This is a genomic window from Streptomyces sp. NPDC002643 (genome assembly GCF_053592555.1).
Window position 1 is genome coordinate 113,452 of sequence record NZ_JBSFVY010000015.1, and the last position, 57,671, is coordinate 171,122.

Annotated in this window: 51 protein-coding genes, 1 tRNA gene and 1 pseudogene (1 of these 53 running past the window's edge); 36 read left to right on the forward strand and 17 right to left on the reverse strand. The window is 68.9% G+C overall.

The features are described from left to right. From ACWD4G_RS23560 to ACWD4G_RS23600, 9 genes are all read right to left on the reverse strand, one after another. Nucleotides 1-1,031, reverse strand: the 5' portion of a protein-coding gene (locus tag ACWD4G_RS23560; RefSeq protein ID WP_451296415.1) for an LCP family protein. Its footprint begins 103 nt before the window's first position; the window shows 1,031 of its 1,134 coding nt (coding positions 1-1,031); it begins with the start codon at nucleotides 1,029-1,031; its stop codon lies off the left edge, out of view. Nucleotides 1,032-1,278: 247 nt separating this feature from the next. After that, on the reverse strand, nucleotides 1,279-2,988 hold the full coding sequence (locus tag ACWD4G_RS23565; protein ID WP_451296662.1) for a trypsin-like serine protease: 1,710 nt from the start codon (nucleotides 2,986-2,988) through the stop codon (nucleotides 1,279-1,281). A gap of 256 nt (nucleotides 2,989-3,244) precedes the next feature. Beyond that, nucleotides 3,245-5,299 (reverse strand): transcription termination factor Rho, encoded by a 2,055-nt coding sequence (gene rho, locus ACWD4G_RS23570; protein WP_451296417.1) that lies wholly within the window; start codon nucleotides 5,297-5,299, stop codon nucleotides 3,245-3,247. 408 nt (nucleotides 5,300-5,707) lie between these two features. Further along, nucleotides 5,708-6,661 (reverse strand): homoserine kinase, encoded by a 954-nt coding sequence (thrB, locus tag ACWD4G_RS23575; RefSeq protein ID WP_451296419.1) that lies wholly within the window; start codon nucleotides 6,659-6,661, stop codon nucleotides 5,708-5,710. Nucleotides 6,662-7,006: 345 nt separating this feature from the next. Continuing rightward, the gene (gene thrC / locus ACWD4G_RS23580; protein ID WP_451296421.1) at nucleotides 7,007-8,065 is read right to left on the reverse strand and encodes a threonine synthase; all 1,059 of its coding nucleotides are present in this window, start codon (nucleotides 8,063-8,065) and stop codon (nucleotides 7,007-7,009) included. Nucleotides 8,066-8,071: 6 nt separating this feature from the next. Beyond that, nucleotides 8,072-9,364, reverse strand: a complete 1,293-nt coding sequence (locus ACWD4G_RS23585) for a homoserine dehydrogenase (protein ID WP_451296423.1) — start codon at nucleotides 9,362-9,364, stop codon at nucleotides 8,072-8,074. 160 nt (nucleotides 9,365-9,524) lie between these two features. After that, the gene (gene lysA / locus ACWD4G_RS23590; protein WP_451296425.1) at nucleotides 9,525-10,916 is read right to left on the reverse strand and encodes a diaminopimelate decarboxylase; all 1,392 of its coding nucleotides are present in this window, start codon (nucleotides 10,914-10,916) and stop codon (nucleotides 9,525-9,527) included. Nucleotides 10,917-11,024: 108 nt separating this feature from the next. Next, on the reverse strand, nucleotides 11,025-12,197 hold the full coding sequence (gene nrtL, locus ACWD4G_RS23595; protein WP_451296427.1) for an ArgS-related anticodon-binding protein NrtL: 1,173 nt from the start codon (nucleotides 12,195-12,197) through the stop codon (nucleotides 11,025-11,027). 87 nt (nucleotides 12,198-12,284) lie between these two features. Beyond that, a complete protein-coding gene (locus tag ACWD4G_RS23600; protein ID WP_451296429.1) occupies nucleotides 12,285-12,761 on the reverse strand; it encodes a response regulator in 477 nt (158 codons plus the stop codon). A 171-nt stretch (nucleotides 12,762-12,932) separates the two neighbouring features. On the opposite strand from ACWD4G_RS23600, the gene ACWD4G_RS23605 reads away from it, so the two are divergent. After that, a tRNA-Arg gene (locus tag ACWD4G_RS23605) sits at nucleotides 12,933-13,004 on the forward strand. 211 nt (nucleotides 13,005-13,215) lie between these two features. On the opposite strand, the gene ACWD4G_RS23610 is transcribed toward ACWD4G_RS23605, so the two are convergent. Together ACWD4G_RS23610 and ACWD4G_RS23615 are read right to left on the reverse strand one after the other, a co-directional pair. Further along, nucleotides 13,216-14,592: a tyrosine-type recombinase/integrase gene (locus ACWD4G_RS23610; protein WP_451296431.1), complete on the reverse strand. Its 1,377-nt coding sequence runs from the start codon at nucleotides 14,590-14,592 to the stop codon at nucleotides 13,216-13,218. Further along, nucleotides 14,589-14,762: a helix-turn-helix transcriptional regulator gene (locus ACWD4G_RS23615; protein ID WP_451296433.1), complete on the reverse strand. Its 174-nt coding sequence runs from the start codon at nucleotides 14,760-14,762 to the stop codon at nucleotides 14,589-14,591. The genes ACWD4G_RS23610 and ACWD4G_RS23615 overlap by 4 nt, the downstream gene beginning before the upstream one ends. A 1,121-nt stretch (nucleotides 14,763-15,883) precedes the next feature. On the opposite strand from ACWD4G_RS23615, the pseudogene ACWD4G_RS23620 reads away from it, so the two are divergent. Beyond that, nucleotides 15,884-16,192, forward strand: a pseudogene (locus ACWD4G_RS23620) (HD domain-containing protein); the annotation flags it as partial. 334 nt (nucleotides 16,193-16,526) lie between these two features. Here ACWD4G_RS23620 and ACWD4G_RS23625 read toward each other — a convergent pair. The 4 genes from ACWD4G_RS23625 to ACWD4G_RS23640 form a co-directional block, all read right to left on the reverse strand. Beyond that, a complete protein-coding gene (locus ACWD4G_RS23625) occupies nucleotides 16,527-17,000 on the reverse strand; it encodes a TrmO family methyltransferase domain-containing protein (protein WP_451296435.1) in 474 nt (157 codons plus the stop codon). A gap of 38 nt (nucleotides 17,001-17,038) precedes the next feature. After that, entirely contained in the window at nucleotides 17,039-18,430 is a 1,392-nt protein-coding gene (locus ACWD4G_RS23630) for a Tat pathway signal protein (RefSeq protein WP_451296437.1), read from the reverse strand. A gap of 120 nt (nucleotides 18,431-18,550) precedes the next feature. Then, nucleotides 18,551-19,060: a GNAT family N-acetyltransferase gene (locus ACWD4G_RS23635; protein ID WP_451296439.1), complete on the reverse strand. Its 510-nt coding sequence runs from the start codon at nucleotides 19,058-19,060 to the stop codon at nucleotides 18,551-18,553. Beyond that, nucleotides 19,051-20,301, reverse strand: coding sequence for an XRE family transcriptional regulator (locus ACWD4G_RS23640; RefSeq protein ID WP_451296441.1), 1,251 nt, complete (start codon nucleotides 20,299-20,301; stop codon nucleotides 19,051-19,053). The genes ACWD4G_RS23635 and ACWD4G_RS23640 overlap by 10 nt, the downstream gene beginning before the upstream one ends. Before the next feature lie 429 nt (nucleotides 20,302-20,730). On the opposite strand from ACWD4G_RS23640, the gene ACWD4G_RS23645 reads away from it, so the two are divergent. The 13 genes from ACWD4G_RS23645 to ACWD4G_RS23705 all read left to right on the forward strand — a co-directional run bounded on the left by ACWD4G_RS23645 (nucleotide 20,731) and on the right by ACWD4G_RS23705 (nucleotide 31,246). Beyond that, the gene (locus ACWD4G_RS23645) at nucleotides 20,731-21,141 is read left to right on the forward strand and encodes an ATP-binding protein (RefSeq protein ID WP_451296443.1); all 411 of its coding nucleotides are present in this window, start codon (nucleotides 20,731-20,733) and stop codon (nucleotides 21,139-21,141) included. Nucleotides 21,142-21,716: 575 nt separating this feature from the next. Then, nucleotides 21,717-22,382 carry a DUF6415 family natural product biosynthesis protein gene (locus ACWD4G_RS23650; RefSeq protein WP_451296445.1) on the forward strand — a complete coding sequence of 222 codons (666 nt, stop codon included), beginning with the start codon at nucleotides 21,717-21,719 and terminating at the stop codon, nucleotides 22,380-22,382. A 312-nt stretch (nucleotides 22,383-22,694) separates the two neighbouring features. Beyond that, nucleotides 22,695-23,174, forward strand: coding sequence for a LuxR C-terminal-related transcriptional regulator (locus tag ACWD4G_RS23655; RefSeq protein ID WP_451296447.1), 480 nt, complete (start codon nucleotides 22,695-22,697; stop codon nucleotides 23,172-23,174). Further along, nucleotides 23,171-24,340 (forward strand): protein-L-isoaspartate O-methyltransferase family protein, encoded by a 1,170-nt coding sequence (locus ACWD4G_RS23660; RefSeq protein ID WP_451296449.1) that lies wholly within the window; start codon nucleotides 23,171-23,173, stop codon nucleotides 24,338-24,340. The genes ACWD4G_RS23655 and ACWD4G_RS23660 overlap by 4 nt, the downstream gene beginning before the upstream one ends. A gap of 79 nt (nucleotides 24,341-24,419) precedes the next feature. Further along, on the forward strand, nucleotides 24,420-24,836 hold the full coding sequence (locus ACWD4G_RS23665) for a 6-pyruvoyl trahydropterin synthase family protein (RefSeq protein WP_451296451.1): 417 nt from the start codon (nucleotides 24,420-24,422) through the stop codon (nucleotides 24,834-24,836). Then, nucleotides 24,833-25,579 carry a 7-carboxy-7-deazaguanine synthase QueE gene (locus ACWD4G_RS23670; protein WP_451296453.1) on the forward strand — a complete coding sequence of 249 codons (747 nt, stop codon included), beginning with the start codon at nucleotides 24,833-24,835 and terminating at the stop codon, nucleotides 25,577-25,579. Before ACWD4G_RS23665 ends, ACWD4G_RS23670 begins: the two co-directional genes overlap by 4 nt. 57 nt (nucleotides 25,580-25,636) lie before the next feature. Further along, nucleotides 25,637-26,275 (forward strand): GTP cyclohydrolase I, encoded by a 639-nt coding sequence (gene folE / locus ACWD4G_RS23675; RefSeq protein WP_451296455.1) that lies wholly within the window; start codon nucleotides 25,637-25,639, stop codon nucleotides 26,273-26,275. Next, nucleotides 26,275-27,096 carry a hypothetical protein gene (locus ACWD4G_RS23680; RefSeq protein ID WP_451296457.1) on the forward strand — a complete coding sequence of 274 codons (822 nt, stop codon included), beginning with the start codon at nucleotides 26,275-26,277 and terminating at the stop codon, nucleotides 27,094-27,096. Before folE ends, ACWD4G_RS23680 begins: the two co-directional genes overlap by 1 nt. Beyond that, nucleotides 27,093-28,166 carry a hypothetical protein gene (locus ACWD4G_RS23685; protein WP_451296459.1) on the forward strand — a complete coding sequence of 358 codons (1,074 nt, stop codon included), beginning with the start codon at nucleotides 27,093-27,095 and terminating at the stop codon, nucleotides 28,164-28,166. The genes ACWD4G_RS23680 and ACWD4G_RS23685 overlap by 4 nt, the downstream gene beginning before the upstream one ends. Then, nucleotides 28,163-28,852, forward strand: a complete 690-nt coding sequence (locus tag ACWD4G_RS23690) for a dTMP kinase (RefSeq protein ID WP_451296461.1) — start codon at nucleotides 28,163-28,165, stop codon at nucleotides 28,850-28,852. The genes ACWD4G_RS23685 and ACWD4G_RS23690 overlap by 4 nt, the downstream gene beginning before the upstream one ends. 28 nt (nucleotides 28,853-28,880) lie before the next feature. Next, the gene (locus tag ACWD4G_RS23695) at nucleotides 28,881-29,801 is read left to right on the forward strand and encodes a DUF2797 domain-containing protein (protein ID WP_451296463.1); all 921 of its coding nucleotides are present in this window, start codon (nucleotides 28,881-28,883) and stop codon (nucleotides 29,799-29,801) included. 66 nt (nucleotides 29,802-29,867) lie between these two features. Continuing rightward, nucleotides 29,868-30,710: a class I SAM-dependent methyltransferase gene (locus ACWD4G_RS23700; protein ID WP_451296465.1), complete on the forward strand. Its 843-nt coding sequence runs from the start codon at nucleotides 29,868-29,870 to the stop codon at nucleotides 30,708-30,710. Continuing rightward, nucleotides 30,707-31,246 (forward strand): NUDIX domain-containing protein, encoded by a 540-nt coding sequence (locus tag ACWD4G_RS23705; protein ID WP_451296467.1) that lies wholly within the window; start codon nucleotides 30,707-30,709, stop codon nucleotides 31,244-31,246. The genes ACWD4G_RS23700 and ACWD4G_RS23705 overlap by 4 nt, the downstream gene beginning before the upstream one ends. A gap of 17 nt (nucleotides 31,247-31,263) precedes the next feature. Here ACWD4G_RS23705 and ACWD4G_RS23710 read toward each other — a convergent pair whose 3' ends face one another. Continuing rightward, complete coding sequence (locus ACWD4G_RS23710) at nucleotides 31,264-31,794, reverse strand: NUDIX domain-containing protein (RefSeq protein ID WP_451296469.1); 531 nt, start codon at nucleotides 31,792-31,794, stop codon at nucleotides 31,264-31,266. A 160-nt stretch (nucleotides 31,795-31,954) separates the two neighbouring features. Between ACWD4G_RS23710 and ACWD4G_RS23715 the strand changes: the two genes are divergently transcribed. The 14 genes from ACWD4G_RS23715 to hisD all read left to right on the forward strand — a co-directional run bounded on the left by ACWD4G_RS23715 (nucleotide 31,955) and on the right by hisD (nucleotide 48,539). Further along, on the forward strand, nucleotides 31,955-33,163 hold the full coding sequence (locus ACWD4G_RS23715; RefSeq protein ID WP_451296471.1) for a hypothetical protein: 1,209 nt from the start codon (nucleotides 31,955-31,957) through the stop codon (nucleotides 33,161-33,163). Nucleotides 33,164-34,271: 1,108 nt separating this feature from the next. Further along, on the forward strand, nucleotides 34,272-35,747 hold the full coding sequence (locus tag ACWD4G_RS23720) for an ATP-binding protein (protein WP_451296473.1): 1,476 nt from the start codon (nucleotides 34,272-34,274) through the stop codon (nucleotides 35,745-35,747). 89 nt (nucleotides 35,748-35,836) lie between these two features. Further along, on the forward strand, nucleotides 35,837-36,313 hold the full coding sequence (locus ACWD4G_RS23725; protein WP_451296475.1) for a roadblock/LC7 domain-containing protein: 477 nt from the start codon (nucleotides 35,837-35,839) through the stop codon (nucleotides 36,311-36,313). Nucleotide 36,314: 1 nt separating this feature from the next. Further along, on the forward strand, nucleotides 36,315-36,680 hold the full coding sequence (locus tag ACWD4G_RS23730; protein ID WP_451296477.1) for a DUF742 domain-containing protein: 366 nt from the start codon (nucleotides 36,315-36,317) through the stop codon (nucleotides 36,678-36,680). After that, entirely contained in the window at nucleotides 36,661-37,290 is a 630-nt protein-coding gene (locus ACWD4G_RS23735) for a GTP-binding protein (protein WP_451296479.1), read from the forward strand. Before ACWD4G_RS23730 ends, ACWD4G_RS23735 begins: the two co-directional genes overlap by 20 nt. Further along, entirely contained in the window at nucleotides 37,287-37,823 is a 537-nt protein-coding gene (locus ACWD4G_RS23740) for a GAF domain-containing protein (protein ID WP_451296481.1), read from the forward strand. Before ACWD4G_RS23735 ends, ACWD4G_RS23740 begins: the two co-directional genes overlap by 4 nt. Before the next feature lie 58 nt (nucleotides 37,824-37,881). Continuing rightward, nucleotides 37,882-39,120: an acyl-CoA dehydrogenase family protein gene (locus tag ACWD4G_RS23745; protein WP_451296483.1), complete on the forward strand. Its 1,239-nt coding sequence runs from the start codon at nucleotides 37,882-37,884 to the stop codon at nucleotides 39,118-39,120. A 200-nt stretch (nucleotides 39,121-39,320) separates the two neighbouring features. Then, nucleotides 39,321-40,259 carry a hypothetical protein gene (locus ACWD4G_RS23750; protein WP_451296485.1) on the forward strand — a complete coding sequence of 313 codons (939 nt, stop codon included), beginning with the start codon at nucleotides 39,321-39,323 and terminating at the stop codon, nucleotides 40,257-40,259. Between the two features lie 260 nt (nucleotides 40,260-40,519). Next, on the forward strand, nucleotides 40,520-41,482 hold the full coding sequence (locus ACWD4G_RS23755) for a hypothetical protein (RefSeq protein WP_451296487.1): 963 nt from the start codon (nucleotides 40,520-40,522) through the stop codon (nucleotides 41,480-41,482). Between the two features lie 199 nt (nucleotides 41,483-41,681). Further along, a complete protein-coding gene (locus tag ACWD4G_RS23760) occupies nucleotides 41,682-42,557 on the forward strand; it encodes an endonuclease/exonuclease/phosphatase family protein (RefSeq protein WP_451296489.1) in 876 nt (291 codons plus the stop codon). Between the two features lie 401 nt (nucleotides 42,558-42,958). Next, nucleotides 42,959-45,301 carry a Helicase associated domain protein gene (locus tag ACWD4G_RS23765; protein ID WP_451296491.1) on the forward strand — a complete coding sequence of 781 codons (2,343 nt, stop codon included), beginning with the start codon at nucleotides 42,959-42,961 and terminating at the stop codon, nucleotides 45,299-45,301. A 109-nt stretch (nucleotides 45,302-45,410) separates the two neighbouring features. Further along, nucleotides 45,411-46,130: a hypothetical protein gene (locus ACWD4G_RS23770; protein WP_451296493.1), complete on the forward strand. Its 720-nt coding sequence runs from the start codon at nucleotides 45,411-45,413 to the stop codon at nucleotides 46,128-46,130. A 90-nt stretch (nucleotides 46,131-46,220) separates the two neighbouring features. After that, the gene (locus ACWD4G_RS23775; RefSeq protein ID WP_451296495.1) at nucleotides 46,221-47,042 is read left to right on the forward strand and encodes an SDR family oxidoreductase; all 822 of its coding nucleotides are present in this window, start codon (nucleotides 46,221-46,223) and stop codon (nucleotides 47,040-47,042) included. Between the two features lie 147 nt (nucleotides 47,043-47,189). Then, nucleotides 47,190-48,539 carry a histidinol dehydrogenase gene (hisD, locus tag ACWD4G_RS23780; protein ID WP_451296497.1) on the forward strand — a complete coding sequence of 450 codons (1,350 nt, stop codon included), beginning with the start codon at nucleotides 47,190-47,192 and terminating at the stop codon, nucleotides 48,537-48,539. 60 nt (nucleotides 48,540-48,599) lie between these two features. Here hisD and ACWD4G_RS23785 read toward each other — a convergent pair whose 3' ends face one another. Continuing rightward, on the reverse strand, nucleotides 48,600-49,976 hold the full coding sequence (locus ACWD4G_RS23785) for a helix-turn-helix domain-containing protein (protein ID WP_451296499.1): 1,377 nt from the start codon (nucleotides 49,974-49,976) through the stop codon (nucleotides 48,600-48,602). Between the two features lie 179 nt (nucleotides 49,977-50,155). Between ACWD4G_RS23785 and ACWD4G_RS23790 the strand changes: the two genes are divergently transcribed. Genes ACWD4G_RS23790 through ACWD4G_RS23820 form a run of 7 tightly spaced genes read left to right on the forward strand, consistent with a single transcriptional unit; the run spans nucleotide 50,156 to nucleotide 57,352 of the window. After that, entirely contained in the window at nucleotides 50,156-50,965 is an 810-nt protein-coding gene (locus ACWD4G_RS23790) for a methyltransferase domain-containing protein (protein ID WP_451296501.1), read from the forward strand. Next, nucleotides 50,965-52,095, forward strand: coding sequence for a pyridoxal phosphate-dependent aminotransferase (locus tag ACWD4G_RS23795; RefSeq protein ID WP_451296503.1), 1,131 nt, complete (start codon nucleotides 50,965-50,967; stop codon nucleotides 52,093-52,095). The genes ACWD4G_RS23790 and ACWD4G_RS23795 overlap by 1 nt, the downstream gene beginning before the upstream one ends. After that, nucleotides 52,092-53,792, forward strand: coding sequence for a thiamine pyrophosphate-binding protein (locus ACWD4G_RS23800; RefSeq protein ID WP_451296505.1), 1,701 nt, complete (start codon nucleotides 52,092-52,094; stop codon nucleotides 53,790-53,792). Before ACWD4G_RS23795 ends, ACWD4G_RS23800 begins: the two co-directional genes overlap by 4 nt. Then, nucleotides 53,789-54,199 carry a cupin domain-containing protein gene (locus tag ACWD4G_RS23805; RefSeq protein WP_451296507.1) on the forward strand — a complete coding sequence of 137 codons (411 nt, stop codon included), beginning with the start codon at nucleotides 53,789-53,791 and terminating at the stop codon, nucleotides 54,197-54,199. The genes ACWD4G_RS23800 and ACWD4G_RS23805 overlap by 4 nt, the downstream gene beginning before the upstream one ends. Further along, on the forward strand, nucleotides 54,193-55,212 hold the full coding sequence (locus ACWD4G_RS23810) for a sugar phosphate nucleotidyltransferase (protein ID WP_451296509.1): 1,020 nt from the start codon (nucleotides 54,193-54,195) through the stop codon (nucleotides 55,210-55,212). Before ACWD4G_RS23805 ends, ACWD4G_RS23810 begins: the two co-directional genes overlap by 7 nt. 9 nt (nucleotides 55,213-55,221) lie before the next feature. Further along, on the forward strand, nucleotides 55,222-56,400 hold the full coding sequence (locus ACWD4G_RS23815; protein WP_451296511.1) for a hypothetical protein: 1,179 nt from the start codon (nucleotides 55,222-55,224) through the stop codon (nucleotides 56,398-56,400). A 25-nt stretch (nucleotides 56,401-56,425) separates the two neighbouring features. Next, a complete protein-coding gene (locus ACWD4G_RS23820; RefSeq protein WP_451296513.1) occupies nucleotides 56,426-57,352 on the forward strand; it encodes a hypothetical protein in 927 nt (308 codons plus the stop codon). The last annotated feature ends 319 nt before the right edge of the window (nucleotides 57,353-57,671 follow it).

Consider the following 57,671-nt stretch of genomic DNA (forward strand, 5'->3'; position numbering starts at 1 on the left):
TGCTGGGCCTTCTTCTCGTCCACCAGCACCCGGTTCAAGTCCGCCGGGTCGTACTGGACGGGCATCGTGACCATGGTCATGTTCTTGGAGCTGATGCCCTTGAGCCCGCCGGCGAACGAGGCGAGGTCCTTGACCGAGTCGAGGTCGGAGTCGGTGGTGATGGCGTCCGTGGCGGTGTCGGCCAGGTCGTACAGCTTCTTGGGATTGGTGAAGAGCCCGACGTCCTTCACCTGCTCCAGCAACGCCTTGATGAAGGCCTGCTGGAGCTGGATGCGCCCGAGATCCGAGCCGTCGCCCACCCCGTGCCGGGTGCGGACGAGACCGAGGGCCTGCTCGCCGTCGAGGGTGTGCTCACCGGCCTTGAGTTTGAGATGGCTGTCGGGGTCGTCGATGTCCTTGGTGGTCGTGATGTCGACACCACCGAGGACATCGATCAGCTTCTCGAAGCCCGCGAAGTCGACCTCCAGGTAGTGGTCCATACGGATGCCGCTCATGGACTCGACCGTCTTGACCGCGCACGCGGCGCCACCGGTGGTGTACGCGGAGTTGAACATCACGTCGGAGGCGGCCGGGTAGTTGTTGCCCTTGGTGTCCGTGCACTGGGGCCGGTCGACGAGCGTGTCCCGGGGTATGGAGACCACGCTGGCCCTCTTGTGGCCCTCGTAGACGTGGACGACCATCGCGGTGTCGGAGCGGGCGCTGCCGTCGTCGACACCCCCGCCCAGCTTCTTGTTGCTGCCCGACCGGGTGTCCGAGCCCAGGACGAGGATGTCCTCGGAGCCGTTGTCGACGTTCTCGGGCCGGTCGGTGCCGAGGGCCTGGTTGATGTCGACGCTCTTGAGGTTGCCGTTGAGCTTGAAATACAGGTAACCGGCGCCTGTGCCGCCGAGGACGAAGATGCCGGCGGCGGTCCAGACAGTGACCCTCAGCGCCCTGCTGTGCGGGCCTTGGGGCTTGCGGCGGCGCCCCTTGGCCGCGCGGTGCCGCGGCCCCTGGCTGCCGGACAGCCCTGATGTGCTCTCGGCGGACATGTGGCTCCCGGTCCTCTTCCCGTCGTGTTCCCGCTCGGATTACCCCCTGTGCTCAGGCCCAGGCCTGTCGGGTCGGATGTGGCCGTACCGCTCCATGGTCACTCCGATCGGTCAGACGGGATAACTCGGGAACGGGTTGCACAAGGGATGTACAACGAACGGTGCCCATCGCGTAAAGAGCGATGGGCACCGTGAGTGACCGATGAGCCCGGTGAGCCGGGGCTCACCTGGTGTTTCAGCCGAGAAATCAGCCGAGCAGGTCGTACTGACCGTAACCGGTTCCGAGGGAGACCCGTGCGCTGAAGATCTCGCTCGTGGCCTTGCCCGTGCCCTTGTACAGGTACAGGGTGCCGCCGGTCGTACGGGCCAGCAGATCGGCCTTGCCGTCGCCGCTGACGTCACCGGGAGTGACGATGGCGTTGAAGCCGGTCCAGCTGGAGCGGACCTTGATCCGGGTGGCGAAGGCGCCCGTGCCGGACTTGCCGTTGCCCTTGTAGAGGTAGATGTTCGAGCCGGTCTTGGTACGGGCGATCAGATCGGCCTTGCCGTCGCCGTTGAAGTCGCCGTGGCCGACGACCGCGTTGTACTGGTTCCAGCCCGTGCCGACCTTCACCCGGGTCGAGAAGGAGCCGTTGCCCTTGCCCGGGTAGATCCACAGGGCGCCGCCGGAGTCGACCGAGAGGAGGTCGGGCAGGGCGTCACCGGTGACGTCACCGGGGGTGACGATCCGGGTGCGGGTCGCCCAGTTGTCGAAGATCCGCGTGGTCGTCCAGGTCTTGGACGACGGCACGTAGCGGCGCCAGAAGACATCGCCGTCGGAGCCGCGGCGCAGCACGTAGTCCTGGTAGCCGTCCCGGTTGAGGTCGGTCTGCTGGACGAGGTTGTAGCCCTTCCAGCTGCCGTACGAGTTCAGGGACTCGCGCGAGGCGAGCGAGGAGCCCTTGGAGTCGCGGACGTAGCCGGTGCCGGTCGACTTCTCGCGCAGGAAGACATCGGCCCAGCCGTCCCGGCTGATGCTGGTGTCGTCGACACGCGGGTAGGCCGCGCCGACGTACTTGCTGACCTTGGCGAAGACAGGGTAGGCGCCCTTGGCCACACAGTCCGTGACGCCCCAGGAGACCACGCCGATGATCTTGCCGTTGACGACGAGCGGGCCGCCGGAGTCACCGTTGCAGCTGGCCGTGGTGGTGGCGTCGGTCCCGCCGGCGGGCTTGCCCGCGCACACCATGTGGCCCTTGATGAAGTAGCTGCCCCAGGTGTTCGCACAGGTCGTGTCGCTGACGACGGGCAGGGTCGCCGTCTTCAGCGTCTGCGAGATCTCGTCGCTGGTGGAGCTGGTACGGCCCCAGCCGTAGACCTTGGCCTGCGTTCCGGCCGCGTACGAGGCCGTGTCGCTCGACGACGTCATCCTCAGCGGAGTGGCCTTGACCGGCGCCGAGAGCGTCAGGACGGCGATGTCGTTGTCGATGGCCTCCTCGTTGTACGAGGAGTGGTTCCACTGGCGCGACACCTTGCTGACCGTGCCGCCGTGGTAGTCCATGTGGTTCAGGCTGCCGTCGTCGTTGTAGACGGCGGTGGGCAGCTGGTCGGTGCCGGTCACGACGGCGCCGTACTTGGCCCAGTTGTAGTTGTTCTTGTCGACGCAGTGCGCCGCGGTGAGGATCTTCGTCGGCGAGACGACCGAACCGCCACAGAAGAAGCCGAGGCCGGTGGTGTCGTCGTAGTACCAGAGCTGCGCCATCCAGGGCGCCGCCGAGATGGTGGTCTCCGACCCACCGATGATCTGCGCGCTGGGCGTCAGACCTTCCGAGTCCTCGTTCTCGGACGACGCGGACGACTCCGCGGGCGTCCGCGAGGCGGAGACATCGGCGGTGTCGTCAGCCGCCATGGCGGAGGCGACCAGCTCGTCCACCGAACTGGCGGACGACGCACTGGCCGCCTCGACGGACGACAGCACGAGAGCCCCGGCTACGACACCCACAACAGCGCCGGACAGGGATCTACCCACTCAATTCCCCCCAAGAGGCACAACAGTTGATCACAAACACAAGACCGTGATCGTACACGTGCCCGAACAACAAACTGGGGCCACCCTCACAAAGAGGATGACCCCAGCACGCCCAGGGGCGCGGGGAACTGCGCGATCAACCACGGACAACCCGCAGCCGACAAAGCACAGAACCCCCCGAGCTACTAGTCGCTACTAGTCGCCCTTAATCCCCATTCCCAGGCGCAGGCGTAGTCTTCTGAATCTGCATCAGGAACTCCGCGTTGGACTTCGTCTGCTTCATCTTGTCCAGCAGCAGCTCAACCGCCTGCTGCTGATCAAGCGCGTGCAGCACCCGCCGCAGCTTCCAGACGATGGCGAGCTCGTCACTGGCGAGCAGGATCTCTTCCTTACGCGTACCGGACGCGTCCACGTCCACCGCGGGGAAGATCCGCTTGTCCGCGAGCTTCCGATCGAGCTTCAGCTCGGCGTTACCCGTGCCCTTGAACTCCTCGAAGATCACCTCGTCCATGCGGGACCCGGTGTCCACCAGCGCGGTCGCGAGGATGGTCAGCGAACCGCCGTCCTCGATGTTCCGCGCCGCACCGAAGAACCGCTTCGGCGGGTACAGCGCCGTCGAGTCGACACCACCGGACAGGATGCGGCCGGAGGCGGGCGCGGCCAGGTTGTACGCACGGCCCAGACGCGTGATCGAGTCGAGCAGCACGACCACGTCGTGGCCCAGCTCCACCAGTCGCTTGGCACGCTCGATGGCCAGCTCGGCGACCGTCGTGTGGTCCTCGGCCGGGCGGTCGAAGGTCGAGGAGATGACCTCGCCCTTGACCGACCGCTGCATGTCGGTGACCTCTTCCGGACGCTCGTCGACAAGGACGACCATCAGGTGGCACTCGGGGTTGTTGTGCGTGATCGCGTTGGCGATCGCCTGCATGATCATGGTCTTACCGGTCTTCGGCGGGGCCACGATCAGACCGCGCTGGCCCTTACCGATGGGCGAGACCAGGTCGATGATGCGGGTGGTGAGCACGCCCGGGTCGGTCTCCAGACGGAGCCGGTCCTGCGGGTAGAGCGGCGTCAGCTTGTTGAACTCCGGGCGGCCGCGGCCGTGTTCGGGCGCCATGCCGTTGACGGAGTCCAGGCGGACGAGGGCGTTGAACTTCTCGCGGCGCTCGCCCTCCTTCGGCTGACGGACCGCGCCGGTGACGTGGTCGCCCTTGCGCAGGCCGTTCTTGCGGACCTGGGCGAGGGAGACGTACACGTCGTTCGGGCCGGGCAGGTAGCCGGAGGTGCGGATGAACGCGTAGTTGTCGAGGATGTCGAGGATGCCCGCGACGGGGATCAGGACATCGTCCTCGGCGAGCTGCGGCTCGGCGCCCATCTCGTCACGGCCCCGACGCCCACGACGGTCGCGGTAGCGGCCGCGACGGCCACGACGCCCACCCGCCTCATCGTCGTAGCCGTCGTCCTGCGGCCCGTTGTCCCGCTGGCGGTCCTGACGGTCCTGACGGTCCTGTCGGCCGCCCTGCTGCTGGCCCTGCTGGCCGCGGTCGCGCTGCTGCTGACCGCCGCCCTGCTGGTCGTCCTTGCCCCGGCGGCCGTCACGGTCACCGCGGTCGCGGTCCCGGCCGCGCTCACGGCGGTCACGGCGGCCCTGGCGGCCGTCGCCGTCGGCGTCCTTGGCGGTGTCGGCCTGCGGCTGCGCGGCGGCCTGGGGCTGCGTCTGGGCGGGGGTCTCCGCCTTGGGCTCGGTCTTGGCCTCGGCGGTGACCGTCTCGGGGCTGCCCGCCTCGGCGGTGGCACGGCGACGACGGCGCTCGGCGGGCGGCTCGGCGTCTCCGGCCGGCTGGCCGGGGATCTCGATCTGCTGCTGGGCCACGGCCTGCTCGGCCTTGTCGGCGGCGGGCGCCGCGGCCTTCTTCGCGGCCTTCTCGGCGGCGGGGGCGGCGTCGTCGCCCGTACGGGCCTTGGAGGTGGCGCGGCGCTTGGGCTTGGTCTCGGCGGCGGTCTCCGCCTTGGGAGCCGCAGCACCCCCCTGGGCCTGCGCCTCCTTGATGACCTCGATCAGCTGGCTCTTGCGCATCCGCGCGGTGCCCCTGATGCCGAGGCCGGATGCGACCTGCTGCAGCTCGGCCAGCACCATGCCCTCAAGGCCGGTGCCACGGCGCCGCCGGGAGCCGGCACCGCTGGCAGGCGCGGCGTCCGTGGCGGGCGCGGCAGCGGTCTCCTCGACACGTGCGCCCATCAGATCGGTGGTGTCGCTCACGAAGGGTCCTTCCCTGGAGCGGACGTCGGCCTTCTGGCTCGGCGACCGGTTGTGCTGTCCGGCTTCGGCCCTGTTCGGGTGGGCCGTGCCGGGGCGGTGGTCCGCCACAGCGGCGGAGGAAAATTTGCTGGTGATTCGGCGCTTACGGGGCCGTGGCACTCGGTGTCTGTGTCACGCGGCTCGGTCACGCCGGTTCCGGAGCCTCATCGGCAGACCGCTCAGAGCCTGCGTACGGCGTACAGCTTGACGTACGAAGCACAGTGCGGCTGGGGAGACTCCCGGAAGAATGGTTGTCCCTGACGGGGACGACAAGCACCATGCCATGGCTGGGGCAGGTGCAGACTTGAGATTAACACTACCGGAACCAACAAACATTCCCCCTCTCGAAATCCGGCAACCGTGCGCCCCCTACTCGCCGCCGCCGTGGGCGCCGGGTTCGGTGGCGCTGGTGGTGAGCGGCAGGACGCACGCCCCTCGGGCGTCGAGGTCCAGCCGGTTGGCGGCCCAGCCCTCGCCGGCGAGGTGGGCGACCTTGTCGGCGCTGGCCTCGTCGGCCAGGGCCAGGACCGTGGGTCCGGCGCCGGAGATGACCGCCGGGACGCCGTCGGCCCGCAGGCGCTCGACCAGGGCCGCGCTCTCCGGCATGGCGGGCGCCCGGTACTCCTGGTGCAGCCGGTCCTCGGTGGCGGGCAGCAGCAACTCGGGGCGCCTGGTCAGGGCTTCGACGAGCAGGGCGGCCCGGCCGGCGTTGGTGGCCGCGTCGACGTGCGGGACGGTGCGCGGGAGCAGTCCGCGCGCCGTCTGAGTGAGAACGGGCTTTCCGGGGACGAAAACCACCGGAACGATGGAATCCGCGGCATCCATCCTGATCGCCCGCGCGGAGCCGCCCTCCATCCAGGAGAGCGTGAAGCCGCCGAGGAGGCAGGCCGCGACATTGTCGGGGTGGCCCTCGATCTCGGTGGCGAGTTCGAGCAGCGCGGTGTCGTCGAGGCGGTTCTCCCCGCCTATGGTCACGGCGCGGGCGGCGACGATTCCGGCGCAGATGGCGGCAGAGGAGGAGCCGAGGCCGCGGCCGTGCGGGATGCGGTTGGCGCAGACGATCTCCAGGCCCCGGGGCTGGCCGCCCAGCAGGTCGAAGGCGGTGCGCAGGGACCGTACGAGGAGGTGCTTCTCGTCACGCGGGAGGGTTTCGCTGCCCTCGCCCGCGATGTCGATGTGCAGCCCGGAGTCGGCCACCCGGACGACGACGTCGTCGTAGAGCCCCAGCGACAGACCGAAGGCGTCGAAGCCCGGGCCGAGGTTGGCGCTGGTGGCGGGGACGCGCACCCGTACGGCGGCGGCGCGGAACGCTGGACCGGCCATCGCTCGATGACTCTCCTTGAACTGCGGGATTGACGATTGTCGAATGACATTCGATGACGTGCGGGAGAACCCTGCGGCCGTTCGGGGACGGCGCGGCGCCGCGCCCTTGCTGGGCATATGCAGCGGGCGGGTTCGGTACAGCCTATCGAAGGAAGGTTCTGTCGCGACATAGGGCGCACAGGAGGCGCACGATGCGTGTCGTAAGCCCCCTGTGCACCCCCTGTCGGGTCCTGTCAGGGTTATCCCCCGTGAAACGCCGTCTACGCGCGGCTCGCAGGCTGTTTCGAACTGTTTCCCGAGCGCCCCGGGGCTCACTCCGGGGCGCTCGGGGCAAGGACCAGGACCCTAGACGAGGCCGAGGCGCTCGGCGGCCGTGGCGGCGTCGACGGGGACGGTGACGGGCTGCGGGGCGCCCGCGACGGCCCAGTCGGGGTCCTTCAGACCGTTGCCGGTGACCGTGCAGACGATGGTCTGGCCCGGGTCGACCTTGCCGGCCTCGGCGGCCTTCAGCAGACCGGCGACGGAGGCGGCGGAGGCGGGCTCCACGAAGACACCCTCCTGAGCGGCCAACAGCCGGTAGGCGCGCAGGATCTCACGGTCCGTCACCTCGTCGATGAGACCGCCGGACTCGTCCCGCGCGGCCAGCGCGTACTGCCAGGAGGCGGGGTTGCCGATGCGGATCGCGGTGGCGATGGTCGAGGGGTCCTTGACGACCTCGCCGCGCACGATCGGCGCGGAGCCGGAGGCCTGGAAGCCCCACATGCGCGGGGTCTTGGCGGCGATGCCGTCGGCGGCGTACTCCTTGTAGCCCTTCCAGTACGCCGTGATGTTGCCCGCGTTGCCGACCGGGAGGACATGGATGTCGGGGGCGTCGCCGAGCATGTCCACGATCTCGAAGGCGGCGGTCTTCTGGCCCTCGATACGCACCGGGTTGACCGAATTGACCAGCGCCACCGGGTAGTTGTCGCTGAGTTCACGCGCGAGGGTGAGGCAGTCGTCGAAGTTGCCGTCGACCTGGAGGATCTTCGCGCCGTGCACGAGGGCCTGGCCCATCTTGCCCAGCGCGATCTTGCCCTGCGGGACGAGCACGGCGGAGACCATGCCCGCGCGGACCGCGTAGGCGGCCGCGGAGGCAGAGGTGTTGCCCGTGGAGGCACAGATGACGGCCTTCGCGCCCTCTTCCTTCGCACGGGTGATGGCCATGGTCATGCCCCGGTCCTTGAAGGACCCGGTGGGGTTGGCGCCCTCGACCTTGAGGTGGACCTCGCAGCCCGTGCGCTCGGAGAGCACCTGCGCGGGCACGAGGGGCGTACCGCCCTCGCGGAGCGTCACGACCGGCGTGGTGTCGGAGACGGGCAGCCGGTCCCGGTACTCCTCGATGATTCCGCGCCACTGGTGGGTCATTGCTGGTTACTCTCCTTCAACCCGCATGATGCTGGCGACACCCCGAACGGTGTCGAGGTTGCGCAGCGCCTCGACGGTCCCGGTGAGGGAGGCGTCGGAGGCGCGGTGGGTGACGACGACGAGAGAGGCCTCGCCATCCTTGCCCTGCTGGCGAACCGTATCGATCGACACACCGTGCTCCGCGAACACGGTCGCCACCTGGGCGAGAACTCCCGGTTTGTCCGCCACGTCGAGGCTGATGTGGTAGCGCGTGACGACATCGCCCATGGGCGAGACGGGCAGTGCCGCGTACGCGGACTCGCCGGGCCCGGTGCCTCCGTTGAGGCGGTTGCGGCACACCGCGACGAGGTCGCCGAGGACGGCGGAGGCGGTGGGGGCGCCGCCCGCGCCGGGCCCGTAGAACATCAGCTGCCCGGCGGCGTCGGACTCGACGAACACGGCGTTGTACGCGCCGCGCACCGAGGCGAGGGGGTGGGTCAGCGGAATCATCGCGGGGTGCACGCGCGCGGTGACCGATCCCCCGTCGGCCGCCCGCTCACAGATGGCGAGCAGCTTGATGGTGCAGCCCATCTCCTTGGCGGAGGCGAAGTCGGCGGCGGTGACCTCGGTCATGCCCTCGCGATAGACGTCGTCGAGGCGCACGCGCGTGTGGAAGGCGATTCCGGCGAGGATCGCGGCCTTGGCGGCGGCGTCGAAGCCCTCGACGTCGGCGGTCGGGTCGGCCTCGGCGTATCCCAGCGCGGTGGCCTCGTCGAGGGCCTCCTGATATCCGGCGCCCGTCGAGTCCATCTTGTCGAGGATGAAGTTGGTGGTCCCGTTCACGATCCCCATCACCCGGTTGATCTTGTCGCCGGCGAGGGACTCGCGCAGCGGGCGGATCAGCGGGATGGCACCGGCGACGGCGGCCTCGTAGTAGAGGTCCGCGTCGTGCTCCTCGGCGGCGGCGTGCAGGGCGGCGCCGTCCTGGGCGAGAAGGGCCTTGTTGGCGGAGACGACGGAGGCGCCGTACTCGAAGGCGGTGGTGATGAGGGTGCGGGCGGGCTCGATACCGCCGATGACCTCGACGACGACGTCGATGTCGCCGCGTTTGACGAGCGCGGTGGCGTCGGTGGTGACGAGGGACGGGTCGATGCCGTCCCGCACCTTGGAGGGCCGCCGTACGGCGACCCCCGCCAGCTCCACCGGCGCGCCGATCCTCGCTGTGAGGTCGTCGGCGTGCGTCGTCATGATGCGCGCCACCTCTGAGCCGACAACCCCACAGCCCAGCAGCGCCACCTTCAGCGGACGCGTACGCATCATCCGACCTCGTTTCCTCACATACCGAACACGGTTGGACCAGTCTCACTCACCGGACGGGACTTTCTACCCTTGGTCCGGATCGTGAGACATCTATTTCATTTTCTCAGGGCCGGAAGACGGAGATCTTTCGGCCCAGGGGTTCTTACGTCGCTGATGTGGGTCAGCCGACGTCGAGACGGAGCAGATCCTCCTCCGTCTCGCGCCGGACGATCACCCGCGCCTCACCATCATTGACGGCGACGACCGGCGGCCGCAGCGCGTGGTTGTAATTGCTCGCCATGGAACGGCAGTACGCGCCGGTGGCGGGGACGGCGATGAGGTCACCCGGTGCCAGGTCGGCGGGCAGGAACGCGTCCTTGACGACGATGTCCCCGCTCTCGCAGTGCTTGCCGACGACCCGGGCGAGCATGGGCTCGGCGTCGGAGGTGCGGGAGACGAGGGCGACGCTGTACTCGGCGTCGTAAAGGGCCGTCCGGATGTTGTCGGACATCCCTCCGTCCACGGACACATACGTCCGCAGGCCGTCCAGCGGCTTGATGGTGCCGACCTCGTAGAGCGTGAAGGCGGTGGGCCCGACGATGGCGCGGCCGGGCTCGACGGAGATACGGGGCGTCCGCAGCCGGGCGCTCTCGCACTCCCTGCTCACGATCTCGGTGAGCGCCTTGGCGATCTCGTGCGGCTCTCGGGGGTCGTCGTCGCTGGTGTACGCGATACCGAGGCCGCCGCCGAGGTCGATCTCGGGGAGTTCGACGCCGTGCTCGTCGCGGACCTCCTTCAGCAGCCCGACGACGCGGTGGGCGGCGACCTCGAAGCCGGAGGTGTCGAAGATCTGCGAGCCGATGTGGGAGTGGATGCCGATGAGCTCCAGCCCGTCGAGCTTGAGGGCCCGCCGTACGGCCTCGGCGGCCTGTCCGCCCGCCAGCGGAATCCCGAACTTCTGATCCTCGTGAGCGGTGGCGATGAACTCATGGGTGTGGGCCTCGACGCCGACGGTGACGCGGATCTGCACGCGCTGCCGCTTGCCGAGGGACTGGGCGATGTGCGCGACCCGCACGATCTCCTGGAAGGAGTCGAGGACGATCCGTCCGACGCCGGCCTCTATGGCCCGGTGGATCTCCTCCGTGGACTTGTTGTTGCCGTGGAAGGCGATGCGGTCGGCGGGCATGCCCGCGGAGAGGGCGGTGGCGAGTTCGCCGCCGGAGCAGACGTCGAGGTTGAGCCCTTCCTCATGCAGCCAGCGGACGACGGCCCGGCTGAGGAACGCCTTGCCGGCGTAGAAGACGTCGGCGTCCGGCCCGAACGCCGTACGCCAGGCGCGCGCCCGGGCGCGGAAGTCGGCCTCGTCGAGGAAGTAGGCCGGGGTGCCGTGCTGTTCGGCGAGGGTCTTGACGTCGAGGCCGCCGACGGTGACGACCCCCTCGGCGTCACGGCTGACCGTCCGCGCCCACACCTTCGGGTCGAGCGTGTTGAGGTCGGCGGGCGGGGCGGCATAGTGCCCCTCGGGCAGCACATCGGCGTGACGGGGCCCGGCGGGGTGTGCGGAACGGCTCATGACTGGTGTGGGCTCTTTCTGACTCTGGGCTCTGGGCGGTGGCCTGCCGCTTCGGCTGAGGCCGGTGGGGCTTCGATGCTCGTCGCTCGTCGGGCTGGGCTCGCTCGCTCAGAGGTGTTCGGGGGCGTCGATGCCGAGCAGGGACAGGCCGCCGGCCAGCACCGTCCCGGCGGCTTCGGCAAGCGCCAGCCGGGCGCGGTGGGCGGCCGAGGGTTTCTCGTCGCCGCGCGGCAACACCGTGGGCTGAAAGCCGAGCAGCGCGTCGGCGACGACGACCAACTGCCGGGCGAGCCGATCCGGGGCACGCAGGGTGGCCGCCCGGGCGAGGGCGTGGGGGTATTCGGTGAGGGCGGTGAGGAGGGGGGTGGTGGGGTCTGGGGGGAGGTTCGGGGTGGTGGTGTGCGGGGCGCGGGGGGCGTGCGGGGCGTCGCCGTATGGGTCGCCCGGGGTGGCGGTGAAGCCGAGGGCGGCGGCGTTGCGGGTGAGGGCGCGGGCCCGGGCGTGGGCGTAACGGACGCGGAAGAGGGGGTTGCTCACGCGCTGCACGAGGAGCTCCGCGGTGATACGGGGCCGGTCGTGGGTGGCGGTGTGCAGCAGGGCCCAGCGGAGGGCGTCCGGGCCGAGGGGGGTGGGGTCCTCGGGGGCGGGGACGGGGCGGACGTCGATCGGGGCGCCGGACCCGTCGGGCCGGGTGTGGGTGTGGGTGTGGTCGATCTCGGCGCGGGCGCCCTGGGTGGCGATGATCCGTACGAGTGCGTCGGCGACGACCTCCGCCCGGATGTCGTACGGGACGCGCAGCCGGACCACCTGCCCGGCGAGGGCGTGGCTGTGGCCGTAGGGGAGGTGACCGTCCGCGTCGGTGTCCGTGCAGGCGGCTGGCCCCTGGTCACGGTGGATTCCACGAAACCCACGGGATTCACAGAACTCATGGAACTCATGGGACTCACCGCATCCGTCGCGGGCGCCCTGGATACGGCGTACGAGGTCGGCGACGGTGGCCCGGGTGAGGTGGATGTTGAGGAAACCGGGGCCGGTGATCTCGACGGCGGCGACGCCTTCGGTGCGGCTGAGGTGGGGCCGGAGGATCTCGGCGACCTGGAGGGGGGACCGCTTGGCGGGCCGGGCGAGCTGGAGGGCGATGTTGGTGGCGTAGTCACCGCTGCCGCCGGGCCCCGGCGGGGTGACCACGGCTCGTGCGGGCACCGCCACGCTCAGTTCCCCCTGGTCGACAGCGCGACGCACCGCGTGCAGCACGGTGCGGGACAGCTCGACAGGGGTCACGGGACAAGCGTATGGGAGGAGGGGGGTGGGTATGCGAGCCGGTTTGCCCTGGGGTCCGGGATGTGGACGGGACCCTTTGGGCGGAGGTCAGTTGCCGGGGTGTCCGGCGCGCTCGGAGCCGCCGGCGGTGCCGCGCGTGGGCGCCCCCGCGCCGATCCCGCTCCCGAGCCGCGAGGCGGGGTCGGAGTCGCCCCGCTCCGCCAACTGCCGTACGAGGGCGACGAGTTCGGAGGGTTCGAAGGGTTTGGCGAGGAAGGCGTCGACGCCGACGTCGAGCCCGGCCTCGACCTCGTACTGGGTGCAGGCGCTGACGATGACGAGGGGGAGCCGGGAGGTGCGGGGGTCGGCGCGGAGGTGGGCGGCGGTACGGATACCGTCGAGCCGGGGCATCACCACATCGAGGGTGATCACATCGGGGCACACCTGATGAACGACGTCCAGACACTCGGCACCGTCGGCCGCGGTCACCACCTCGAAGCCCTCCAGTTCGAGGTTGACCCTGATCAGCTGCCGGATGACCTTGTTGTCGTCCACAACAAGCACCCGGCCGGACGCGCCTGGCACACCTTGAGAGTAGGTCGGTGACCACCGCCGCGTCCGGGTTTTCCCCTACTTCCACCCCCTACGGGCGACCTCCCCACCTCGCCCCGCCCGCACCCCGCAAAACCCGTTCATGATCTCCCCCGCAGAGCTGGTAGGGTTCTACCCGTCGCCGCCACACAAGGCACCGACAAAGCCCCCGTAGCTCAGGGGATAGAGCAACGGCCTCCGGAGCCGTGTGCGCAGGTTCGAATCCTGCCGGGGGCACTGCAGGTCAGAGGGCTAAAACGCCACCTGACCAGCGCAGATGCCAAAGCGAAGTACCCGCAGCCATATGCAGCTGAAGGCCAGCGAAAGCAGCCGTAGGACGCAGGCTGCGGGACATACGCGGGATCGGACATTGGGTTACCAAACGTCTGATCCGTTACATAGCAAGCGCCCCGAGGGTTCACCCCCGGGGCGCTTGGTGTGATCATCGTCACTCATATTCGAGCAACAGATCCTCGATTCGTTTGTTGGCCACCGCATGCCTCCCATGGAGGCACTTCGCATACCGAGCCAACAGCACCTCCACGGTGTTTCCGGCTCGCTCTGCGACCTCCGTCGGATCGACTCCGGCGTTCAGCCAGGTGGACAGCGCCGAGTGGCGCAGGTCGTACGGACGGTCCGCAAGTGGACTCGCGACGAGTTCCGGTGGCAGGCCAAGCTCTCGGGCCTCGGCCCACACGCGCGAGTAGGTCGAGGACCCGACCAGTCCGCCTCGCTCATTGAAGAAGAGTCGACCGTCATCTGCCGTGCCGAACGTGTCGATGCTGTCGCGCCAGATGGCCACGAGGGCCGGCGGCAGAGGCGTCGGACGCACCTCCTCGGGATCGCGATTCTTCAACCCGCGGTCGTCGTGGACCTCGCCCGTCTTGGTCCACTTCTTCCCTGCCGTCGGTCTGGTCCGGTGGAGGTTCGCCAGCCCCCAGCCCTCCTCGGGGAGGTGGCAGTCCTGGACCGCGACGCCGACGGTCTCCGCCGGGCGCATCCCGGCGTAGTACATGCCGGCGAACATGCCCACCAGCCGCCTGCCTCTGGCTCGGTGGTAACCGCCCACGTACGAGACAGCGCCGATCAGGTTGCCTGCCTGCTTCGGGTTCGCCACGACGCGGGGGTCAACGGCAACGATTCTTGACGGTTTCCGCATAGAAACCGAGTTGACGGGATTCTCGTCGAGCTTGCCCAGCTCCATAGCGTAGTTGAGCGCGTTGACGAGGACCTTACGCTTGCGCTTGAAGGTTTCACTCGACGCCGCTTCTCCATCGAGTTTCAACTTGATCGCTTCCAGCACTCCTCGCATAACTGCGGGACTGGCCAGATCGGCAAGCGGCGGAGAATTCCTGGCCACCCAGTCGACCACAGCTCTGACCTCTGGCGGGATTTCGCGATCTTCCGGGCCGGGAAGAACGAATGCCCAGTCCCGAAGCGCCCGCTGCATTGCTGTATCCGTCGGCCGGCCGGGCCGCTTCGGCATGAGCGCCTTTGTGACACCCGTCAGCGCCTCATTGATCTCGTCCCGATAGTTCGGCGCTGCATGCGGCCACTTCACCTTCAGATACTTCAAGGCGAAGGCGTACCAAGTGAGGGAGGGTGCCTTTTCCTCCATCGAGGGAGGGAACCCCGTCTCTGTATCGAACTGCTCCCCATTCTCCTGGGCCATGAGGAGCTGCGCGCGCAGCTTGTCGGCAAGCCCCTTAGTGCGACGCGAGCGAGATACCTCACGCCCTGCCACGACCCAGCGCACCTCATAGGTGTCCTTGCCCTGGCGCTGTTTTACCCTGACGTCCCATATCCGAACGTCGGTCGTCTTCAAGCTGCGGCTTCCTCTCTGTCATTCAGCCATTCCATAAATACGCTTCGCCAGACGCGCAACTCGCCGTTCGGAAGCTTCAGAACCGCAGGGCCCGTGCCCATCTCGCGCCACCGGTAGAAGGTTCGGCGGGATGTTCCCTTCAGCTCTGCCAGCACCTCAGGGACGGTCATCAATTCGTCACCCTTATCGCCTTTCCTCACTCAGCGTCTCCCGTGCCGAACTGCCAAAGAGCGAAGCGCCACCGCGCAACGGCCGGTAGGTCATCAAGCACGAGGAAGCATTCCGGCGGGCACGCACGGGTCCGTTTTTGGGCAGGAGGCATTGCGAAAGGGCGCATGAGGGTTCCTTACGAGTGGTGCAGAATCCAGGACAGCCTGTGGTGAGATGGCTGGCCGTTAGTACGATTGGTGCCCTTCTTGGATTTCCGGGGTCGGGTCCTGCGCGCTGAACAGGCGCTAGACGACGCCTGGGCACCAGGAAGGCGCTGTCCGCCCCAGGTCCACCGCCAAGCAGCCGGTGCGAACGACATCAATACTCCGGACGATCGCCGGTTTGGCTAACCGGCGATCGTCGGCTATGTTGCGCGCCCAGATGGGGAGGTTCACGGGCTGCTCCCAGCGGACGAAGCTCAGGAGGCCAGCCGGTACGACCGGAGACCGGGGTTTCGCCGCCAATGACGAGCACCAAGAGCCCATCGTCAGTGAGCCGGTCGAGCTTGCGAGCCAGGACGCGCTCAGAGGAGCCAACGGCTCAGGCAACCTGCCGGGTTGCAGCTCCGGGGCGCATCCCGATGTGTGCGAGGACCACTCGGTCACGGCGGTAGCCGCGCTACACCTGGTCCTCGCCGAACAGCCCTGCCACGCAGGCGCAGAGGCGCAGTGCCGTGGAGAAGGCGTCGCGATCGTGACGCCGCTGCGCGGTCCACGCGTTCAGGGCGCCGAGCGCCAATAGGGCGGGGGCAGTGAAGTGGACGGCTCGACAGGCGGGCCTCCTTGGGGCGGGCCTCGGTGGCAAGACCGAGTAGGATGCGGGTACAAACTGCGTGGCTACCACCTGCTGCGAGGCGTCCCGGATGCCGGAATTCCTACGTTGACCTGGTCTTTTTTGCGGGACGTTGTACGTTGACATGGTCCCGGGCAAGGTTCCAGTCCCTTGAGGCTCTTTCTCGTCTGCTGTGAGCGGACGAAGCAGCCACTTGGAGGCGTCCAGCGGCGGCTGTGATTGCCCATACGTCCCGGGACGACTTGCTGATCACCACTCGCCACAGTGCCGCTCGGCATAGCCTGCGGGCATGAATCTCACCGTATGGGCTCGTAGCCTGGCCGAGTCCCTCCTGGCCGAGCCCCTGCCCCGGCGCTGGGCACACTCTCAGGGCGTTGCAGCGAGAGCCGGCTCCCTGGCCGGAATTCTTGGCGGCGATGCCGATCTGCTGTGGGCGGCGGCGATGCTGCACGACATCGGCCACGCACCGAGCCTGGCCGTGACCGGGTTCCACCCGCTTGACGGGGCTCGGTACCTGCGCGATCACACGGCCGCGGACGAGAGGCTGGTGCGGTTGGTGGCCAACCACTCGTGTGCCGTACTGGAGGCAGAGGAGCGCTGATAGGGATCTTTGAACCAAATAGCCCCATCACCACTATGCGGGCAACCTCACTGACCGGGACGTCCGCCTCTGGCGCGCGGTCGCGGCCACCGTCATCGCGGCGGAGATCGCGCTGCCGCCCGCGCTGCTCATCGAGCAGACGATGCCGTACGCGGTCGTCGCCGGCATCGGCATGCACGCCGCCTTCACCTGCCTCAAGCCCCGCCAGCTCATCACCTTCTCCGGCCTCACCCTCGGCACCTACGTCGCCTTCGCCGTCTGACCGCCGTGCCCCGGTCGCGCGGCCAGCATGAGACCGGGCCGAGCAGCTGGACCTGCCGAGCACCGAGGGTCAGCCCTTCTGCGCCCAGTAGTTCTCCAGCATCTCGCCAGGCCATGCCGGCTCGTGAACCGGGCCGCGCGGCCCCATCTCAATGAAGAACGGAGACAGGTCATAAATCTTCGTACCGACCACGGCGTCTAGGTCGGTCACCCGCAGACGAAGGCCGTCGACTCCCAACAGGCGGGGGAAGGACTGCGCAAGCTGATTGGGGCGGCGATGGTTGCGGTGCGCGAAGGTGCCTGTCGCCGGCCACTGCGTGTTCCCGCGCGGGCTGCGGGCGTGGTACTCGACGTCGTTCTGGGACGCTTGGTCGAAGTGCCACACAACCACCAAATGAGAGAATTCCTCCAGACCCTGCACAGAGTCGAGTGGAAACTTATCCTCGTCGAGCTGAATTGCCGACTCGACGCCACCCCAATAGTCATCGGCGACCTGCCTGCGGCCCGCGACAACTTCCCCGATCGACTTGATCTCCAAAGTCATAGTCCGGCCTTTCGACTTGGTCTCAACAACACTTGCGATCAATCTACTTGGGCCAGATACGCCGCCGCGCGGGCATCGAGTACGCCCACCGCGGGGATGCCGCGCTTCCGGTAGGGCGACAGAAGTTGTCGTATCTCAACAACCCTCTGCCGCGCACGGCCGGAGTAGATCCCGTCCTCCATGGCGTCCAGGACGCTGGTCCATGTCGCGCAGGCTTCTTCGACGCCACCTTGTGCGATCTGCGTCGCGCCCATGTACCCGAGGGTTACCGCGTGCGTCCGTCGGAACGCAGTTCCACGCGTGCGCACGGAGCGCCGGAACTCCTTGATCGCCCGCTGGTGATCACCGAGATCCCGCAGTGTGCATGCAGTTTCGTGTGCCAACGACGCCTCGCCGAAGAAGAACGTGCGGTCCGGCTCCCTAATGCCGTCGTGGGCGTTCGACAGATCGTCCTCCGCTCGCAGCAGGGCCCGGACCGCCTCTTGGTTGTGGTCGTTGGCGGCGAGAGTCCGCGCGTGCACTACACCTAGCAGGGCGCGTTCCCGGGGCGTGGCGGCTGCGTACCGCTCACCGTGCACCGAAGCCTGCGCAATCTGAAGGGCTTCGCGCCGGAAACCTAGGTCGAGTGCCTGGTGCGCCATGGCTCGAAGTATGTGTCCGATCAGGGGTGCGTTGCCGGAGCGCGCTGCCAGCTTCACTGCGGTATTGAAGCGATGGAGGGCGATGGCATGCTCGCTGTTGTCGAAGGCCATCCAGCCTGACAGATACGCCAGTTCGGCGGAGGCCGCGAACATGGTGCGCCGGGTCTCGTCGTCAGTGAACCTGCCCCGTAGGAAGTTGCGGGCCTCATGCCGCAGGTATTCGTCGACCGCGCGCCGACCATGGCCGCCGCCGCGCCGCTGGTCCATACGTGAGAACGCCAGGGTCAGTTCTCGTACGGTCTCGACGTCTCCCAAGCCGACGCGCTTGCCTGTCGACGGCTCTTCGGCTGGTGGTCGCGACATGGCGTCCCACCACGTCTGGTCCGGCAGGATCAGGGCCGCTGCAGAGTACACTCCGCCCGCCAGCAGCCGGCGCCGGTCCGGGTCCACGCCACTCCCTATGTCGTTCAGCGTGATCAACGGATCGACGCGCCAGTCCAGCGCCCCCTGCGCTGGTGAGGTAGAAGCTGCGAGCCCGATCTCTTGTGGCGTGATCTCACGCTTCAAGCGACGGGACAGCGCCTGGCACAAGATATCGGGTGCGATTCCCGTCGGCTGAGTGCCTCCCACCCACATGCTCACGTGGGAGCGCCCGATCTTGGAGTTTTCCCGGATCGCGCCGTTCAGTGTCTCCTCGGCAACTCGGTTGTACGCCGCGGCGGCCTGGGCCCGTGACCAGCGAGCTTCCTCCAGCAGTGCGGCTAGCTTCTCGTTCCGCTCGCGTGCCATCCCCGTGCCCTCACTAGTGAACCCGATCTTTGACCACGTTGACCGACCTCCACTCGCTGGTAGCCCCAGGCCGGCCACAACTTCAACGCAACACCCCCTAGCCGCTTGCGTTCGACAGTCTCAAGGCACCAGACGCCTGACCATGAGGGCATACAGCGGGGAGTCGTCAGACGGTTTGGCCTCGTCCTGCTTCTCATAGCCCCACTTCTCGTACAGAGCCTGCACTTTGGGATGCGCGGAGTCGACGAGGAGCGTCACGAAGTCGACATCGACCGACTGAATCAGCGCGTCATGAATCCGCTCTGCGCGACCGGTACCTTGCCACTGGGGCACCACCATCAGCTCGGAAAGGGCGAAGATCCGGCCGCGCACGTCCTTGGGCCGGTCCGAGCCCTTCCACCAGCCGCCCGGTTTAAACTCCGAGCCGTACGCATACCCGACCGGGCCACCGTTCTCCCACCCCGAGACGCACAGCCAGCCCTCCCTCGCCGACCACAGGTCCACGAAGTACGAGAACCGTTCGCGGGAGTGGAACGGGTCGGGATCGTTCGCGTACACCTCGTCGTGGATGTCCAGGAGCATCGAGCGGACGTCTCGTGCGTCGGCATGGGTGTAGCACTTCAGGTCCATCGACGGGACTCCTCGATCCAGCTCACGACCTCGGGCGCTCTGGTACCCGCGGCCTCGATGATTTGCCGTGTTCTGGCGAGCGTGTTCGTCGTACGCTGCGACCCGGACGACGGCAGCAGCATCTCGTACGCCCGCCTCCCGGTCGCGCAGGCCAGCTCCAGTTCTCCCTGTCTCGCCTGAGCCAGCGACAGGTGCGCCGTGTAGAGGGCTCTGTTACGGACCATCCCATCCGGGATGGCGGCGAGGGTGCGGTGAAGGCAGAACTCAGCCCGCTCGTGCTCCCCAAGCGCCGTCCACACGTACGACGACAGGGCATCGAACTCGGCCTGACTGTAGAACGCGATCCACTCCGGCGGCTGTTCGCCCCCGGCCCTGCCGAACGCCTTCTCCGCAAAGTCCAAAGCCCGCAAGGAATCCGTGGGCTGATGCAACCTGGCCAGGGCGTTAGCGTGCCGCATGTGCCCAAGCGACGCGTACAACGGGTCGCGCCGCGCGACCGACGAGCGCTTCATCACCTCCGCGCCAGCCGCCGCCTCCGCGTGATTCTCCCGCTGGCTGGAGGTGAGCATCTGGTGATCCCACACTCGGTACATGGTCTCGCTGTCACGAGCGAGAACGGCGAGGGTGAGCGCCTTGTCGAGGTGGGCACGTGCACGCTGCGGCGCGCTCGCGTCGATGGCGGCGAAGGCCGCCGAGCACGTCACGTCGGACGCGAGCCGGTACATCTGACGGCGAATCCGGTCGGAGGCACCGCCGCCTGCAAGCGAAGACTGGACACGTGTCGCGAGTTCGACCGCCTTGTTCTCGATCTTCCGCGCACCGCCAAGCTGCGAGTCATCATGGAGTAGCTCGTTGTACTCGCCATGGAACCGGTCAGCATCGGCCTGCCCCAGCCGCGGGCGTGGTGCCGGAGTGGCAGCGGCGACGGCCGTTCCGGTCGCTGCGACAAGGAAGGTACGGCGGTGCACTGGGTCCTCCGCTTTTGATTGTCGCGCCCTGCGCGATCGGGGGGTGAATCCAAGCTCGGTGGCCGGGCGGCCCAATACCCGCTCCAGTCCGATGCGCTGTCTGTGCTGCGGCCATGAGGTCTCGCCGCGCAGGTAACGCCGGATGTCCCGGTCCGTGAGGCTGCCTTCCCTGCCCGTGAGCTGCTGAGTCTCCGCATTCACGCGACGCGCTAACTCGGCCTGGCTCATGTCGAGTTCCTCCATGGCGGCAGCAAGCTCACGATTCTCTCCCACGTCCGCAAGGTATCCGTGCGGTCAGCCGGGACGACACCCCGAAGGTAAAAATCACCGGGGCCACGACCACCGGTATCCGGCGCTTTCACCTGTCTGTACCCCCGCCGTTCGCAGTGCACTGGATCCACGCCAAGCGCACAACGTTGACGAGGCGGGGCCACACGTACCCATCCAGCGCGTGCCCACCTGCGTCGACGACCGCAGACGATCTTTGACCACCTTGACCGCCTCCGGGCCCCTGGCCCCATTCCAGCCACCGCGATTAGGCGGTTTGCTCTTGCAGGCCGGCTACTCGACGAGCGGGAGCACCCCCACAATGAACTCCTCTACTGACAGATGCACCGTCTTGAGCGCCGCGCTGCTTGGGGGCATCGACCTGCAGTCGCGCGGTGGGACCAGCCCTCGATGAGCCCGGCCACAGCCGTTGCCATGGTCGCAGCAGAACTCGCGCATCAATCCGCCCTCGGCTTCGCGGTGGCCTTCACCCCCGACAAGGCCCGGGTCGGACGCATGCGCCGGATCACCGCAGCCCACCTGCGGATGTGGAAAGTATCCGGGGCAAGCGCGGAGAACATCGTTCTCGCCGTCTCCGAGCTTGTCTCTAATGCCATCGAGCACGGGCACGGAGACATCGAGTTGACGGTCCTCTACTCCTGCGGTGAGGTACGGGTCGAAGTCACAGACGACAACCCGGCGCCGGCCAAGCTCACTTTCGCTGACGCTGAAGATGTTTCCGGTCGCGGGCTGTTCCTCGTTGCTGTCCTCGCACAGGACTGGGGCGTCAGCGACGACGGCAGGTCGACGTGGTGCGTCTTCCACGTCCCTGCGAGGAGGTCGTGATGATCGCAGTCACGCGAGAAGCAGCCGCAGAACTAAGCCAGCGATGTTCCACCGAGGTAGTGAGTCCACTACCTGTATCCCCGCCCCCTCCCGTGACTTCAGCGTCGCCTGGAGGGAGCGACAGAACGGCTCAGACGCAACGACTCACCGTTGTTCGGTCGTTCGGTCCTACTGGTTGTGCAACCAGCAAAACGTCCCAGGACGTCCCGACCGGGTCCTGCAGCGCGGTACCGGTGTCTACGCGCCCCTTGGAGTATGCCCATGTAGCACGCTGCGCCGTGCTTCACCCGGACGAACCGCCCTTGTCGGCGAGTGGCGGCTCGAAATGCCTCGGTGGCTCCTCTGCGGGAGCCGCCGAGGCAACACCGCCATCACCAACTTCAGATCTCACCAATGGAGTTCCTCCTATGCCTCGCACCGCGACCTCGTCCCCCACGGGAGGCGGCGGGCAAGTGGCCGGCGCGTCCTGGCCGGAGGGCTCACTCAGGGAACCGGGCCGTGACCTGAGGATGGTTGTATTGACCCTCGCGCCTGGGCCGTTGCCTCTCGTGGCGCAGGAGGCCCTTCATCGCGAAGTGACCAGACTGGTCTTCACTGAGACTGCCTCTGTCAGCGAAGACCCGGACGAGCGACACGTCCAACTGCTGCTCATGCGTGGCCACTTGATGCGGCTGCTCGGTGCAGTCGTTCCCGTCGACGCCAACGAGCCTCCTCTGACGGACGATCGACTGGTCGTACGCGTGCGTGCCCTCCTCAACGAGGAGATTCCCGGCGACGCCGTGCGTGCGGTGTCCCTGCATCGGCGGATGTCCGAGGTCGGGCGGGAGCTGCTAGCCGTCCTTCCTGCTATCGACGCCTCTGACGACATGGTCAACAGCTGGGGCAGGACTGTGTGCACCGGGTTCGATTCGACGCGTATCCGCGAAGCCATTCGTGCTGCGAAGTCCTGGGAGCAAGCGGGGGTGTACCCGCATCCGCACACCCTCGCGGCGGTCACACGAGCGCTCGGCGCCTACATCACGACGCTCGTCCCCTACGTCTCGATCCACTTGGAATCGCTCCCCGCCGGGAGTCGCGGGTGGTCCGCCTGCAGTGAGGCGATCGAGCGCTCGCAGGAGGCCCGCGACGTCGCTCCGGGCGATGGACTCAAGGCGGCGAGGGAGCACACATTCCGTCTCGCAGTCCACACCGAGACCCTGCTGCGCTACGCCGAACAGGACTACGAGCGGGACGGTGAGTGACATGACCAGGTCCTATCGCGAGGCCCACCCTCAGCGGATTCGCCGTCGCCCGGCCTCCCCACCGAATTCGGGCTCACCCCGGAGAGACGAACCGGCCCCAGGCCGCATTCGACGTGGCTGGCGACAGGCTCGCGCGCACGGGTGCGCCGTCCTCCTCGCTGCCGCCATCAGCCTGCCCACCGTCTGCATCCTCGCCGCACTCGACTTGCAGCTCTACGGCGGGTCGTAGCTCACGCCCCAACGAGCCGACCAGCGAAGTGGGCCAGCCCCGATATGACGGCAGCTTTGCCAGAACACCGAAGGAGTAGGACCATGCCAGCCCCGGACGAGATCGTCTCGCCGCCGCTTTCCCCTCAGGAGCGGGAGGCTCTGCTGGGCATCTCCCAGGGCAAGACGACCGCAGAGACGGCCTGCGACATGGGAGTGTCCGACAGCACGATCAAGACGTACATCCTCCGGATCGGCGGAAAGCTCGGGACGTCGGAGCGGGCGGGCATGGTGGACCTCGCCTACCACGGGCACTTGGACATCCCCGAGCCCGCAGACCACGTGGCCGAGCTGCCCGAGGAGCAGCGCACCGTTCTGGCAGGGCTCGCTGGCGGAAAGACCGTCGAGGAGATCGCGGCCGACGAGCAGCGTCCGCTGGACGACGTGCGCAAGAACGCTCGACGCCTGCTGGACGCTTCCTCGGCTGCCCACGCGGTCACGCGAGGGTGGCACTTCCGTCTCCTGGGACACGCGACCAACCATGAAAACTCCCGAGACGTCGTCGCCGTGGCGGGACAGGCATGAACGCCCGCGTCGAGGCCGGCAGCCTACGACCGGGCAGTGGCCACGTTCACCAGCACGCGGGGAACATGTTCACCTGCGATCGGCGGCAGGACTTCGTGCCCAATGTGATCCGTACGCACAGAGGTGGTCGCTGGCGCAGGGTGGACCGGAATAAGAACGCCGGCGAGTGGGCGAAGTTCGTCCATCGCTCCGAGATGCTCGTGTTCGACGTCGACGACGGTGGGGAGGGCGGCCCCGGCATCGTCACGGGAGTGATCCCGTCCAAACAAGACGCCACAGCACGCATGGCCGCGCTCGCTCCCGTCCCAGGGACGGCTATTGCCGAGATCGGCACGGACTGCGGCTGGACAGCAGCCTCTCTGGACCACCTTCTCCAGGGCGGCCAGGTGGTGACGGTCGCGGACACAGAACGTCTTGCCGAGATTGCCCGGCAGCGCCTACGCCCCTACCCGCGGGTTCGGGTGGTCAGCGGGCCCGACGCCGGGACCTTAGGGCCGGCGAGTTCGTTCCACGGGCTTCTGTCCCATCGTGCGGTACGCCGTGTGCCCTGGGAGTGGGTCACCCGGGTTCGTCCGGGTGGCCGACTGTGCCTGCCCGTCCGTACCGCTCTGGGCGGATCCAGCACTCTGCTCGTCCTGACCGTGGCGCGGGACGGGGCATCGGCCAGTGGACGTTTCCACGCCGGACCGGTTCCGCAAACCGTATGGCTTCGCGAGCATCGCCCTAGTGAGGGCGTCCCCGTCGAGTCACAGGGCAGCCCAAGGGCGTCGGAAGCCATGGACGCGAGGGGGGCGAACATAAGGCCAGCGGCCCGGTTGTTCGCCGGTCTCCTCCGCCCTGACCTTCGGATGCAGGTCGTGCGCGGCGTCGCGCAGCTCGAAGGCGACGTTGCCGACCGCCTTCGTATTCATGACCATCAGGCGTCTCGGGCAGTGGTCTTCCTCCACTCCCCCCGCATCTACGAATGGGGCCCGCGCGATCTCGGCTCCGATCTGTTCGACGTACTCGGTCAGTGGCACGCGGCACGAGAACCAGAGGTTGAGCAGCTGGGCGTCACGATCACGGAGACCGAACACATGCTGTGGCTCGGCGCACCGGACGGTCCGTCGTGGCGTCTGCCCGAACTCCGCACGATCACCGGCGAGGTGGAGCGGAATGCGACCTGACCATCCGTTGCTCCTCCGTCCTTCTAACCCACGCCGAGCACCGCACCACTTCCTCGCGATCTCCCGAAAGGAGCGTTCTGTGACCAGCGTCCTCGCCTCCGTCAGTTTGCCGCCGGGCACAACCACGATCGGCAAGACGTTCACGTTCGAAGCCGGCCATCGGCTGCCCGGACTTCCCCCCGACCACAAGTGCAACCGCCAGCACGGGCACAGCTACGAGGTAGAGGTCACCCTGAGCGCCTCCACTCTGGAAGCCCCGGGGTTCGTCACCGACTTCGGAGCCCTCGCCCCCTTCAAATTCTTCCTGGACACCGAACTCGATCACCGCAATCTGCATGAGATCTTGCCCTTCGACCCGACATCAGAGCGCTTGGCGCAGTTCTTGGCTGGCTGGTTCATTCAGAACCTTGAGCCGCACATCCCCGGGCGCCTGGTCTCGGTCATCGTCCGGGAGACCGAGCGCAGCTGGGCGAGGTTCGACGTGGAGGAGCAGTGACCACGCGGGGGCCGGTACTGGCGCAACTCGCCGAATCCCAAGCGGACTTCCGGCTGATCATTGCGGAATGCTTCGGTGTCGAGAAGCCGACTTTCCAGGGAGAGGGGCCGAGCTGTGGCCACCCTGCCCTGTTCATCCGGCTGTCCCGGTGCAACCTGACCTGCGCTCAGTGCGACACGAAGTACACCTGGGACTGGAGTCGGTTCGACCCGAGCCAGGAGTCGGAGAAGCGATCGGTGGCAGACCTGGTTGCCTGGGCCGCGTCCTCGCCCGTCGAACTGGTGGTGATCACCGGCGGTGAGCCGCTGATCCAGCAGCAGAGGGTGATCCCGCTCGTCCAACGCCTGCTCGCGGCGGGGAAGCGCATCGAGATCGAGACGAACGGCACCTTCAAGCCCGACCCAGCGCTCCTGGTCGAGGGCGTCCGCTTCAACGTCTCGCCCAAGCTCGTCAGCTTCGGGGAGGAGGAGGCAAAGAGCATCGTGCCCGACGTACTGGAGGCATTCGTCGGATCCGGACAGGCCGCCTTCAAATTCGTTGCCTCATCGGTGCGCGATCTGGACCGGATCGCCGACCTCGCCGACGCACACGCTCTCGCGCCGGTGTGGATCATGCCGGAAGGCGCCACCGTGGAGGTGATCATCGCGCGGACGCGCGACCTCGCGGACGCGGTTGCGGCCCGGCACTGGCACTTCACCACCCGTCTGCACGTACTGGCCTTCCCCGACGCGCGAGGCCGCTGAACCACTCCCACCCGCTCACTCGCAGCAGTTGCCGTCCCTGGAAGCGAGAAGACGCCCATGACGCACGTTGTCGTCAGCCCCATCACCGGCCCGGCAGACGCCGTACCGGAGCCCGCCATGCCCGTCTCGCACATCGACACCGGCCGGGTCGCCGACCTGATCGGTCAACTCCTGGTCGAACTGGGCGAGGACCCCACCCGCGAGGGCCTGATCGGAACGCCGGACCGCGTCGCCGCCTGGTGGAGCGACTTGCTGTCCTCTAATAACTCCACGACGGCGACCTGCTTCGCCGAATCGCACCTGAGCAACCAGCTGGTGGTGGTGGGCGGCATGAGCGTGTGGAGCGTATGCGAGCACCATCTGCTCCCCATGAACCTCGCTGTCACAGCCGGATACATACCAGACGGCGAGGTGGTCGGGCTATCGAAGTTCGGGCGGATCGCGCGGGCACATGCCGGACGGCTCCAGGTCCAAGAGCGCTTCACCCGGCAGATCGCCGAGGCACTCACTGGCGTGATCGGGCGCGAGGACGTCGCCGTCGCCGTCCGCGGCACCCATCTGTGCATGAGCATGCGCGGGGTACGGATGGAGGAGGCTCGGACCACCACCGTGCACGCCGGCGGGCGCTTCGGTACCGACCCGGTCCTGTCCCAGCAGTTCTTCTCCGTCGCCGCCTGGCAGTGGGGAGCACTGTGATGGCCCAGGTCATCGACTTCTCCGTCATCGCTCCGCCCGCCTATCTGGAGCAGTTTGTTGCCCAGGAGCCGGCCCGCGTCCACCACGTAGCTGCCCAGCGGGTCCTGTCCGATGCCGCCTACCGGGCCTTCTTCGCCCGCGAGGCCGAGCGCGGAGCGGAGATCATCGTCGACAACGGCGTCTTCGACCTCGGGTACGCCCTGCCCGCTGCCCAGTTGGTCGACGCCGGGCGGGCGGTCGGGGCAAAGGAAATCATCCTGCCGGACGTCATGCGCGATGGTGCGGCGACGGTGAAGGCGAGCGAGCTGGCAGCCAAGGAGATCAAGGACCTGGCCGGCGACGCCTTCCGGCTGTGTGCGGTGCTGCACGCCGCGGACGACGAGGAGTGGCTGCGCACCTATGACGCCCTCGTCTCAAGTGACTGGGCCGGGGCCATCTCTCTGCCGGCCTCGCGCCGACCCGACCCGAACAGGCAACTGTGCCGCACCCGCTGGGCGGCCACCGCCTATCTGGAAGAGCACGGCCTGGTCGAGGAGCGCCTCGTCTACCGGTTGCTTGGTCTGGGCCGCACCGGCCACCTAGAGCTCGTCGAGCAGCGCGAGCACGACTGGATCGCCTCCGTGGACGGCGCGGCCCCCGTCATCCTCGGTGCCATGGGGATCGCCCTGCTGCCCGACGGCCCCTACGAGAAGCCTTCCACCCCCCGGATCGAGCGGCTCGGCCCGATCCCCGAGGACCGCTTCGATCTGATCCGGCACAACATCGCCGTCGTCCGCGCGGCGGCCGGCAGCAGCGTCACGATCGCCCAGGAGCGCCGATGACCCTGCTTGCCGAACCGGCCCCCGGGCTGCTGCGCGCGGCCCCGATCCAGGCCGACGGCCACACCATGGGGTGGGACAGCCTGCTGCGCTACCTGACGATCAAGGTCCACCACCTTATCCAGGAGCGGGACTGGGGCAGCATCCGCGTCATCGGCGGCTACGACCGCACGGCTGTGATCTCCCGCCACGAGAAGACCGGCAAGCTGTTCAACATCGAGCGACCCACCGCCGAGGTCCACGGCAACGACCTGATCATCAAGGCGTTCCCCGGCGCCGACTACGTCCAGCACTATGCGCTGATCATCGCCACCTATCTGGCCATGACCGGCCGCCCGGCCTGCGCGGTCACCTACCAGCCGCCCGGGCAGGACGAGTGCTGCAGGGCCGTCGAAGGGCTCGACCTCGGCCTGGACGGCGACCTCGTGATCGTCGGCTGGGGCCTTCAGTACCTCGCCCCCGACGACGGCGTGTGGACTCGCGGGCCTGGCTATGCCTGGCAGCGCGCCGAGGTCGCTGGCCGTCGGGTGGTGTACCTGGGATTCCTCCACAGCATCTGGGGCGACGTCGCCGGGCAGGTCGTGGCCCGCCTGGCCGCGCTCGGCGCCCACGACGTCGTCTACGTCGGCAAGGTCGGGGCCCTCAACCCTGGCATCGAGCCGAACACGTGGCTGGCCACCGGCAACACGAGCCTCGTGGGCGGTGCGCTGGTTTCCTGGGACGACTTCTTCGGCGACTTCGCCGCCGCCCAGGCAGGTGTGCACAGCGGACTGCATGCCACCTCGCCGTCGATCCTGCTGGAAAACCGCGACTGGCTGGTCAAGCACGCCGAGTACGACTTCGTCGACCCGGAGATCGGCCCCATGGGGGCGGCTGCACGCCAGGCGGGGATCAGATTCGGCTATCTCCACGTCATCTCCAACAACCTGGCCCGGCACTACCCCGCCGACCTGTCCAATGAGCGGCACCTCGACGTCCTGCGCCGACGTGCCGTCCTGATCGACCGCATCCGCGGCATCATCACCGGCCGCCTAGCCGACCTCCCGCCCCGCACCTCAGAAGGAGTCCGATGACGACCCCAGTACCCTCTGCGGCTCGCGGCCGTGAGATCACGGTCACCGGCATCGACGGCGCGGGAAAGTCCACCCTCGCCGCCTGCCTGCACCAGGCGCTCAACGAGGCCGGTCACAAGGCGGTCCTCGTCGGCAAGCACAGCACCGACGTCCCTATGGACGCCGACCTGTCGGCGTACGTCGACCGCCTCAACGAGCTCGTCTACCGTCGTGACTCCCGCGTGGCCCAGGCGTGCGGCGACCACTACTGGCTGCTGGCCCTTGCCTCCTGGTACACGCTCCAGGACCGGCTCATCGTCCAGCCCGCGCTCGCTGCGGGCACCCACGTGATCCTCGACAACGCCCACCACAAGATCCTCGCCCGTTACGCGGTCAACCCCGACGTCTCCACCCGCCTGGCCGAGCAGGTCTTCGCTCACCTCACCGAACCCGACCTGGTGATCTTCCTGCGGATCAGCGCGGCCGAAGCCCTCGCCCGCAAGGGATCATTCAGCCCCGTGGAGACCGGCCACTCCGGCACCGCGGACGAGGACTTCATCCGATACCAGGACACCGTCCTGGCCCAGCTGCGCAACTACGAGCAGCCCGGCGGATGGTTGTCGCTGGACGTCACCGACATGGACCGCGACCACGTGTTCAAGACCGCCGCTGCCGCGCTTGCCAAGCGCCTGCACCTTCACCTCTGACCCACCGCCCACCAGCGAGGAACGCGCCATGCCCCAGGCCCTGCCCACCAGCGGAACCTACGTGTGCCACGGCGTCACCTGGGCGACGGGAGATCCACGTCTTCTGCTCGCCCCGCTGCCCGGCGGGCCACTCGTCTACGCCGAGATCATGAACCAGCACCTCGGCTACCAGGTGAGCGACACCGACCGGTGGTGCACCGGCTGGTACCGCTTCACCGACACCCACCACGTCGAAGCCGCCGCCTGCCCCGACCGGGCCCGCGCCAGACAAAGCGGCCAGTGCGTCCGCTGCGCCGGCCAGGACGACTTCCACTACGCCCACCAGTTCCACCAGGGTGGCCACGCTCCCGAAGCCCTTGTCGCCTACATGGCGCAGCCGCACTGGCTGTACCTGGCGACCTTCGCCGATGGAACGACCAAGGTTGGCACCGCCGCCGAACCACGCAAGCGCTCCCGCCTGGATGAGCAGGGCGCCCTGGTGGCCACCTTCCTCACCCAGAGCCCCGACGGACACACGGTGCGCTTCCTGGAGGACGCCCTCACCCGCCGCCTCAACCTGACCCAGACTGTCCGGGCCGCAGCCAAGCTGAACTCCCTGGCCGCCATGCGCAACCTCGTGCCAGCACAACTCGCCCACAAACGACACCTCGACGCCGCAATCGAAGCTCTGGACGCCATGAACATCCCCGCTGCCCCGGAGCCGTGGACGCCGCCCGGGGAAGGGGGTTTCCTGCGCGCCGACGCCGAGCGGGCGCTGTACCCGCACGACCTCCGCGCGGGCGAGCACGGCTTCACCCCCGTCGCCTGCATCGGCTCCCAGGTCCTGGCCACCCTCGACGGCGAGGACGAACTGCGCTACCTGCTCGACCTCGGCGCCCTCAAGGGGCGTCGCCTCGCCCTCGGGGCGTTCGCCTCCCCGTCCACCGCCGTGCAGTCCGCCCTCTTCTGACACTGCCTGACCCGCCCGGCCCGCTGCGGCCGGGCCCTGCTCCCCGGAAAGCGAGGTACCGCCACCGTGGCACCCCAGGACGCCGTGCTCGGCTGGGACGATGACACCACGGCCGAGGCGTACGCCGCCTTCACCCGCGCCTTTCCCATGTATAGCGCGACCAGCCGCGATCTCGCCCACCGGGCCGGTCTATCCGGCGCCAGCCTGGTGGTCGACCTGTGCGGCGGTGCCGGTGCAACCGCGCGCGCAATCCTCGAACGGGTCCCGCACGAGGCGAAGGTCCTCTCCCTGGACAGCGCCGCGGCGATGCAGCGCGTCGGCCGCCGCACCCTGACCGACCCCCGCCTGACGTGGATCACCGCTGCGGCGGAGACCCTGGCCGCCCACGTCCCGCCCGCCAGTGTGGACGCCGTGGTGTGCAACTCGGCGATCTGGAAAACCGACATCACCACGGTGTTCACCGCGGTCCGCCAAGCCCTGCGCCCGGGCGGCCGGTTCGTGTTCAACATCGGCGGAGGCTTCGCCGGAGTCCGCCACTCCGACGAGCTGACCGCGCGCACTGGTCCGTCGCTCAACACCCTCATCCACGAAATCGCCGAGCGCGACCACGGCTACACCCCGCCACCTGCTGTCACCAGCTCCCCCAAACTGCCACCCGAGACGGTCACCCAGCGCCTGACCGAGGTCGGCATGACCATTGTGGCCACGGACGTCACCGCCCACCGCAGCACCATGAAAGAGAAGAAGGCATGGCTGTCCATTCCCGTCTTCGGCCGCCCCGACGGCGACTTCACGCACGCCCAGCGCATGAAGATTCTGGACGCCGCGTACGCCCTGACCACCCCCGATGCGCCGACCATCACGAGCTGGCTCGTCGTGGTCGCCCAGCGGCCGGGCGGACCGCAGTGACCGCCCGGCCTGGCACTACCGGGGAAGACCACTGTGATCACACCAGCGTCGGAGTACTCATTTCCTCACCGGCGGGACTCTTGGTTTTCGAACGCGCGACACCGCCCGCCGGGATCGCCCCGGTCGCCGGACACGTCGACCAGCACGGCAGCCCCGAGGAGGCCGCGCAGGCTGAGGCCGGCGAAGAAGTCGGCCTCACCGTGACCCACCTACACCCGCTGCTGGCCACGTGGCGGCCCAACCGGTGCCGCCGCAGACCAACCGGACCGGTCGGCCATCGCTGGTGGGTTTTCGAGGCTCAAGCATCCGGTCCCCTCCGCCCCTCGCCCCGGGAGGTACGCGCCCCCCGATGGATACACCCCGACCAGCTCCAGCCCTACGCGCTGCGCACCGCCGCCTACGCGCAAGGACACCTCAGCAGGCAAGCGTTCGAGCAGGAGCCTGGCCTCACCCCGGTCTGGGTCCGCTTCCTCAACGACCTGCAACTCGTCACCCTGCCGGACGATGCCCTCGACCAGATCGACAACGTCATATGAGTGGCATCTGGCAGCAGTCAGCGAGCCCCGACCGGACGATCGTCCACCAGACGCCGCACGTGCGAAAGGATGCGGGCGCGGTCCTCCGGAAAGACGCTCTCCCACTCCTCGTCGAGCCTGAACCAAGCCGCCGGCTGGCCCTTCTCGCCGCCCAGCGGCACTTGGCGGTCGACGATCGCGGCGTACGAGAGACCGAGCGTCGGGGACCAGTCGGCCCGATAGGACCTGACCGCCACCGCCGCAGGTTCGGGCAGCAGCTGGGCCAACAGGCCGGTCTCCTCGCGCAGTTCGCGGAGCGCGGCCTCGCGCGGCGTTTCGGCCTGCTCCACCTTGCCGCCAGGCGGGACCCATCCGCGCACCCGGTGCTTGACCAGCAAGATGTGGTCGAGGTGAGGGTCGGTCACCCAGACCTCAGCTGCCATGGGCTCCATAGGCCGCTGCCGAGCCTGCTCCAGCCACACCCGGGCGTCATCGAACTCCAACGGAGCCAGACGAGCGTCCGCGGCCGCCGCTTCCACGATCATCTTCTCAAGTTCACCACGACTCACTCGGCTCACCTTATGCCGACGCCGCGCACACACCGCGAAAACAGACAACAGGACACTCGACCGTGTCCGGTGCCTGGCATGGCCCGTGCAGCGGTCGAGCAGCGGCCAACAGCTGGCGGCCGGCCTTCACACGGCTCCGGCCGAAGGAGGAATGACGGTAATGCGCAGTGATGGCTTGACGACACGCCATGCCTGGGTTGTCCTTGGCGGAATCCATCTGCTCAACCAGACCGCGCCCCGTAGGGCGAACGACCCCATCGTGCTCGTACGAGTAGCACCGCAGGAAGTCTGTGTACCGAGCACCACCGTGGTGATCCGCTGGAACGCGCTCGGCGAGTGCCCCGTTCAGTCCCTGAGCGCGGACGGCACGTGGCGCGGGGCCAGCCAGATCGAGGGGAACGCCCTGTTCTCCGAAGCCATCGCCGGAACCGCCCTGCGGGAGCTGGCTGGAGCCGACGCCGCCCCAGGGATCGTCCCGTTGTGCTACCTCGCCGAACATCCGGCCGGCGGCTACCACGCGTACGCCCAGATCCGCTTCCACCCCGAGGATGCCTGTTTCGTCCGCACCACCCGCGAGCCTGTCGGACAAGGCCCGGTCGAGTCGCTGCACTGGCTGGAGCCAGTGCTGTCGGCCCGAGCCGAGCTGAGCATGGCCCTCAACAACCACCTTCGGTATTTCCGCACCCACTTCGCAGGCACCGAGCTGGAGTACAAGTACACCCTCGACCCGGCACCGGACATCTGGGCGGCCTCCATGGAACTGCTCAAAGCGCTGCGCGCCGGCGAGCTGAGGGACTGCCGACCGGAGTACCGGGAGGAGTTCCAGATCCACCACACCGAGAACCACCTGTTCGAAGTGACCGCGCCAGGCAACGAAGTCGGCTACGCCTCCTTCATCCCCACCGTCTCCGCCGGATACGTACTCAAGCGCAAGTGGTTCACCAACGACGCCTTCGCCCGCCGCGAGAAGTTGTCGTCTGGTCTTGACGTCGCTCCTGACCGCTTCGAGGAGTACCTGTGCTCGGAACTCGGGCTTCAGGTGCGGCCCATGCCGCCCTTCGAACGTGTCCGCTACGACGTGCAGTGCGAGTCCATGCGCACCGGCCACGTTTACGGCATCTTCTTCGACCGCTGCGCCCTTCTGGCAGCGCCAAACGTGGTGCTCTCCCAGTGCGAACTGGAGTACCGCCGCTCACGCAGTGTCCTGGACGACGACAGGGACGAGGTACTGCGGGAGATGGACCACGTCAACGCATGGCTGCGGAGCTACCTTGCCGCCCACGGCTGGGCACACCAGCACACCTACTACTCGAAGCTGAGCTTCCTGCGCGATGCCGTCACCGCCAATCGGCAACTGGCCCTGCCGTGAAGCCGAAAACAGCGAGTGGAGCCAAAGCTGGGGCAGCAACTCACCGAATCCAACTTCCGCATGGCCGTCGGTGACGCCTGCAGCCAACTGGCGGCCTCCGAACAACGTTTCGCTATGGACAAGCTTTGCGGCCGACTCGCCGTAGACTAGTCCCGCAGAGTTGATCCGGTGATGCCATCACAGCTTGAAGGGAATTTCTACCTACTTTGACGACGTCACCAAACAGACAGAACGGCTGAATTAACCGTTACAGGCGCCAACTCCCGTGTGTGCCATGCATTTTTCACAGGCTTATGACCTGAGAGCGTCGATTACTTACCTGGTTTACCTGTAAAATCAACGAAGGTCGGAAACGGCCACCCGGGCGTCGCGGACATGACGCGAGACGACAAGTCTGCGCCCCCGGAGGACATCGTGCCCGCCCCGTTTTCCGCCTCAGCCGTCACGGCGGCCTATCTCGGCCACGCCCGGATCAATGCAGTGACCAGCTGCGCAGCCGTGTCATCCTTCAGACGCACAGTTGCCTCACGTCCAGTAGCTACGAAGGCCATTGCCGCCGACCGATTGGCAACACGGGGCCCCTCGGTTGCACTCGCCCAGCAAAAACCCATTTCCGTGAGCATCGCTGTCTCCCTGGTTACTGCTGGCCGCCATGGTGTGGCCGCTGATCCGCAAAGGCGGTCCCAAGGCCGGCCGCGCAACAGCGGCCGTGCTCCTCGGCTTCTATCTTTGCGACAGCTCACTCGCTCCGTCTATCAGCCGCATCGTGCAGAGCGTGATCGAGATGATCAGCGGGATCCATATAAGGACCGGCCGCCGGGACGCCCCTGTGGGCCCGGGCCGTACGCCGTCTCCCTCGTCGGTTGCGGTCTGGCGCGCGTGCCCCGGCGGCCACTCCCCCATGCCGGCCATTCCCCCATTCCTGTCAGGACCACGTTCCGCGAGGTCACCCATGTCTGATCTGCCATGCCCGCGACCAGTCGGTCACCGACGTGGCCAGCCCCGGCGTGCGCGCGGCGCTGAGCCGCTGCGCACCGAGAAGGGGCTGCGCCTGCGGTTACGGCTTCTGGTACTCGTACCCGCCCTCCTGGTCACGGCGATCTTGTGCGTGGCGGCTGCCGCCGGCAAAACGGCACTCGCCCATGTGGATGGCTGGATCATCGGAGCGGTGGTGGCAGCCGTTAGCGTGGTCGTGCTGGTCTGCGCGGACTGGCTGGCCGTTCGCACGGCGGCTGAGCTGCACCGGCAGCGCAGCGAGTACAGCGATTCCGTGCATGGCTGGCTGCGGCATTTCCAGTCCGGTGTGGAGGAAGGCCGCAGGAGCATCGGCGCCGCTGTTGAGCAGCTCAACCGGGGTGAGCTGCCTACTCCTCCCGCCTCCAGCGCGGGACAGGCGGGCTCTGGCAGCAATCCGTGGAACGAAGCTGAGGCCGCTCTTTTCCAGCTGCACGCGGAGGCATGGCGGGCGGTGGTGAACGGGCGGCAGGCGGAACTGCCACAAGCCCTCGTCTATATCGCCGGGGGCATGACCCTGCTGCTCGTACGCGCGTTGGGCATCGTGACCGAGCTGACCAATCAGGTCCAGGACCCGGATCTGCTGTATCGCGTGTACGACGTCAACAATCTACTCAAGCGCATGCGGCGGTCGGCCGGACGCCTCGCGGTTCTGGGCGGCGTGAAGGCCCGCACACTGAACCAGCCCATCGGGCTGGTCCAGCTGCTGCGTGGCGCATCCGGCGAGATCGAGAAGTACGCCCGGGTTCGCATGCATGCGTCCACCCTGGATGTGCGGATACCCGGCTTCGCCGGACCCGATCTGATTCACCTGCTGGCCGAGTTGGAGGAGAACGCCACCCTCTGCTCGCCGCCGGACAGCAAGGTCGTCGTGCGCACGTCGAGGGTCACCGCGGGTCTGGCTGTGGAGATCGAGGACCGGGGCATCGGTATGGCCCAGGGTGAACTCGACCGCTACAACCGGATGCTGGCCGATCCCCAGGACAGGGACCTGGCCGAGCAGCTGGCCCAGCGCCAGACCGGCCTGCTCGTGGTGGCCAAACTCGCCCGCCGGTACGGCATCCACGTGCAGCTGCAGCAGAATCTCATGCACGGCACGACAGCGCTGGTGGTGGTTCCGGACAAGCTCCTGCTCTGGACGGGCGAGTCGGCGCCCGCGTCCCATGCTGCGCTTGCCACGTACGTTGCCGCGGTACCGGGTGCGGGTCGTCCCGGCCCCCGGCCGCCTGGCGGGCCGAGGCCCAGCCCCCCAGCCCCGGCCCCGGCGGGGGCGGCGTCATTGCCCTACCGTGACGCGCAGCGTGCCCCGGTTCAGCAACCCGCCATTTCGGCGACGACCAGGGCAACGCCTTCCCGGGGAGCAACACCCGGCTCTCGCCCCCGCTTGCCCCAGCGAACGCCACAGGCAACGGTCCATGAGCGTGCGGACCCTGCAGTGCCTGAGACCGCTCCCGTCTCGCTGGCACCGCCGGATCCGGCCTTCGTCAGCAACTTCGCCCAGGGCGTGCATCGCGCGGAGCAAGCCGCAGCAGAGCGTGAGGCACGCCCGCCCGAGGGGAGCGCGAGCTGACCCCCCGCAGCGCGCCCCACCCATCCTTCGTGCCTGGCCTCGCGCCTGAGCACCAGTCCGTACAACGTACGGAGATACGGAGAATTGCGATGACCACCGACTCCACGGCAGCCCAGCCGGACCTGGTTGTGGACGAGCTCCTCAACGACTTGGCCAAGGTGCCCGACGTGATGGGCGTCCTCCTCGGCTCGCAGGACGGCCTGCGGCTGGCTCATGCGGGACCGGGCATGGACGGTCTGATGGCGGACCGTCTGGCTGCGGTGATCAACGGCCTGTACTCGATCGCTCATGGAGTCGACGACGGTGAGGGCCGTGTCGAGCAGGTCCTGATCAGGAAGACCAACTTCCTGCTGTTCATCATGAGCGCCGGGAGCCCGCCGGCTGCGGTGGCCCGGAACGCGGGCCGCGACCCGGACAAGGTCGAAAGCGTCCTGGGGGTGCTGACCAACACCCGGGCGGATGAGGGAACCGTCGGTTTCGCGATGGTCAATCTGATCAGGCGGATGGGCGAGCTGCTGGCCACACCAGCCCGCCTGGGCGGGGCCCCTTCCGGTGACGGCCAGTGAGATGGCGTCCGCAAGCAGCCCGGCCTGGACCGTCGAGGACACCGAGGCCCCAAGCCTCTACGTCCTGACCGGCGGCCAGACCAGGCCCACAAACGACCTGCAGATCGAGACGCTGCTGTGGGCCGAGGGAGAACCGCCCTCCGGCCAGCCGCCGGAAGCCGACCAGGCCATGGCGTTGTGCCGGGAACAGCCCCTGGCCGTCGCTGAGATCAGCGCCCTGATCGGGTTGCCCTTCCAGATCACCAGAATCCTCATGTCCCGGCTGATCGACATCGGTGCACTCAGCGCCGTGACCACCCCGCACTCCGCCGACCTTCCCGACGTCGCTCTCCTGAAGGCCCTTCGCAATGGACTCCTCAAGCTCTGACCCCGGGCCGGCGCGCCGGTTCCGCCGCGCGAAGCCCACCCCCGTCAAGATCGTCATCTCCGGCGGGTTCGGGGTCGGCAAAACCACGTTTGTGAGCGCCGCCTCCGAAATCACCCCGCTGCGCACCGAGGCCGTGATCACCAGGGTCTCCGAGGGCGTGGACGACCTCAGCCTGCTGGTCGACAAGACAGCGACCACCGTCGGCATGGACTTCGGCCGGATCACCTTCCCGCAGCTCAACGCGGTCGTGATGCTGTTCGGCACCCCGGGACAGACCCGGTTCTGGTTCATGTGGGACGAGCTCACGCGAGGAGCCCTCGCTGCGGTGGTCCTCGTCGACACCCGCCGCCTCGACGAAAGTTTTCCCGCAGTCGACTACTTCGAGCAGCTCGGTCTGCCCTTCCTGGTCGCCGTGAACGTGTTCGACGACGCCAGCCACTACGACCCCGACGAAGTCGCGTCAGCCCTGGCGCTGCCATCCACGGTTCCGGTCGTGCTGTGCGACGCCCGCCTGAGCACGGACGCGACCGGCATCCTCGCCCGTCTCATCGACCACGTGCTCACCCACTCGTATACCCCTGCCACCGTTCTCCAAGGAGCACAGCTGTGAACCCCCACGCTCCGTCCGATCTCCTGTCCACCACCAGGCACGACACCGACTGGCAGAGCCAACTGCCCGAGTTCTTCGACCCCATGGCTCCGCCCGTGGACGCGTTCGACGCCTTCGCCCGGCAGGTCGCCGACGTGCTCGGCACTCCCTACGCCATGCTCAACTGGGTCGGCGACGAACAGTATTTTCTCGGTCTCGCCAATCCCGCCGAAGGCGAACTGCCCGTGCTGGGCCGGACCCTGCCGCTGACCCACGGCTTCTGCCCGCACGTCGTCCAGCGCCGGGGCTCGCTGGTGCTGACCGACGTCCTCGATTTCGATGCCTTCGCCGGCAACCCGGTCGTCGACGAACTCGGGGTCCGCATGTACGCAGGAGCCCCCCTCATCGACAAGCGTACGAACCACGTCTGGGGCACCGTCTGCGGGATCGACACAGAGCCACGCGACCGCTCTCAAGGCCGCCCGGTGTGGACGCGCATCGACCACCTGCGCGACCTGTTCATGACCGAGCTCTACCGCCGTACCAGCCCGTAGCACTACCCGCGCGCCCAGCAGCACCGTTCGCGACCACCACCCCAAGGGAGAGACCACGATGCCCACGATGTCGTCCACGACTCCGGATCTCACGCCCGACTACGAAGCCCTGGTCCAGCACTTCGACGAGTTCGCCACCGCGGAAGTCGCCCCCCGAGTCCAGCGCATGGAGTCCTCCCCCCACGCCGTGGAACGCGATCTGGCCCTGCTCATGGCCGAGCAGGGATGGCTCGGCGCCACGATCCCCCGCCAGTACGGCGGTATGCACGTGGGGCATCTCGCCAAGACCCTCATGATCCAGAGGATGGCGCGGGCCTCGGGCGCGGCCGGCGCCATCCTGCAGGCGAGCCAGCTGCCCGTATCGATGATCATCCACTTCGGCAGCGACGAGCAGAAGGCCCTGCTGCTGCCCCAGGTCTCCTCCGGGGACACGCTGCTGTCGATCGCGGTGACCGAAGAGGAGACCGGCAGCCATGTGCTCGGCATGGAGACCACCGCCCGACGCGACGGCAGCGACTGGATCATCGACGGCAGCAAGGTCCACATCGGCAACAGCCACATCGCCCACTTCCACTGCGTCGTGGCCCGCACCGCCTCCGCCGACACGGCCGGGTCCCGCGCCCTGACCGCGTTCCTCGTCGAACACGACCGCGACGGACTGACCGTCGAACCGCATCGGCCCGCCCTCGGACTGCACGGCTTCACTTTCGGCAAGCTCACTTTCGACGGCGTACGCATACCCGAAGCCAACGTGATCGGCGAAGTAGGCGACGGCAAGGACATCGCCTACAGCAGCAGCATCCTCTACGGCCGCTCCAATCTCGCCGCGGTGTCCCTCGGCATCCACGAAGCGATCATGGAATGCGCGGCTGGCTTCCTTGAAGGCCGCCGCCGCTACAACGGCACTCTCGCCGACCTTCCCGTCCTGCGCGACCGGGTCGGCGCCATGAAGTCCCGGCTGATGGCCAGCCGCGAGATCGCCCACCACGCCGTACGCATGCTCGACTTTGGCCGCCCCTGCGACGACCTGCTCATCAACTCCAAGTACCTCAACCACAAATGGGCCGTCCAATCGGGCCAGGACGCCATGGAACTGCACGGCGCCCACGCCCTGCGCACGGACTACCCCCTCCAGCGGCTGTGGCGGGACGTCCAGCACACCTACTCGCCCGCCGGAACCGGCGAGGTACAGCGTCAGCGCCTGGCGGAAACCGAGCTCGGTTCCCCTCCCATCCAGTGGTCCGAACGGCTCGCCGCCAAGACCTCGCTCTTCCTCTCCACCAGCACAACCGCCTAACTCCCAGGCGCCGGCGCCCTCCAGCAAAAAGCCAGCTGTGGGGAACCCCCGCCAGCAATGTCTGTCTCCGGGACCTACCGTCCGTCTCCAGGTTCCACCGGCCACGTGGGGCCTGCCGACAACGCGGCTGGCCATGGAAGAGATCACGCACTGTGGCCTCCTTGTGCCACTCAACATCGACAACACTTCTTGGGAAGGTCATGACTCCGCCTCGGCGCATCAAGATCGTCAGCTGTAACTTCGAACTGAACGGAGGCGGCGACCACGCGAAGTGGCTGGCCATGCACGAGCGACTGGCCGCGCTTCGCCCGACGCTTTTATGTCGGCAGGAGAACGTCGGCCATGCCCGCACCGGTCGCGGCTCCACCCTCTTCGGCGAGTCGAAACGCATCCTGAAGCTCGCCGGCGAACTCGGCCCCGGGCTTGGCTCCACCGCGCTCTACTACGACCCCGACGCGTTCGAGCAGATCACTCTCTGGGACACCGAGTGGCCAGGCTGGCTCCTGCACCCCACCGCCATGACCCTGCGCCTACGCGGCTCCGAGGACGTCGACCTGGTGGCCGCCTGCACCCACCTGTCCTACAACTCACCGGCGCTTCGGGCAGTCCAGGCGGATGACGTAACCCGGTTCGCCGACCGTGTCGAGACGTACGCGACCAGCACCGGCACCATCAAACGGAAGCTGCCCGTCCTCGCGGTCGGCCAGGACTGCAACAGCTACGTCGACCCCGGCCGCCTCGTCCCCGGCGAAGCCCCCATCCCCGAACTGGCGGACATCAAGGACCCTCAGCACCGGGCGCACCGCAGTTACGAGATTGCCTCTGGACAGCGGGTGATGGACTCCCGTCCCAACCGGACCCTGTTGGAGGCGGAGTTGGAGGATGTCGCCCGCCACGCCGCGCTCATGCCCGGCGGCGTGGGCCTGGCGGCGGTCGCCCCGACCGTCGACGCGTCGCCGACTCACGGCCCGGCCCACCGCGTCGACCTCATCTTCACCAGTCGGATATTCCTGCCCGCTGTGGTCAGCGTCGAGGTCATCGACATGAAGGGCCTGTCCGACCACCACACAGTGCTCGCGACGTACGACCGCGACCGCCTCGTCGAGATCTACCGCCAGCACTTCCCGGCTGCCGCCTGACTCCACTCGTCCGGTCGCGGTGCCCCGCCACCGGCCGCTTCCCGATTCCCTGTCCGTACCGCCGAAAGCCAGTTGATGAAGAGCCGAGCGCCCCTGTTTCCCCCGCCATGGTGGCTGCCCAAAACCCGCACCGGAGATGGACTCCCAGGACACGCCCACCTCGGCGCCACACCAGGCGGCACCGGCGTGGTCGCACTCGCCGCCATCCCACGCGATGCGCAGCCCGGACGGGTGCCGATCACGGCCAGGGGGACAGGGGCGTGACGATCACCGACGTCGTCAATGAGACCCGGGGACACGCCGGGCTCGCCGACGAGATCGAGCAGATCCTGCGGGACACCGCGTCTTTGATCCAGGAGGCTACGGACCTGCCCTGTCCAAGCCTGGTGTTCCGGCTGCTCACGGCCCGCGCCTGGCGGGCTGAGATCCGGGCATGGGCCACGCGGTCCCTGGAGGAAGACCTTGCGCAGGCCCGCCTCACCGGGCCGGAGACCGACCAGGTCCGTGGTCGGCTCGCGGCATGGGCCGCCACCGCCCTGCGCCTGGGCTGGCCGATGACCCCTGGCCTGACGATCACCGACCACTACGGCGAACCCCGAACCCTGATCACGCCACAGGCCCTGCACCACACGGGGGTCCGCTATGACCGCACCGCGCTGATCCGCTTCGTCGTCCACGCTGGTGTCCACCACGCGCAGATCACAGCAGGCGCGCTCCTCCCACCCCCGATCCGTGCTGGTGCCCGGGTGCTCGATGACTCGGCCACGAGGGCATTGATGGAGGGGCATGCCGCCTGGGCCGAGCAGAAGGTGGCAGGCGCCTTCTTCGGATTCTGCCGTGAGCACCGGCCCCGAGAAGTGCCGCGTTCATGGCGCTACCGGCAGCACGCCCGCGTGCTCCCCCGGTTTCAACGCCCTGCGGATCTGACCTCGTTGATGTGCGCGCGAGCAGCGGATCCGACTGCGCCGACCTGCGGCAACGGCGTGAGCTTTGTCCAGGCAGCCATCGAAGTCGCTGGCAGCGTGGTCCCGTTCAACCGGATCTGGACCGACCCCTCGCTCGCCCCCACGTGCCAGGAAATCGCCAATCCCGAGGCATGGTTCAGCCGCGTCAGCATCGAAGGGCCGACGCTTCCGCAACCGCCGCCGCACGGAGGAGTCTCCGCTTCTACGCCCCTGGCTGGCACCGGTCGTCCCATGCCCGCGCCTGACGAGAGTCCGTGAGTCCGGCCCGCAGGTAAGCCGTGTCGGCCATCGCCAATCCACTTTTCGACAACGCAGCAAGGAGAACGGTGAAGTCCAAGGACAGAGGCGTAGTCCGTCTCGTGCTCATGAACTTGGAGCACGACGGCAGACCCGAGGAAAGGCTGGGCGTCCTTCCGCGCGGTGGCGCCAGGCGTACGAGGATGTTCTGGCCCCGCTGGTGCCCGACTGGCTGGGGATGACGGAACTCACCTACTCCCAGACCAGGCCCACCGCCACCGCCGCCGAGAAAGCCGCCGCCGACCGGCGGTGGCAGGCCGCCCAGGACACACTCGGCATGCGCGGCTTCCGGGCGGAGCTGGGCCAGGGCCGCAACCCCACCGGCCTGTTCGTGCGCGAGTCCGTCTTCACCATCGGCCTCCAGCACCATCACCCAAAGGTGTTCCGGACGCCGCCCGCCAACGTCGTGTTGCGGCTTCGCGAGGTGCCCGAGGTACCGATCATCACGGCGGCTTTCCACAGTTCGTACTGCAACCCGCGCGTTCGGGAAGCCGAGGGGTACGAGCTGTCGTCACTGGTAGACAAGGTCAAAGCCCACCACGTCACCCAGCCCCACCGTCCCCAGGCCGCCTGCTGGCTGTTCGGTGACTGCAACGAATCCCCGGTGCCGATCGGCGAGCTAGTGCCCGCGATCGACTGGACCTCACCTGAGATCACTGACCTGGTCCACCGCCGGCACCGCGCCATCAGGCAGCCCGACGGGACATGGAAGAGCTGCACCTTCCTGGACGAGCTGATGCTGGATCTCGGCATGCACGACCCCGCCCGGTTCGCCGCGCGTCACCTCGGCCAGCCCAGTGCACTGGCCGCGACCGCCGGGCACGCCCGCCCTGAACAGGGCCGTGAAAGCCGTATCGACCGGGGCGCCATGGACGCCTGGACGGTGCAGTCCGTGGTGAGGGTCGAGGTGCTGGACATGCAGCGCCGCAAACTCAGCGACCACAACGCCCTCGTCGTGGACTCGTCCCGACGCAGGCTCGTCGAGGCCCTGCGCCGCCGCCAGGCACCGCTGGCCGCCTGGTCGCTAGCGGCCTGACTACCTGCCGCCCAAACCGACAGCCCACAACCAGCCTGGACAAGGGTCACGGCTGCTCCCTGGGGTCGTACAGAAGGAATACCCGACGGGTGCCTATTCCACCGAAACCCCTTCAGAGCAGGAGCCGTTCACCCTGGCCTTGCGCCGCGAAGCCGCAACCATGACCCGGCGCACCCGGCATCGAGCCAACGGTCGCGCACGAGAACCCGGACACCATCCACATCACCCACGAGAACGGGTCCCTGCGGATCGAGTCACTCCACCAGCGCGGCAGCAGGCCACTGCCCAAATGCCCCGGCTGGTCGCCCTCCTGACACAGCCGGACAGCGCGCCCACATGCCCCACCCGCTGAACGAGAGCCTTCCGATTCCTCTCCGACGACACCAAGGAACTGACCGACCGTGAATCAGCCCCAGATCCCTCCACCGCTGTTTCCGCACCAGCAAGAGGCAGTGGACGTCCTGACCAAGAACCTGATCGACTCCGGCCGGGTCACCGCAGTGATGGCGTGCGGGACGGGCAAGACACGGGTGGGCGCAGAAGTCGCGGGCCAGATCGCCGAGACCGGCTCCCGGCACCGCCTGGTGGTCGTACCCACCCTGGAACTGGTCCGCCAGACGATGACGGAATGGGCACACCAGCTCGGCCGGCACCGGCTGGGCCGCATCGTCGCGGTCTGCTCGGACCGCGAAATCCTCTCCGCACAGCGCACCGGGCTACAGGACGAACTCGCCGGCACCGACGCCCGAGTCGCCAACGACGCCGCCCAGCTGGCCGACCTCGCCAAAGGCCCCGGGCCGCTCACCGTCGCCTGCACCTACGCCAGCCTCCACATCCTGGCCCAGGCCCAGGACCGCCACGCCATGGCGCCGCCGGACATCGCCGTGATCGACGAGGCCCACCGCACCGCGGGCGCCGCCACCAAAGCCTGGGCGGCCATCCACCACGACGACATCATCACGGCGCGACGCCGCCTGTATCTCACCGCCACCCCCCGGATGCTCGACGCCGAGGGCGACGACGTCATCAGCATGACGGACGAACGCCTGTACGGCCCGGTCGCCTACCGGCTGCCCTTCGCGACCGCCATCGACCTCGGCCTGCTGGCCCGCTACCGCCTCGTGGTCCCCGTCGTCACCAGCCGTGAGGCCCACCAGCTCCTCGGCCGGGACGACGCCTTTCTGCGCGTCGGCAGAACCGCCGTGGCAGCCCCTATGCTCGCCAAGCAGCTCGCGGTGCTGCGCGCCGCTCACGAGCACGGTATCCGGCGCATGATCACTTACCACGGGAGCGTCGCCGAGGCGAAATGGTTCGCCACCCTCCTACCGCACGCCTACGCCCTCCTACACCCCGACCAGCGTCCTTCCGCACTGGCGGCCGAGCACGTCCACGGCAACCAGACCGTCGCCCAGCGGCGAAAGGCGCTGGACCGGCTCGCCGGGCAGGAAGACGGCCTGGTCGTGGTCTCCAACGCCCGCGTCCTGTCGGAAGGAGTCGACGTCGCCGCCGTGGACGCGGTCTGCTTCCTCAGCCCGCGCAGCACGATCGACACCATCCAGGGCACCGGCCGGGCCATGCGGCTCAGTGACCGCAGCCAGCCCAAGACAGCGACCATCATGGTGCCGGTCTTCCTCCAAGAGGATCAGGATCCCGAAACCGCCCTGAGCTCCACCCCCTTCGGCCCTGTCTGGCAGACGGTCCGGGCCCTCGCCTCACACGACGAGACGCTGCACCGGCAACTCGAAACCGCCCGCCGTTCTCTCGCCACCCCCACCACTGCCGGAAGGATTTACCTCGGCGCCGGTACCGAGGGCGAACTGCCCGACTGGCTCTCCATCACCGGCATTCCCATCCCCCCCGACTTCGCTGACGCCATCACCGTACGGACGGTTCGCGCGGCCACTTCCGTCTGGCCCGAATACCTCCAGGCCGCCGAAATCTACCGGGCCGAGCATGGAGACCTGCTTGTCCACGAGGACTACCGCACCCCCACCAGACTGGGCCTGGGCCGCTGGATCGCGTACCTGCGCAAACTGCGCCAGCTGAACAAGCTCTCGCCTTCCCAGATCAAGGAATGGGACGCCCTCGGGATGACATGGTCAGTTCCCGATCAGAAACTCCAGAAACTGATCCACGAGCTAAGGGAATTCAAGAAGAAATACGGCCACCTTGACGTCCCGAAGACCTACACCGTCAAAAGAGGCGACCGCGAGTACACGCTCGGCAACATATGCGCCAGCCTGCGCACCTCCTACAGATACGGCCAGGTGCCGGACGCCAAAGTCGCGGCCCTCAACGCAGAGGGGTTCATCTGGGACCGGGCCAAGTACATCTGGAACCAATTCGTCTCAGACTGCCGCGAGTTCATGATCTGGAACGGCCACCTCGACATACCCCAGCAGTACATCTTGCGCGGAAGGAGAATCGGACAGCAGGTCGCCGGATTCCGTCACAACCCTGACCGCCTGACTCCCGAGCAGCGCAGAGTACTCGACCGCATGGGTTTCGTCTGGGACTCACTGCAATACCGTTGGGACCTGCACATCAAAGCCGTCACCAAGTTCAAGGCCGAGCACGGGCATCTGAACATTCCGAGCAGCTACGTCATCGAGGAACCGGTCCGCCTTCGCCCACGCGTCTGGATGAACACGTGCGTCAAGAAGTATCGGCAGGGAAAGCTCAAGCCGGAGCGGCACCAGCAACTCGTCGCCCTCGGAATGCAATTCCCCGACAAAGAATCATGAGGAGGCCGAGTCCGCTGCCATCCGGTGCCACAACCCCGGCGGCCAGGAGCACCCCCACAACAAGCGCTACGACTTCGGCACCCCGGAGGTCGCGGTGGAAGTGGTCTCGGTGGTCGACTCCGACGCCTTGCGGAACTTCTCCTCGTGGTCCAAGAAGCACCCGGGCCTGCGCACCGGGAAGCCGGCCGAGTTCGGCCTCAACCAGCCGTGGTCGATCTGCATTCCCGGCGAGATCAGCACCAGGGACCGGGACAAGGTGCTCCGGGCTGTGCGGTCGATGGAAGACTTCGGCATCACCTACACCCGCTGGCCCGGTTGCTGCGGCACACGCTGTCCGCAGGGGGCCGCGGGGAAGCTCTGTACGTTCTGCAATATCGCCCGCACTGCCCCGTTCGAGGCGAACAGGGATGACGAAGGGCTCATGGCACCCGCGGGCGAGGTGTCAATCGAAGTCGTGGGCAGCCTCGATCAGAACACCGCCGGCTTTGCAGGGAGACTCAAAGCCCTCCTCTATCCGCGCGAGGACGGCAAGCACACCGACGTGCTGGAGAAGATGGACCTGGCCGAGCAGCAAGGAAAGACGCGCCGGGTGGTGTGCTTCGTCCTCGACATGGCGTTTTCGTACCTCAGCGGCGGCGCCGTGTTCCCCGAGGCGGCCCGGGGCATCCGGCTCGACTGGGACCGGATGTACCCGGTCACCGACATCGTCATTGCCTCACTACACAAGCAGAAAGCCCTCATGTTCCGGCCCGACGTATGGCCGGGGCACACCTGGGCTGCCCGGGACGCGAGGAAGACGCCGTGCCGCCGCACGTTGGGGTGCCGCTAGTGTCCGTGGTCCTGCCCGAGCAGTTCAGCACACGGCAGGCACACACTCCTCCTCTTCCGCCGGGCCAACGCGTGGGCTGGGCTGGGCCGCGTGGAGGAGACACGCACTCAAAGCGAACGGGTCGGCCCGGATGGGCTGTTCTCGGTGGAAGGCAAGACCGTCGTGGTCACCGGGGGCGCCACGGGGATCGGACGGATGGTCGCGGGCGGCTTCGCGGCTGGCGGCGCCCGGGTGGTGCTGGTGTCGCGGCGGGTGGAGGCGTGCGAGGAGGCCGCTGCGGCGCTGCGGGCGTCGGGTAGCTGTGAGGTGGTGATCGGCGATCTGTCCACGGCGCAGGGCGTGGACGAGGTGGCCGGGCGGGTGCTGTCGGTGGCGCCGGTGGTGGATGTGCTGGTGCACAACGCGGGTGCCACCTGGGTGGGGCCGCTGGAGGACCATCCCGATGAGGTGTTCGATGCGGTCTGGGCGGTCAACGTCAAGGCAGTGTTCCGCCTGACGGTGGGGCTGCTGCCCGGACTGCGGGCAGCGGTGGCCGCTCGTCCCGGTGAACCGTCACGCGTGATCACGATCGGGTCGATCGACGGCGGACCGGTGGTCTCACCTGTGGAGAACTATGCCTACGGCGCGAGCAAGGCGGCGGTGCACCAGCTCACCCGGCACCTGGCCCGGAGGCTGGCCGGGGAGCGGGTGACGGTGAACGCGGTGGCACCGGGGCTGTTCGCCACCGCGATGACCGCCGAGCTGTTGGCCGACCCCGCCCAGCGCGAGCTGCTCGTGGCGGCGATTCCGCTGGGCCGACTCGGGCGGGCGGAGGACGTGGCGGGTGCGGCGCTTTTCCTGGCGTCCCGGGCGGGTGCGTACGTGACCGGCGTAGTGATCCCGGTCGACGGCGGCGAGTCCGGCTGCGGGTGAATGCAAGCACGCGACTCCCGCGTGACGGGAGAGCCGGGTCGCTACCCTGGAGGCGGTGGACTCGGCCTCGAAGGGGGTCTCCCTCGGAGGGGCGTTCCGGAGCCGGGTCTGACCCCGTACACGAGCGAGTGATGAGAAAGCGGACGGATGACTGGGACTGTGAACGTGGCGGATCTGCGGCTGGTCGACTGGGGCACGGCGACGGCCGAGGAGCGCCATCGGGTTCTGGCCCGGGGAAGCGATCACGACGGCGTGGACGAGGGCCTGCGGGCCTCGATCGCGACCATCGTGGAGGACGTCCGCAAGCGCGGGGACGCCGCGCTGGTCGACGCGCTCGGCCGGTTCGACAAGATGACCCTGCCAGCGGAGCGTCTGCGGGTGAGCGAGGAGGAGTTCGCGCAGGCCCGTGCCGCGGTCAGTGAGCCGCTCATTGAGGCGATCCGCACCTCGATCGCGCAGGTGCGCGCCTTCAATGAGCTGATCGTCGAGCGTGCGTCGTGGACGGCGGAGCCGCGGCCGGGGCTGCTGGTCGGCGAGCAGGCCACGGCGATTCCCTCGGTCGGGCTGTTCGTCCCCTCCGGCAAGGGCTCGTTCCCGTCGGTGCTGATCCAGATCGCCACCCCGGCCGTGGTCGCCGGGGTGGAGCGGATCGTGGTCATGGTGCCGCCGGTGCCCGGCGGCACCGGGCAGGTGGATCCGGCGACCCTGGTCGCCGCGCAGGAGCTCGGCCTGAGCGAGGTGTACCGCAGCAACGGCCCGGCCGGGATCGCCGCGCTGGCCTGCGGCACCGAGACCGTCCCCAGGGTGCGGAAGATTGTCGGCCCGGGCTCGCCCGCGGTGGCGTGCGCGCAGTTGGAGGTGCAGCGGCTGGGCTGCGTGGTGGAGGTCGGCTTCGGCCCCACCGACGCGCTGATCGTGGCCGACGACAGCGCCGACCTGCGGCTGCTGGCCGCCGACTTGATCAACGAGGCCGAGCACGGCCCGGACTCCTCCGCCGTCCTGGTCTCCACCTCCCGCCATCTGCTGGAAGGCATCCGCGCGCACGTCGCCGAGCAGCTGGCCGAGCTGCCCGAGCCGCGCCACACCTATGCGACGACGTCGATCGCGGTCAACGGCGGCCTGGTGCTCGCCGACAGCCGTGAGGAGGCGATGGAGGTCGCCAACGCCTACGCCCCGGAGCACCTGCAGCTGGCTGTCGAGGACCCGAAGGCGTGGCTGCCGCTGGCGAAGTACTCCGGCACGGTGCTGCTGGGGCAGTGGACGACGTTCGCGGCCTCCAATTTCGCCATCGGCACCCCCGCGACGCTGCCGACCACCGGGTTCGCGCAGGTCTCCAGCGGCGTGACCGCCTCGACGTACCTGGTGCGGGCCGCCATCGCGCAGCTGGACGAGACCGAGTTCCGCCGGCTGGCCCCGGTGGTGACGGAGCTGGCCGGCCACGAGGGCTTCCCGGCGCACGCCGCGACCGTGACCGTCCGCGAGAACGCGTCCGAGTAACCGGCCCTGGCCATATGCACGGCGTCCCGCCGCCCGGCCCGCCGGGGGGACGCCGGTGTTCTATGCGGTGGCGGCGAGGAAGTCGCGGACGTCGGGGATGGCGCGGTGGGCGGAGAGTTTGCCGCGCAGGGCGGTGATGGTGCTGCTGCCGCGGGCGGAGGCGGTGCCGCCCATGCGGTCCACGGCCTGGCGGGCCAGGTCCAGCGCGGCGTCGATCTCGCCCAGCGCCAGGTGGGTCTCGGCCCGGCGGGTCAGGTAGATCGCGGTCCCGCGGGGCTCCTTCTCGGTGTCGTACGGGTCGTTGGCGTCGCCGGCGGCCTGGAAGTGCTCCAGCGCCCGGCGGTGCTCGCCCAGGTCGAGGGCCGCGCTGGCCGCCACCTGGTGCAGTTCGCCTTCGGTGATCCAGTACATCGAGGGCACGTCCTGGTCGGCCGGGGTGGCGCGCGCGTAGGCGCCGAATGAGGCGTCGACGGCCTCGTGAGTGCCGTAGCGGTTGCCGGCCTTGGCGTGGGCGCGGGCGGTGCGGGCGTGCAGGAGGGCGGTCACCCGCGGGGATCCTGTGCGGCGGCCGGCAGTTGCGGTGACGGCGTCGAGTATCCCGAGGGCGCCGTGGGGGTCGTTGCGGTTGTAGCGCAGCCCGGCCCAGAATGCGAGGACGGTGGCACCGACGGCGCGGTCATCGGTGTGCCCGGCCGCCCGCAGTGAGGCGAGGTAGTGCCGTTCAGCTGCGGCGTGGTGGGAGGAGTCGTAGGCGGTCCAGCCGCAGATCCGGCTCGCCTCGGCCGCCGCAGCGTACAGGCGCCGTTCGGTGGTCTCGCTGTAGGTGGCGTCCTTCAGCGTGGAGGTGATCAGGCGGAGTTCGGCGCGGGCCGCCTGGTGGACCTCCGCCGAGCCGAGCCGGTCGTCCAGGCGCCGTAAGCCCTCCAGGCGGGCGTCGAACAGGTCGGCGGTGGAGGCGCCGATCCGTCGGCCGGCGGTGGGGGAGGCGGCGGCGAAGGGGGCGTTGCCCGCCCAGGTGGCGGCTGCCGCGGCGACGGTGCCGGACGAAGCGATCAGGAAGCTGCGGCGGTCCATGGGTCCTCCGGTGACGCTCTCCAGGGACTCCAAGGTAGCCGCCGGTGACCAGGTGACAACAGAGCGGCCGGGAAAGTCCCACATCGGCTCGTCCAGGGTGTAGGCGGGCAGCCACCATGGCCAGCCGAGCGCCGCCACTACGTCGAGCGGCACGTCCAGGACCTCGGCGAGGAGTTCCTGGGAGAAGGCGTCGGGCTCCTCCACCCGTCCGGATTCCCACTTCCAGATCCGGTTGCGGTCGGTGCCGTTGCGCAAGTCCCGCCGCTCGGCGGCATGGCGGATCAGCCGGGCGAGGTCTTCCTGGGACCAGTTGCGGATCATGCGCACGTATGCCAGGGGGTGGTGGCATAAGTCCGGCCACATGCCTCGCTCCTTTTCGGGTCGGCCGCTGGTGCGGCGGCGCGACCCCCCAGTGTGGCGGCCGTAGCCACACGGTTCCAGGGAGTTATCGACCGGGCACACGCGAGGCACACAGCCAGAAGACGGCGGGCACACGGTTATCCCCTTCAGCAGGCCCCTGGTCTGCGCGGACGCTGTCGGGCATGCCTATCTCGTCTGGTCTTCCCGGCACTGTCGCCGCGCACACCCGCACCGCCGCGGCGGTGCGTGCCGGGCACGTCCTACTCGCGTCCGCCCCCGGCGACCCGCACCCGGAGGCGGCCGGAGGGGCCCTGCTCGCCTCGTCCCCGGCGGTGGTGCTGCGCGCCGTAACCGCCGGGGACGAGGCGGCGGTGACCGCCGCGCTGGTCGGCACGGGCCGGGCCGTGTGCTGTTACCTGGACCGCATCGTGCTCACCGCGGCCACAGGCCCCGGCTGCCGGGCCCTTGTGCCGGCCTTGTACGACGTGCTCGGTGAGGCGTACGAGCTGCTGGCCGACACCGGCCGCAACGTCGCCGCCGCCGAATGGGCCCTCGCTGCCCTGGCCACGAGCGCGGGCCGCCCGCCGCGCGCGGTGCTGGACGTGGGGTGCGGCAGTGGCCTGGCCTTACGGGCCCGCAACCGGCCGTCCGAGCTGGCCGGCTGGGATCCCAGCCCGGTCATGCGCCACCTGGCCGCCGCCGCGGGCATGCCCGTCCTGGACACGCTCGCCCCCGCGCCGGACCACGTGTGGGATGCCGCCCTGGCCTGCTACGTCCTACACCTTCCCGGTGCCGCCGAGACCGTGCCGCAGGTGTTGCGGCTGCTACGGCCCGGCGCCCTGCTGGCCGGGAACGTGCACCGCAGCGCCGACCCCGGCGCGCTGCCGGCCGTGTGTGCCCGCTACGGCATCGCCCGCCAGACCGTGGACCGGCACCCGCTCCACGGCGACCTCGTCGTCCTGTCCCTCCCCTGCGATTCCGGAGATGCCTGATGCCCACCCGAACTCCCTCCCTGCCCACCGCGTATCCGACCGCCGTGCGCGTCTTTTCGACCCTGACCCCGTTCCGGGCCGAACCGCACGCCCACGACCCGCGCGACGTGGTGCGTCTGGCCCTGTCCGAAAACCCCCATGGGGCCTCCCCTCGCGCTTTGGAGGCGGCCCGCCGCGAGGTCGAGCGGGCGCACTGGTACCCGCATTCCGACGGCGAACCGCTGTGCGGTCTGCTCGCCGCCCACTACGGCCTGGATGCCGGTCAGGTGATCGTGGGCAACGGCGCGGACGAGATGCTCCTGCTCGCCGCGCTCGCCAGCTCCCCGTCGCCTGCCGTGATCACCGCCCGCACGTTCGCCGGGTATGCCGCGTCCCTGGAGGCCGCCGGACTCCCCTTCCGCGAGATCCCCCTGCTGCCCGGCGGCGGCATCGACACGGACGCGGTGTGCCGGGCGGCCGAGGGTGCCGGGTGCGTGATGGTGTGCAATCCGCACAACCCCACCGGCACCGCCCTGGACGCCGGGCAGGTGACCACACTGGTGGCGGCCGTGCGGGATGCGGGGGCGGTGCTGGTGCTGGACGAGGCGTACGCCGAGTTCGCCGACCCGGACTGCTTCGGCACCGGCCTCGCTCACCTGGACGGCGGACGGGTCGTGGTGGTGCGGACCTTCTCCAAGGCGTACGGGCTGGCCGGGCTGCGGGTCGGCTACGCCCTGGGCGATGACGAGGCGGTCGCCGCCATGACCGCCCTGCGCACCGCCCTGCCGTACAACACCAACCGGATCGCCCTGGCCGCCGCCGCGGCGGCGCTCGCGGACGAGGCCCACCTGCGGATGGTGGTGGCCGACTGCCATGCCGCCCGCCAGGCCCTGACCGGCGAACTCGCCGCCATGGGCGTGCACACGGTGCCCTCCCAGACCAACTTCGTCCTCGCCCGCTTCGGCGACCACACAGCCCAGGTCGTGGCCCGGCTGGCCGAGGACCACCGGGTGCACATCCGCCACACCGCCGGCCTCGGCTTCCCCGACTTCGCCCGCATCAGCGTCCCCGCCGCCCGCGACGTGCCCCGCCTGGCCGCCGCCCTGCGGTCCGTCCTGTCCGACCGGCAGCTTCTGGAGGCCCGCCCATGACCACCACCACAACGACCACAACGGTCCCGGGGGCCGAGGTGCTGGCCCGGCACCTGGCCGAGGCGCGGGTCGGCTGCGCCTACGGCATCCCCGGCCAGCGGATCCTGCCGCTCTTCCACGCCCTCGACGACGCCGGCATCCCGATCGTGCTGACCCGGCACGAGCAGGGCGCGGCGTTCATGGCCGACGTACACGCGCGGATCGCCGGGATGGGGGTGTGCCTGGCCACCTCCGGCCCCGGCGCGATCAACCTGCTCGGCGGGCTGGCCGCCGCCTGGATGGACAGCGTGCCGCTGCTGGCCATCACCGCCCAGGCCGAGACAAGCGAGTTCGGCCGCTACGGCACCCAGGAAGGCACCGGACTCGGGCGCACCCCCGACATCCCGGCCATGTGCCGGGCCACCGTCAAGGCATCGTGGCAGCCGACCAGCCCCCACGAGCTGGGGCCGCTGCTGGCCGAGGCGCTGGCCACCGCCCGCTCCGGGCGCCCCGGACCCGTCCACCTCGACATCCCCTCCGACCTGTTCACCGCCCCCGCCCCACCCGCCCCAACGCACACGGGGGCGGCAGTGGACGCACCGGACCTGGTCGACGGCTCGCTGCTGCAGGCCGCCGCCGACGCGCTGCGCCGGGCCGAGCGGCCACTGGTGCTGGCCGGCGGCGGGCTCGCTGACCCTGCCACCGCCCGCCTTCTGATGAAGGTCGCCGAGGCCGCCGACCTGCCGGTGGCCGGCTCCTTCGCCGCCAAACGCTATGTGGACGAGCACCACCGGCTCGCCCTCGGCCCGGTCGGTACCTACGGCCGAGCCGCCGCCAACCACGCCCTGCACCACGAGGCCGACCTGGTGCTCGCCCTCGGCGTGGCCTTCTCCTACCTGACCACCGCCGGATGGACCGCCCGCCTGCCCGCCGACCGCCTCATCCGGGTCGACATCGACCCCCGCGAACTCGGCAACACCTACCAGGGCGGCATCGCCATCCAGGCCACCACCCGCGCCTTCCTGACCGCCCTGCACCCACACGCCGACAGCATCCGCGGCGACGGCATCCGACGGGCCACCGCCCTGCGGGCCGAGCACCCCGACCCGCCCGCGACCGCGCCGACGAACGGGCTGCACCCGATCACCGTGTGCGAGGCCGTGGGACGGCACCTGGATGAGCGCACAACGGTCCTGGCGGATGTGGGGCAGAACGCCTACTGGGTGGAACGCTACTTGCGCACCCGGGGCGACAACCGGTTCCTGATCAACGCCGGGCTCGGCTCCATGGGCCACGCGGTCGCCGGCGCCGTCGGTGCCTTCAAGGCCCGCGCCACCAGCGGAGGACCCGGCGAGAAGGTGGTGGTGACCACCGGTGACGGTGGGTTCCTCATGGGCGCGCTGGAAATCTCCACCGCCGTGGCAGAGGAAGCGGCGATCACCTGGGTGGTCTTCAACAACGGCACGCTCGGCACCCAGCAGGCGTGGTTCGACCGCACCGGCCACCGGCCCGTCGCCTGCCGCCTTCCGGACACCGACCTGGTCGCCCTGGCCCGCTCGCTCGGCGCCGACGGCCGCCGCGTCCACACCGCACAGGACCTTGATGCCGCCCTCGCCTGGGCCGTGCAACGGGCTGCCCCCACCGTCCTGGACGTGCACATCGACCCGCACCCGGCCCCCGTCCCCTACACCCCCGAAACCGAACAGGAGTCGCGATGACCCGCCCTCTCCCCGGCCAGTTGCCGCCTGGCGCCGACGGCATGGTGTGGCTGACCGAGACCATGAGCATGCGCACCCTCGGCGACCTCGGCACGCTGTCCATGGACTACCTGGAAATCCACCCCGGCGCGGTGCGCACCCCCGTCGTCCACGACGGCGAGGAGATCCTCTACCTGATCGACGGCGAGCTGGAGTTCACCCTCGGCACCACCACGTTCACGCTCACCGCTGGGCAGGCGGTCGCGGTGCCGCGCGGCACACCGCACGGCAGCGTCAACCGCTCCGGCCAGCTGGTGCGGATGCTCGCCGCCAACAGCCCCGCCTTCCGCCCCGACCAGGAGCGCACCGCCGACCAGCCCGCGAAGCCTCCGCAGGGCGGGCCTGACGAGCCGGGAGGCACATGCTGATGGAGGCGTGCATCATCGCCTGCGGACGCGGCTCCCGCCTTGACCCGTTCACCCGCGACCGGCCCAAGGCACTCGTGCCGCTCGGCGAACAGACCGTGCTCGCCTGCCAGTTGAGCCTCCTGCGCCGCTGGGGCGTCGAGAAGATCACTGTCCTGCACCGTGATGACCACGACCCGGCGCTCGTCACCCGCGCCCTCACCCCCGAAGACCGGGGCACCGTGCGCATCGCCACGGCGCCGCCGCACTGGCCCGGGGTGTACGCGTGGCTGCGCGAGCAGTACACGGCCGCCCGCACCCCGGTGGTGACGCTCAACTGCGACCTCGTCCTCGATCCGGCCTGGGGCAGCATCCTGGCCGACCACACCTCCTCGGGCGCCGCGTTGACGCTCGCCGCAACCATTGGCCCCGGCCCGGAAGAGGGCCAGTACGGACGCCCCCGCCTGCTCACCCTCACCGACGCCGGCATCCTCACCGCCACCCGCTCGCCGGACAGCGGCCCGCCCGCAGGCGCCGGCGAGACGGTCCTGCACGAGATCGGAGTCAGCGTCGTCTCCCCGGCCGCGTGGCCCCATCTGGACGGCCTGCCACACCACGCGGATGATCCGTGGGCCGACGAGTTCGTCCCCGCTCTGATCCGCTCCGGCCACCCGGTACACGTGGCCGTGCGCGCCGCGCCATGGCGGGATGTCGGCACCTGGTACCGCCTCTGGCTCGCCCACCGCGGCCTCGCCCGCGCCCGTCCCGGCCAGCAGCATCTCCACCCTGGCGCGCACATCGCGGGCAGCGCCCGGATCGAGGGCTGGGCCTGGATCGGCCCCGGCGCCCGGATCAGCGATCACGCCGTCGTCAAGAACAGCGCCGTGCTCACAGGCGCCGAGCTGGCAGGCGACAGCTCGCTCATCGACGGCCTCGCGCTGCCCGGCGCTCACCTCGCGCCCGGCGCGCACCACCACGGCACCGTCCACCTGTCCGACGCTGCCCCGCACCCCATGCCGCAGGCCCCTCACACCTAAGGAGTCTTCGTGGACCACGCCGCGCTCACCACGCTTGCCCTGCTGGCCGACTCCCAGCACCTGGCCACTCTCACGGCCATCGACCCCGCCGACCTCGCCACCGGGCACCCGCTGGACTACCCCACCCACATGGCCCTGCGCGAGATCCACCAGCACCAAGGCCCCGACGCCACCGAAGACTTCCTCACCCTCCCCGACGCCCGTCCGGGCCTGCTCACTGCCGCGATCCAGCGGCTGAACACCATCGACTACCGCCCCCTGGCCGACCACGGCATCGACCCCAAGGCGGCCACCGGCGATCCGCGCACGGCGCTGGAAGCCGCCCAGACTCTGCTGCCCGACGCCGAGCAGGGCCGCCACGAAGACGGCATCGCGCTCTGGTCCAACCCGCGCAGCTTCGCCGCCCTGCGCATCACCAGCCCCACGGCCGTCCGCTACGGGCACCGCTTCCACCCCACCACCGAGATCGCCGCCTCCAACTACGGCCGCGGCTACTACGCCTTCTCCCTGCCCGGCCACGACGGCTTCCTCCTCCAACCCGCCGCCATCGCCGTCGTCGCCCGCGCGTACGCGTACCTCGCCCGCACTCCGGCCGACAGCCTGCCGCCGGGCCTCACCCCCACCCAGCGCATCGGCATCGCCCGGCTCAAGGCCCTCGACGCCTGGTACGACCGTCCCCTGGAGGACCTGGTGGGCGCCATGTTCACCGCGCACGAAGCCGGCCACACCCTCCGCGTCGACGACCAGACTCCCCTGCGCGACCTGCTCACCCGCACCGGCCACAACCCCGCCGACGCCTTCCAGCACGGCTTCCCCACCCGGCACCAGCTCAGGGCGTGGCGACGGGTTCAGGCCGGCACCGCCTCCACCGCCGACATCACCTTCGTCCTCGGCGACGCGCTCGCCAACGCCACCTCCGCACTCGCCTTGCCCCCGGCCGACCCCGTCTCCGCCGTCCGCGCCGCCTACCTCTGGCAGGTCATCAGCCCGCCCCGCACGGGCGGCGTGCCCCGCGGCATCGCCACCAGCTTGCGCGTCGACGAACGCATCGCCGTCGACGACCTCCTCGACGACCTCGCCGGCATCCTCACCGCCGCCCACGACCAGCCCGACACCGTCGCCGACCGCATCCGGGCCCTCGAACACACCAGCTGGGACCTGCTCACCGAGCACACCCCCGCGACCTGACCGCCCCTCACCCTTGGAGTCCGCCGTGACGTCCCGTCAGCCGATCAGGCACCTGTACTTCTTCGACGACCTCACCTACCACCTGCGCCGCATCAGCCGCAGCCAGCGTCTGTCCGCCACAGACACAGCAGAACTGCTGACCACGGCCGCCGACCATACCGGCCAGGCCCTCGCCGCCCTGGACCCGGCACGCCAGGACGCCGTCCTGGTCACCTGGGACCACGCCTGCACCCAGCTCGCCTGGGACCTCGCCCACCACGCCGCCGCCCACAGCGGCTTCGACCTCCTCGTCTCCCAGGGCTGCAACGGCCAATACGCCGCTGACGCCCTGCTCGCCGAGTTCACCGCCGCCTACGGCCGGCCGCTGGCCGCCGCGACGGCGAACGTCCGCTCCACCCACCTGCTCACCGACCCCGCCGACGCCTTCCACTCCGACTTCCGCATCGCCGTCAGCAGCGGCCCCTCGCTGGACAATCAGTGCCGCACCGCCGTCGCCCCAGTCCTCGTCCCGCCTCGTGACCCGGCGCAGCGGCTAAGGATCGCCGTCTTCGACGACTGCATCCAGACCGGCCAGGGCACCCAGGCCGTCACCGAACACCTCCTCAAAGCCCTACCCGCCGGAGGGAACATCGAGATCCACACCATCGGCTTCATCGCCTGCCAGGCCACCCAGCAGCGCTTCACCGAACGCGGCTGGCACCCCGCCCAAGGCGTCCTGCTGCCCGGCCAGACCTACCCCGCCAGCTGGGACACCGACATCTACTTCCTAAAAGACCTGATCCTGGGCAACGCCATCCGCTACACCGACGGCACCAGCCAGGCATACATCGACAACCCCGCCTGGATGGAAAAGATCTTCGCCCGTAATCCGGACACGGCCACCGCCGCCCTGGACGGCCTGCGCACCGCCCTCACCGACAGCGGGATCTACCAGCACCTGCTGGACCTGTAGCACCGTCGGCCCCACGCCGCCTAGGGCACGGCAGGATCGAATGCCGTCACGAACGGGGCGCATCCGGGATGCCATGGCCCCGGGCCGGGGCCGACGGGCCCGCGCACCAAACCGGCTGGCAGACTCGGGGACATGACAAGGACGACGATCGACATCGCCGGCCTTGAACGAGCCGACGTGCTGGCCACGCTGTACAACCACACGAAGCCCTTCGGAACAGCCGGGCAACTCGCGCCCTTCTCGCCGGAAACCCTCACCCCGCCGATGCCCAGGTCTTCATCAACGCCGCGCAGCAGCGCAACATCCGCGAGGCACCGAC

Coding starts and splice junctions, on each gene's coding strand:
- ACWD4G_RS23615 (WP_451296433.1), bottom strand. CDS start 14,762: ATGACCGTCCCTGAGGTGCTGGCAGAGCTGAAGGGAACATCCCGCCGA.
- ACWD4G_RS23630 (WP_451296437.1), bottom strand. CDS start 18,430: ATGGCACGCGAGCGGAACGAGAAGCTAGCCGCACTGCTGGAGGAAGCT.
- ACWD4G_RS23725 (WP_451296475.1), top strand. CDS start 35,837: ATGACCACCGACTCCACGGCAGCCCAGCCGGACCTGGTTGTGGACGAG.
- ACWD4G_RS23805 (WP_451296507.1), top strand. CDS start 53,789: ATGACCCGCCCTCTCCCCGGCCAGTTGCCGCCTGGCGCCGACGGCATG.
- ACWD4G_RS23715 (WP_451296471.1), top strand. CDS start 31,955: ATGCGCAGTGATGGCTTGACGACACGCCATGCCTGGGTTGTCCTTGGC.
- hisD (WP_451296497.1), top strand. CDS start 47,190: ATGACTGGGACTGTGAACGTGGCGGATCTGCGGCTGGTCGACTGGGGC.
- ACWD4G_RS23785 (WP_451296499.1), bottom strand. CDS start 49,976: ATGTGGCCGGACTTATGCCACCACCCCCTGGCATACGTGCGCATGATC.
- ACWD4G_RS23695 (WP_451296463.1), top strand. CDS start 28,881: ATGCCCCAGGCCCTGCCCACCAGCGGAACCTACGTGTGCCACGGCGTC.
- ACWD4G_RS23795 (WP_451296503.1), top strand. CDS start 50,965: ATGCCCACCCGAACTCCCTCCCTGCCCACCGCGTATCCGACCGCCGTG.
- ACWD4G_RS23655 (WP_451296447.1), top strand. CDS start 22,695: ATGCCAGCCCCGGACGAGATCGTCTCGCCGCCGCTTTCCCCTCAGGAG.
- ACWD4G_RS23680 (WP_451296457.1), top strand. CDS start 26,275: ATGGCCCAGGTCATCGACTTCTCCGTCATCGCTCCGCCCGCCTATCTG.
- ACWD4G_RS23810 (WP_451296509.1), top strand. CDS start 54,193: ATGCTGATGGAGGCGTGCATCATCGCCTGCGGACGCGGCTCCCGCCTT.
- thrB (WP_451296419.1), bottom strand. CDS start 6,661: ATGGCCGGTCCAGCGTTCCGCGCCGCCGCCGTACGGGTGCGCGTCCCC.
- ACWD4G_RS23730 (WP_451296477.1), top strand. CDS start 36,315: ATGGCGTCCGCAAGCAGCCCGGCCTGGACCGTCGAGGACACCGAGGCC.
- lysA (WP_451296425.1), bottom strand. CDS start 10,916: ATGAGCCGTTCCGCACACCCCGCCGGGCCCCGTCACGCCGATGTGCTG.
- ACWD4G_RS23635 (WP_451296439.1), bottom strand. CDS start 19,060: ATGGACCTGAAGTGCTACACCCATGCCGACGCACGAGACGTCCGCTCG.
- ACWD4G_RS23585 (WP_451296423.1), bottom strand. CDS start 9,364: ATGATGCGTACGCGTCCGCTGAAGGTGGCGCTGCTGGGCTGTGGGGTT.
- folE (WP_451296455.1), top strand. CDS start 25,637: ATGACGCACGTTGTCGTCAGCCCCATCACCGGCCCGGCAGACGCCGTA.
- ACWD4G_RS23790 (WP_451296501.1), top strand. CDS start 50,156: ATGCCTATCTCGTCTGGTCTTCCCGGCACTGTCGCCGCGCACACCCGC.
- ACWD4G_RS23660 (WP_451296449.1), top strand. CDS start 23,171: ATGAACGCCCGCGTCGAGGCCGGCAGCCTACGACCGGGCAGTGGCCAC.
- ACWD4G_RS23735 (WP_451296479.1), top strand. CDS start 36,661: ATGGACTCCTCAAGCTCTGACCCCGGGCCGGCGCGCCGGTTCCGCCGC.
- ACWD4G_RS23645 (WP_451296443.1), top strand. CDS start 20,731: ATGGTCGCAGCAGAACTCGCGCATCAATCCGCCCTCGGCTTCGCGGTG.
- thrC (WP_451296421.1), bottom strand. CDS start 8,065: ATGACCCACCAGTGGCGCGGAATCATCGAGGAGTACCGGGACCGGCTG.
- ACWD4G_RS23800 (WP_451296505.1), top strand. CDS start 52,092: ATGACCACCACCACAACGACCACAACGGTCCCGGGGGCCGAGGTGCTG.
- ACWD4G_RS23690 (WP_451296461.1), top strand. CDS start 28,163: ATGACGACCCCAGTACCCTCTGCGGCTCGCGGCCGTGAGATCACGGTC.
- ACWD4G_RS23685 (WP_451296459.1), top strand. CDS start 27,093: ATGACCCTGCTTGCCGAACCGGCCCCCGGGCTGCTGCGCGCGGCCCCG.
- ACWD4G_RS23745 (WP_451296483.1), top strand. CDS start 37,882: ATGCCCACGATGTCGTCCACGACTCCGGATCTCACGCCCGACTACGAA.
- ACWD4G_RS23625 (WP_451296435.1), bottom strand. CDS start 17,000: ATGACTTTGGAGATCAAGTCGATCGGGGAAGTTGTCGCGGGCCGCAGG.
- ACWD4G_RS23750 (WP_451296485.1), top strand. CDS start 39,321: ATGACTCCGCCTCGGCGCATCAAGATCGTCAGCTGTAACTTCGAACTG.